Below are 56,103 nucleotides of genomic sequence, written 5' to 3'. Positions count from 1 at the left end.
TCAGGTGACATTGGCAGGGCGCACATTTTCTGCTGCGTCCGTCGTGATTGGAAAGGGGCATTTCTACGGTGGGCGGTATATTTGCACGCCGGATGCGCGCCTTGATCGGGCAAGTTTTCAAGTCTGTCTGTTTAAAGGCGGCGCACCCTGGACAACCATGCTGAATATTCTGGGAATTTTACGGGGAAAAATTTCCGGGATGGCAAATGTGACGCTTGTTGAAACGGATCGCCTGTTGATTGAAGGCCCCCCGGGGGACCCGGTGCAAGGCGATGGCGATTTGATCGCCTGTTTGCCGTTGGAGATTCGAATTTCTGAAAAAACGATCGATCTGTTGGTGCCGGCCTGACGTCCGACGCTAGCTTTTTTTACGACGGGCTTTCTGCAACGGTTTTGTGTCGGTTTCCGGCAATCGCGGGCGATTGGGTTCGGGTGCGGAGAGGGCGGGTACGGCCCGGCAGGTCGCAAGCGAGCGAACGGCAAGGTTTTGATATTCCCTGGTCCCCTGGCATTTCCAGGCAATGTCTTCATCCGTAAGTTCACGGCGAATTCTGGCAGGAATGCCCGCTACAAGGGTGCGCGGCGGCACGCAAAATGCCGATGGCACGAAGGACATGGCAGCAACGAAGCTGCTTTCGCCGATTTCGGCACCATCCATGATGACGGCGCTCATTCCGACAAGCGCATTTTTGCGAATGGTGCATCCGTGCAGGATGGCGCCATGGCCGATATGGCCGTCCGTTTCGATAAGGGTGTCTTTGCCTGGGAAACAATGGAGGACGCAATTGTCTTGAACATTTGCGCCATCGCCGATGGTGAGGCGGCCGAAATCGCCACGTAAAGAGGCCCCCGGTCCAATATAGCAGCCGCGCCCAACGATAACGTCGCCGATCAGGACGGCCGTTGGATGGATGAAGCTTTCAGGATGGACAACGGGAACAAGGCCCGCAAAGCTGTAAACAATCGGTCGCGGATTGTGCCTTTGGTCCTCGCTTTGATCGTGGCTGGGGGTTGCCAAGGGCGTTCTCCAGTTTGCCTTTACAGGTAAGAATAGGCGTCGCGCCGAGGGCTGTCATTTTATTTCCAATAAAAATGGTAGAAATCCTTGGCTTTTTTCTTCGACACGGCAAAATTCCTGCTTGTTGATTGGTGTGCATAGGGGCATATTCCGCCCCGCTTATCCGTTTGGATGGAGGGTCCGTTTTGGATCGATTGAAGCTTCCCAGCTCTGCCTTCATTGACCCCCATGGTAACAACCGTGCGGAAATCGATGCCTTGGCGCAAGAAGTGCTGGATCTGGTGCTTTCCCATGCGACGGATGCGCTTAGCCGTTCGCCATTGCCGGAAAAGGCAGATTTGCCGGCAATGGTCGCCATTCCGGAGATGCCTGCTCCGAAAGAACGCTTAATGGAATCGCTACGGATGATTGTCGCAGGTTCGATGAACGCGGCGCATCCAGGCTATATCGGCCATATGGACACGATGCCGACGACGATGTCCGTTCTTGCCGATTTTGTCGCTTCGACGCTGAACAACAACATGCTGAGCGTTGAAATGTCACCCATCTTTTCCCGCATGGAACCGTTGCTGCTGAAAGAGATTGCAGAGCTCTTCGGCCTTGGCACGCATGCCGGTGGGGTGTTGCTTGGCGGAGGCAGCCTGGCCAATCTTCAGGCATTGGCGGTTGCACGCAATCTGGCTTTCGATGCCCATGGCAAGGGCGTCGCCGTCTTGGAACGGCAACCGGTTCTGTTCGCGTCCGAGGCGGCGCACACGTCGATTCAAAAAGCGGCCATGTTGCTGGGGCTTGGGACGTCAGCTGTCATTCCCATTGCCATGACGGCTGACGCAAAAATGGATACCGACGATCTTGAGCGGGCAATCCGACAGGCGAAGAGGGAAGGCCAAGCGCCGTTTTGCGTGGTGGCGACGGCCGGCACCACGGTGGTCGGTAGCATCGATCCCCTTTCCGACATTCACGATATCGCCAAGGCGCACGGACTCTGGTTCCACGTGGACGCGGTTTTTGGTGGGGCACTCGCCCTTTCAACGACGCAGTGTGGCCGTTTAAAAGGGATCGAGCACGCCGATTCACTTTCCTTCAATCCGCAGAAATGGCTGTACGTTTCGAAAACCTGCGCCATGGCTCTGTTTCGGGACGTTCGGCACTTGCAGGACAGCTTTCGCATTCAAGCGCCCTATATGCGGGACCCGGATGACATGCTGAACCTTGGTGAAATCAGCATTCAGGGTACCCGCTATCCGGATGTTTTGAAGCTTTGGCTGTCGTTTCAGCATATTGGTCGCCAAGGATATGCCCATCTTATCGACGAGGCTTACCGTCTGACGGAACGCTTCGTACAAGAAATCGACGCGCGGCCTTTTCTTGAGCTTGCCATCCGGCCGGAGCTCAACGTTCTTTGTTTTCGCGGCACGCCCCAATGGGTGCCTTCTGAAGGATGGGACGCCTGGAACGAGGCGTTGCAGGTTTCTTTGCTGAAAGAGAACGACACCTTTTTTTCGATTCCGCGGTTCCGTGGTCGGCGATGGTTGCGCGCGATTCTGCTCAACCCCTATTTTGGGGAAGACACGATTGTGAAGATTTTTGAGCATATCGACGCCTTTCAGGCAGCAAGCCGCAACGCGGCCGGTTCGCCGGACGCCATCACCAAACACAGTCGTTAAGCCTGTTAGACCCTGAGATTCCTTGGTTTTATCGAAAAAATAGCGATTTTATTACTCATTCGTTAATGCGCGGCGGTCGAGTTGGGCCTTGAACGGTGCCCCGCCTGCGGGTACTTTTTGGCGAGCCTTTGTATAAAGAAGGCATCAACTTTAAGGGCTTAGCTTTTTATCGCGCCTTTGAAAATTGGGTTGCGTAAAAGCAGGGCATTGGGAGCGATGGGGAAACACGTTCAGATTTTTTGGGAGGTTGGTCGCGGGCGCATGCACCGGTTGTGGGTGTTTTGCACAAAGGCCGTTTCACACCGAACGCCGTTGCTGGTGCGCGTGCTGCAATGGGCCCGTCTGAAATTGTTCACCCTTCACCATTGGCTCTTTCCAGAGCGGCAAATCATCTTGCGTTCGAACGGTCGCGTGCGCTTCGTAAGCCTTTCTCACGGCGTACAGTTTGTTATCTTGATTGTTGTCTCGACGCTGGTCGGCTGGGGTGGCTATTCGACCCACGCCTTTTTTGCCAAGGATCGCATTCTTGCGGAAAAGAACGAACGGATTGCCGAAGCCCTTTTTGCGTACCGCGATCTTCTAAATCAATATGCGGATTCCCAGCAAAGATTCGCTTCGGCGGCCGCCAATCTGGAGGCGAATCACAGCTACCTTCTCGGCATCGTTGCACCGCAGGACTCTGCCAAAACCGAAGACAAGCGGACGCTGGCCGATTCCGGCGAGGAAACGCACAAGGTCGGTCTTGAGGGGATTCTCAAAGCGAACAAACAGCTTAAAATCTGGATGGCGGAAATTCAGATTTCGCAGCATGATGTCGTGCGCGTATTGACCAGTCGGGTTCGCAAGAGTCTTGGAAAAACGAAGACGCTGATTGCCGGGCTTGGGCCCAATGTCGAACGCGTCCTTTCGGAAGAGGTTACGGCCAAACTTGGCCAGGGTGGTCCGTTCCTGGCCCTGCGGACGGATCGTACGCCGGAAGATGCCTTTCGCACGGACCTTGCCAGGCTGGACATGGACATTGATCGTTGGGACGGTGTGCAGCAGTTGTTGCGAACGCTGCCGCTGGTGACGCCATCGGACGCGTTCTATATGGCAAGCAGCTATGGGCGCCGCAAGGACCCGTTCAATCGCCGCGCCGCCGTTCATTATGGGGTCGACCTTGCCGGCGTGCGCAAATCTCCGATTCTAAGCACGGCATCCGGTGTCGTTGTTTTCGCCGCTCGTAATGGCAAATACGGAAAGATGATTGAAATCGACCATGGGCGTGGGATTCATACGCGGTATGGGCATCTGCATAGGATAAATGTCAAGGTAGGCCAGCGTGTCGGGTTTCGCGAACGGATTGGCTTGATGGGCAGCACGGGCCGCAGCACCGGTCCTCACGTGCATTATGAAATCCGCGTAAATGGKACTCCCTACAATCCGGCAAAGTTTTTTAAGGTGGGAAAACATGTTTTCAAAAATTGGGAAGGATAGGGTGTCCGGGGCAGGTACTGCTTCGGATCCTGCGGTTCCTTCCATTATCAGCGCAAATTTACAAATCTCTGGTGATCTTCTCAGCAATGGCGATCTGCAGATCGACGGCATTGTGGACGGCAACGTTCGCAGCCAAACGCTGACGGTTGGTGAGACGGCAAAGATTACGGGGGATGTGGATGCGGAAAGCGTTCAGGTTCGCGGTACCGTCACCGGTCAGATCAACGCACGCGAAGTGACGTTGATGAAAACGGCGCGCGTGATCGGCGATGTCGTTCACGAGACACTGGCCATTGATGCCGGAGCCTATTTAGAAGGCGCTTGCCGTCATGTCGAAGTGTTGCAGCCGGTTGAGACAATCGGGACGGTTTCGGTGGCCATTGAGCCGCCGAAGGAAGCGGAACCCGAGCCCGCACCTGCCTACACAACCTAACGCCGTCCGTTCGTCTTCGGTTTGCGGTCGCGCCTGTTAAGATCGAGCCTGTTAAGGAAGTGTTCGATTGCCGCCGTGGCGGGCGGTTCGTCCAGCAGCGGTACATGGCCGCAGCCCATCACGGTTACCCGGACGAGGTCTGGTTTTTCTGTCGCCATCCGCTTGAAGGTTTTGACCGTCAAAATATCGGAAAGCTCGCCCCGGAACGCCAGGACAGGCAGGTGACGGATGGCACGGTAGAACGGCCATAAAGCCTGCGGCGGTTGTTGAGGCCTTTGAAGCGGCTTGGCGATATTGATATCCCAATCGAAATGCAAGGCGCCGTCCGCGCCCTCACGATACGTTCTGTGCGCCAAGGCTTCCCAGCCCGCGGCGGTCGTGATGGATAGGGCGGGCATAAGGGCTTCGAGGTGTTTTGCTGCAGTCTTCCAATTCGGCTGCGGCCGATCTTTGCAAATATAGGCGAGGATGCGTGCCAGACCTGGCGCATGGATGTCGGGTCCGACATCGTTCAGGATCACCCCGGCCAGCGCCGTAGGCATGGCCGCGCCCATTGCCATTGCGAGAATGCCCCCAAGGGACGTGCCAAGAACGGCAACCCGGTGCACACCCGTTGTGGCCAGCAGATGACGAATGTCGTTCAGATAGACGCGTGGATGGTAATTCCGCCAATCCGGATCGTATTCGGATCGCCCCCGTCCTCGATAATCCGGCGCAAGAATTCGTCGATCGTTTCTTAACCGCCCGGCAAGATCGTGAAAGTCGCTGGCATTTCGGGTCAGCCCGCCGAGGCAAAGAAGTGGCGTCTTTTTTGACAGGGGATCGCCATAGTCCCGAAAAGAAAGGCGCAGCCCATCCTGGGATGTAAAAAATCGTTTTCTGTATTCTTCAGAAGACGTCGTGCTCATTCGCGGTTCCTTCCCTTCAGCCTGCAGGTGGAAGGGGGTGAGATGCAATCTGGCAAGCGTTGCTCCTTTCCCCTATACAGGAAAGGGATATTGAGGGCGCGTTGAAGGAACCCGTATGAATTTTCTTATAAGACTTGCGCAGGGCATCGATCGATTGAACGATCGGATCGGGCGCAAAATTGCCTGGGTGGCGTTAGCCATGACCGGCACCCAGTTCGTCATTGTCCTGATGCGGTATGTTTTTGGGGCGAATGCGATATGGATGCAGGAATCGATTCTTTATATGCACAGCGTCCTCTTTATGCTGGGTGCTGGCTACACGCTTCTTCACAACGGGCATGTCCGTATCGATATTTTTTACCGTGAGGTGTCCCCGGAACGCAAGGCGCTGATCGATTTGATCGGCGTTTTTGTTTTCTTGATACCGGTCTGTGTCGCACTCTTCATTATGGCCTGGCCCTACGTTTCCGCCTCCTGGGCCGTTCTGGAGGGGTCACGGGAAACGAGCGGCATTCAGGCCATCTACCTGCTGAAAGCCGTCATGCTCGTCTTTGCGGTTCTGCTCGTTTTCCAGGGAATTTCGATGGCCATTCATGCGCTTGCTGTGCTCGCAGGCCGCGAAACGACGCAATTGGAACAGCCGAGGAAACTCTAACCCATGGGGGACATTCTCAACATCCTCATGTTCGTCACGCTCTGTGCCTTTCTTCTGATGGGCTTTCCCGTGGCGTTTACATTGGCCGGTACGGCCCTGCTTTTTGCCGGGATTGGCCATTTGCTTGGTGTGTTCGACCCCGTGTTTCTCACAGCCTTTCCCCAGCGGGTTTTCGGCACGATGACGAACGAGATTCTCGTCGCCGTGCCGCTTTTCGTTTTTATGGGCGTCATGCTTGAACGTTCCCGCATTGCCGAGGAACTGCTCGATTCGATGGGCATGCTGTTTGGCTCGCTTCGTGGCGGGCTTGGAATCTCGGTGACCATTGTCGGGGCATTGATGGCGGCTGCAACCGGGATCGTCGGGGCGACGGTCGTAACGATGAGCCTGCTGTCACTGCCGACGATGCTGCGGCGCGGCTACGATCCGAAACTTGCAACCGGTTCGATCTGTGCGGCTGGAACCCTGGGACAGATTATTCCCCCATCCATCGTGCTTGTCTTGCTGGGGGCGGTGCTTTCTTCCGCCTACCAGCAGGCCCAGATTGCGATGGGTAATTTTTCCCCGAAGACGGTTTCCGTCGGTGATCTGTTTGCGGGCGCGCTTTTGCCAGGCCTGCTGCTGGTTGGGCTCTATATCGTCTATCAGATCGGCAAGGCCATTCTGGATCCGGATTCGGCACCTGCCATTCCCAAGGCTGAGCGTGACGCGATTAGTCGAGCCATGCTCATGCGGCAGATACTTCATTCCCTAATTCCACCAGTCCTGCTCATCGTTTCTGTGCTTGGGTCTATTCTCACCGGCATCGCAACGCCGACGGAGGCCGCCGCCGTTGGGGCCGTCGGCTCAGTTCTTCTTGCCGGCTTTCGGCTTGAGAAAACGCGCAGCCGGGCGGTTTATCTTGCCGGCCTCAGCCTTGTCGGGCTTGTGGGATTAAGCTTTGGCGATGGGGTTCCGTTGGGCAACGCGCAAGCGTCGTTGGTCGATCAGACAAAGCTGTTCCTGGCGGTCGGGCTTTGCCTGCTGCTCGCCTTTGGGCTGTTTATCAGCCTGCGGCGTATCTTCGTGGCCGATATTCTGCGCGAGGTTTTGCGCTCGACCATGCAAATCAGCTCGATGGTCTTTGTCATTCTGATCGGGGCATCGCTTCTTTCCCTCGTTTTCTTAGGCTATGGCGGCGACGACATGGTTCGCGAAGCCCTGACAGGCCTTCCTGGTGGCGTGGTCGGCACGATGGTGCTTGTTATGGCCGTCATGTTCATCCTGGGCTTTTTCCTGGACTTCATTCAGATCATTTTTGTTGTTGTGCCAATTGTTGCGCCAATTCTGCTGCAGATGGGGATTGATCCGGTCTGGCTTGGCGTGATGATGGCCATCAATTTGCAGACGTCCTTTTTGACACCACCTTTTGGTTTCGCGCTTTTTTACCTGCGCGGGGTGGCCCCGAAAAGCATCAAGACGATGGATATCTATCGCGGCGTGCTTCCCTTCATCGTGATTCAGGTCATCGTCCTTGGGGTTCTTTCGCTGTTTCCAGCGCTGGCAACGTTTCTTCCCCGGCTTTTCTACGGCTAGATTTTAGCGGACCAAATCCTCGGACGTTTGCAGAAAGAAAGCCCCGCCATTTAACCGCATGCGATAGATCTGCAGGTTTTCCAGAACGCGCTGCACATAATTTCGCGTCTCGTGAATGGGGATCGATTCGACCCAGTCAATTGTGCTGACGCCGGCTTCGCGGGGGTTGCCCATTGCGCGAATCCATCGCCGGACCCGGGTGGGACCGGCGTTATAAGCGGCAATTGCCAGAACGTAAGAGCCATTGAATTCCTTGATCAGGCCATTGAGATAGGCACCGCCAAGCTGGATGTTGTAGTCGGGGTCGCTCAGAAGTTTTTTCCTGGAATAGCGAAGGCGAAGCGTGCGCGCGACACCGCGGGCCGTTCGCGGAAGAAGTTGCATGAGGCCGAGTGCGTTGGCGGGGCTTCTGGCGCCTTTATCGAACGCGCTTTCCTGCCGGGTTACAGCCAGAACCAGCGCTGGTTCTGGCTCTTTCTTTGGAAGTTCCAGGGTCGGGTAGCCACGCGTAAAAAGAAGAATGTTCTGGCGTTGCGCCCGTTTGGTTATGGCGATGGCCAGGTCAGGGCGTTCCAGCGAAAGGGCAAAATCCGAAAGCCACGCATAGGCTTCGGGTGTCGACATTTGTTTCGCAAGCTGCAGGATGAAAAGCCGAAGGTGCTTTGTCGCGCCAATCTCTTGAAGCAGACGCGCAACCCGGGCCAGCGGAAGCGCCTCATAGGTGTTCACAATTTCCGGCGAAAGCTTCGGCGGTGGTGGCAGGGGGGTCGCCTGGGCACCATTGAGACGTTCCGCAGCCAGTTGCCCATAATAGGTCGTCAAATATTGCGAGGCGATCCGGTACCAGCGCCCTTGTGTGCTGCGTGCACCCATGGCCTCTGCCGCACGCGCCGCCCAATAGGACCCGCGTGCGCGACTGATCGGGTACCGCACGACGCGGTAGAGGTTTGTAAAATGGATGAATGCGACCTGAGGGTCGTTTAGGAAACGAAGCGCAATCCAGCCAGCCAGCCATTCCGCCTCGGCGTAGCCTTCGCCAGCCGTCTGCCCATGCCCTTTGGCCAGGCGGTAGGCTTCCGAATAATAGCCTTCGCGAAACAGGCGGCGAACGATGATGACGCGTTCCCGCCACCAATGCTTTGCCTGGCCAAGGTCTTCGGGTGGATGTTCAAGAATTTCACGGGCCGATTCCGTTTTTCCTTTTTTCCGCCGCCAGCGAAGGCGTTCGTATTGAAGGCCGGGGTGGGCTTTTAAATGCTTTGGGACGCGGGCGATGTCCTTGTCGACTGCCCAGGATTTTTTCATCAGGCTGATTCGCGCGATGGCCAGGCTGCGCTGGTCTGGATCGACGCGGTACAGCATGCGTTTGGCTTCTCCGTGACGCCCTTCCCATAACAGGCGGTCGATCCGTGCCACATGGTCTTCTTTGCTGAAAAGTTTTCGATGACGGGACAGGAAGCGCCGGTCCGCGTGGCGGGAAAAATTTTTGTGACGCCAGGTTTCTATCAAATAGTCTTCGCCACCTTCACGGTCGCCGCTGCGCAAACGCGTCTCGCCAAAAAGGATGCGTCCGTGGGTCGTCACCGGCGGGTAATCGGTAAACCATGCAAGGATTGCTTCGTCCGGCAGGTGGCTGGGCATGGCTTCTTCGGCGCGCTGACGAAGAAGGCGCTGGCGCGGCCAATCCGGGTGACCCCGAAGAAATGTCGCGATTTCGTCGAAGGAAGCCCTCGTTTGCGGCCGGGTGTAATAAAGCCATTGGATCACTTCGCCCGGCAACGGGTTGTGGGCGAGGGCGGCGAGCACGCGGGCCTTCTTCCAGCGATTTTTATCGGCCTCGGCGAAGGCGCGCCGATAGGTGCCGAAATCGGCAACGGAAAGAAGGATCGGCGTGGCTTCTTTTTCTTTTTCGCCGGTTTTGGCCTTTGCGGGGGTTGCCGCAAGGCATGCAAGGGCGGCAAGAAAAATGCCCAAGGTCATCCTGCGAGCGGGAAAAAAGGCGGAAATGGGAAGGTGAAGTATTTGAAGCAAAACCGTGCGCATCCATCAAAAGGGGGCGTTGAAAATGGCCATATCCCTGCAACGGCCCTATAACGGCCATTGTTGAATTTTAACATATGCTCCAACCCTTGCCGCCACAGGAAGCTAGGGCTATGTTCCGCGGAGCAGTAAGGATTGGTAGCATAAAATGTTTAAAGGTTCTTTTGTCGCGCTTCTAACCCCCTTTCGCGACGGTGCTATTGACGAAACCGCCTATTGCGCCTTCATCGAATGGCAAATTGCACAGGGGACGCATGGCCTGGTGCCGTGCGGGACAACAGGTGAATCGCCGACGTTGAGCCACGCCGAACATATGCGGGTCGTGGAGCTTTGCGTTGAAATAGCTAAGGGTCGCGTACCCGTCATTGCCGGAACGGGGTCGAATTCGACGGAAGAAGCGATCCTGCTTACGCGCCACGCCAAGGAGGCTGGCGCAGATGCGGCGCTTGTCATTACGCCTTATTACAACAAGCCTTCCCAGGAAGGGCTGTATCAACATTTCAAAGCCATTCACGACGCCGTCGATTTTCCGATCATCCTTTACAACGTTCCGGGCCGTTGTGTGGTTGATATGTCGGTGGCGACGATGGCGCGGCTTGCGGAATTGCCGAACATTCTTGGCGTGAAGGATGCCACGGCCGATCTGGCCCGCCCATCGGAAACGCGCCGGGCGATCGGTCGGGATTTCTGTCAGCTTTCCGGCGAAGACGCCACGGTGCTCGCGTTTCTTGGCGAAGGTGGTCATGGGTGTATTTCGGTGACGGCGAATGTTGCACCAAGACTGCTCGCCGAGATGCACGAGGCGTGGATGGGAGGCGATTACGCAACTGCCCGCGAGATTCAAGACCGGCTGGTGCCGGTGCATGGGGCGTTGTTTGTTGAATCGAATCCAGGTCCCGTGAAATATGCGGCAAGCCTTCAGGGCCATTGTTCGGGCGAATTGCGGCTCCCGCTTGTGGAGGTTTCCCAGGCGAACAAAGAACGAATTCGCAAGGTGCTTGAATCGACCGGCCTGCTGGCCTGAGTGCCTTGATGGCGCACGCACGCACCTCTGATCGCTTTGTGGCGCAAAACCGGAAGGCGCGTTACAATTACATGATCGAAGAAACCCTGGAGGCGGGCATTATCCTGACCGGTCCAGAGGTGAAATCGCTGCGGCTTGGCCGTTGTTCGATGAACGAGTCCTACGCGACGGAAAGAGGCGGCGAACTCTACCTGTTTAACATGCACATCGCGGAATATGCGGCCGCTGGCCACGAGGATCAGCAGCCGATGCGCCCGCGCAAGCTGTTGGTCCGCCGCCGTGAAATGGACCGGCTTCTGGCGGCAGTGAAGCGGGACGGCATGACCCTGGTTCCGCTATCGCTCTATTTCAACAATCGCGGCATCGCAAAACTGTCCCTGGGCATGGCGAAGGGCAAGAGCAAATCGGACAAACGCGCATCGGAAAAGGCACGCGAATGGCAGCGTCAAAAAGAACGTCTCGTGCGGGATAAGGGCTGAACGCGGGTGCAAAAATGACGAAAAAAGATGCAGGCTTGCTTGGAAAAATACGCGGAAAGCTTGTTCGTCGCAAAGAGGAATGGGCAAGGGAAGGGCGCTTGCTTACGGGGAAGGCAGGGGATAGTGAACGGGATCGCCTTCCTCCGGGGCAACGCGAAGTCAAGAACTGGCCGGTTCTGGATCTTGGCGTGCAGCCTTCGGTCGCGCCGGAAAAATGGCATCTGCGTATTGACGGCCAGGTTGCTAAGCCCTTTGCCTGGGATATGGCTACCTTTTTGGCGCAGCCACAGATCGAAAGCGTTTCGGACATTCATTGCGTGACGTCGTGGTCGCGCTACGACAATCGCTGGAAGGGGGTCGGCGCCCGGCACCTGCTTTCCATCGCCAAGCCTTTGCCGGAGGCGCGGTTTGTTCTTTTCCACAGTTTCGATGGCTATACAACGAACGTGTCTCTGGCCGATTTTGATGACGATGACGTGCTGCTTGCCCATAGCTGGGAAGGAAAGCCATTGGCGCGGGAACATGGCGGTCCGGTCCGTGTTGTCGTTCCAAAGCGCTATTTCTGGAAAAGTGCGAAATGGGTCTGCCGAATAGAATTCCTTGCGGAAGACCGTGCCGGTTTCTGGGAAGAGCGTGGCTATCACAACGAAGGCGACCCGTGGGAAGAGGAGCGTTACGGATGACGCTGTCCCTTAACCGCCGCTGAGATGCGCTCGCATGTCGCGAATGACGGTTTCGAACATCGTCTCCGTCAGTCGGCCCGTGTTCGTATTGTAGCGCGAGCAATGATAGCTATCGAACAGCCATAACCCATCTGGAAGCGGGTGGCAGGCACCGTGACGGAAAGAACAGGAACTGCGTTTTACATCCAATGCTTTCAAGATGGCGCGGTGGGCCACCAGGCCAAGGGCAAACAGGACGCGGAGTTTTTTCATGGTGGCGATTTCCTTGCTTAGAAAATCACCACACATGTTTGTTTCGGTTGTCGTCGGCCGGTTTTTTGGCGGGACGCATCGCACGGCATTTGTAATCCTGCAATCGACAAGCGTCAGGCCGTCCGTGGCCGTTGCGCCGTAAGTGCCGCTGGTAAAACCATATTTTCCAAGCATGCGGTAAAGAAGGTCGCCAGCGTAATCGCCGGTGAAGGGCCTGCCGCTTTGATTTGCCCCCTTCAGTCCGGGGGCAAGCCCCACGATTAGCACGCCTGCGTCTAGTGCTCCGAAGGCAGGCACCGGGGCGTTATGCCAAGTGGGGTAGGTTTTTCGATTCGCGTCTCGAAAGGCTGCAAGGCGCGGACAGAGCGGACAATTCGCCGCCGGTTCGATCTTTCCTGGGATCCGGGATTTGATGGGTGTGGCTCCGTCAATTTTCAAGAGAGGCCAGAGTGCCTTTGGTGGGTTCGGCGAAGTGGACTATTCTAGGGGCTTGTGGTGTCGGTTCAACCTGGCATCCGATGGGGAAAGAAGGAATGTTCGGGGCATGATCCTGATCGGCTTGGGTTCGAATCTGGCGGCGCCTGCCTATCATTCGCCAATGGAAACCTGCGAAGCGGCCCTTGCTGCCTTGGTGGCGGCGGGCGTGCGGATTGTGCGGCGTTCCCGGTGGTATGAAAGCGCGCCTCAGCCACCTTCTGACCAGCCATGGTTCGTGAACGGAGTGGCGGCGGTGGCAACGGAACAGACGCCGGAGGCGCTGCTCGCGCTTTGTCTTCATATTGAACATGATTTTGGGCGTGAGCGGCGGCAACGAAACGCCGCCCGGACGCTCGATCTGGACCTGCTGGCCTGGGACGATCGGGTCCTTGAGATGGAGGGGCTTGCCATCCCGCATCCGCGCCTTCCGGCGCGTGCCTTCGTCCTGTTGCCCCTGGCCGAAATTGCGCCGGATTGGCGGCATCCGGCTCTGGGCCTTCCAATTGCCGAGATGATCCGTCGGCTGGATAAGGATTCACAGGCCTTTCCGCTGAAAAACAAAGGGGATAGGGTGCGGCACGGCCCCCGCCAGCCCTCTTCCTGACTTGCACATAGCGCAGTGCAGCAATATATTCCTTGATACTCCCATGTTTTAACCGAGAGGCGTCCTATCTATGGCCCGCGTTACCGTCGAAGATTGCGTTACCAGGATACCGAACCGTTTTGAGCTTGTGATACTTGCGGCGCAGCGTGCCCGGGAAATCACAGCCGGGGCCACGCCCACCGTAGGGCGGGATCAGGATCGGAATCCGGTTGTAGCACTGCGTGAAATTGCCGAGGCGACGATCGACCTGGACGGTCTTCGGGAGGAAAAGGTGCGTGCTCTGCAAAAGCATGTGAAGGTTGAGGAGCCGGAAGAAGACATCCTGGAACTTGTCGAACAGGAACAGCAGCACGCGGCGGAAGTTGGGGAACCCAACCCCAGCGAAGAAATTGCGGAAGACGTGCTGTCTGTTGTCGAAGAAGTGGGTGCAGCAGCCGTTCTGGACGATAAAGCGGAAGAAGCGGCCGACCAGGACAAGGCATGAGGAAACGGTGGTTTTCTGATTTTCTATCGGATACCGCCGAAGTTCTGATTTTTTTGTTTCTACAGCGGCTGCATTTCTCCCAATTTGCGACTCTAGGGAGGTGTGATCGCCGATGATCCGGCAATTTGAATTGGTGGATGCCGTCAAGGCGTACGATTCCTCTGTTGATGAGGAAATGCTAAATCGCGCCTATGTCTTTTCGATGAAGGCGCATGGCTCCCAGAAGCGCGCATCGGGAGACCCCTATTTTTCACACCCCCTTGAAGTTGCCGGCATCCTGACGGGGTTGAAGCTTGGTGGCCTTTCCATTGCGACGGCGCTGCTCCATGACACCGTTGAGGACACGCTAACCACCCTTGACGAGATTGAACGTCAATTTGGTTCGGAAATTGCCGCCCTGGTCAATGGCGTTACAAAACTTTCGCGGATCGAACTTCAGTCCGATCGTACGCAGCAGGCGGAAAACTTTCGCAAACTCGTGCTGGCGATGTCCGATGACATTCGCGTGCTTCTCGTAAAACTTGCCGACCGTCTCCACAATATGCGCACCCTCCACTATATCCAGGATCCGGAAAAGCGCCGGCGCATCGCCAGGGAGACGATGGATATCTATGCGCCTCTGGCAGACCGCATCGGTCTTCATGTCATGAAGGACGAATTGCAGGATTTGGCGTTTGCAGAGTTAAACCCAGATGCGCTGAATTCCATCCTCGCCCGGCTTAGCTATTTGCGGCAGGAGGGCGGCGTAAAAATACCAAAAATCCTTCAGGAGCTTGAGGCCGCGTTTCGGGACGGCGGCGTTTCGGTAACGCTCTCGGGGCGAGAAAAAAAGCCATCTTCCATCTGGAAAAAAATGGAGCACAAACACATCAGCTTCGAGCAATTGTCGGACGTCATGGCCTTTCGTGTCGTTGTCGCCAATCCAGAGGATTGTTACCGGGCGCTTGGTGTTTTACACCAGCGTTACCGGGTGGTGCCTGGGCGTTTCAAGGATTACATCAGCACACCGAAGCCAAACGGGTACCGTTCGCTTCATACCGGTATTATCGGTCCGGAACGGCAGTGGGTAGAGGTTCAGATTCGCACCCATGAAATGCAGGATGTTGCCGAACACGGTGTAGCTGCGCACTGGCAGTACAAGGGGGGGCTTGCCAATGGCACGGACGGGCGCCAATACCGCTGGCTTCGAGAATTACTGGAATTGCTGGAGAACGCCTCCGGTCCGGAAGAATTTCTCGAGGAAACGAAGCTCGGCATGTTTCAGGATCAGGTCTTCTGCTTTACTCCAAGGGGGGATTTGATTGTTCTTCCCCATGGGGCAACGCCGGTGGACTTTGCCTATGCTGTGCATTCGGAGGTTGGCAATACCTGCGTTGGTGCAAAAGTAAATGGACGCATGTTGCCGCTGCGCAGTCAGCTTCATAATGGCGATCAGGTCGAAATAATCACATCAAAAGCGCAAACGCCCTCACCAACCTGGGAAGCATTTGCCGTTACAAGCAAGGCGCGTATGTGCATCCGTCGTTTCGTACGCTCGAAACAGCGCGGCCAATATATGCAATTGGGAAAGGCAATCTTTGAGCGAAAGCTCCAGAAAGAGGGAGTCGATCTCAGCGGGAAACGTCTAGAAGATATCTGCAAAAGTTTTCATTGTGATTCCGCCGACGATCTTTATGCGGCTCTTGGCGAAGCGCGCTATACGGTCGAAGAGATCTTTAAAACGGCCTTTCCAGGAAAAGCATTTCGTTCGCGTGCCGGAAACGTCATCGCCATTTCCTGGCGTAAGCGCAAGAAAAAATCGGGGAAAACTCCCATCCCGATACGGGGCCTTATTCCCGGAATGGCGGTGCATTACGCGGCGTGCTGCAGTCCACTGCCGGGGGATCGGATCGTGGGCATCGTGACGAAAGGAAAGGGCGTTATGATTCATACGATCGATTGTGAGGTTCTTTCCTCTTTTGATGAATTGGCGGACCATTGGCTGGACGTGGCATGGGATGTCGGTGCCGAGGCTGCGGCGACCGCCGCTCATGCCGGGCGGGTGCAGATGGTTGTCCTGAACGAGCCGGGAACCCTCAGCAGCCTTTCAACGGTCATTGCGAACAATGGCGGCAACATTAACAATTTAAAAATTACCGATCGTTCTGCCGATTTTTTTGAGTTGGTTATTAATATCGAGGTTGAGAATGCCAAGCACCTGACCGGCATCATTGCCGCCCTTCGCGCTTCTCCGGTGATCAATACTGTTGAGCGCGCGCGCGGCTGAGAAAGGGCTGGAAGCTGGTATACGTACCGTACTGCCTGACTTGTTGAGATCTGAGATCGTTCACGATGCTTTTCAAACGTCATAAAAAATTGCACCCTGTGCATCACGTGCGCAATGTTCTTTGGCCAAAGCTTGGCTGGGGTCGTGCCATGCGTTATCTGCTGCACCGTGTTGGTCGCCTGCCGGCAACGCCGTACGGCATTGCTGCCGGTTTTGCTTGTGGCGCGGCGATTTCCTTTACACCTTTCATGGGCTTTCACATTATTTTTGCGGCGCTGATTGCGTGGTTGATTGGCGGCAATGTGCTTGCCTCGGCGCTTGGCACGGTCGTTGGCAACCCGTGGACGTTTCCGTTTATCTGGCTGTGGAGTTTCAATTTTGGAAACTGGCTGCTGCAAACCGATGCAACACAGACGGCTCCAAATACGCTGACGCTTCAGATTATCCTGAATCACCCGGACTGGCTGCTTTGGCCAATGACAATAGGCGGCGTGCCAACAGCAATCCTTGCGGGATTTGTTTTTTACTGGCCGATCAGGACAATCGTGGCCAATTATCAGCGTCGCCGCCATCATCGCCGCGAAGCCGGAAAACTGCGGGGCGCGATGCGCCGCGCGGCGAACAGCAAAATTGATTCCGATGACTGAGCGGCTTCGGTTAGGCGTCAATATCGATCATGTGGCAACCCTTCGCAATGCGCGTGAAGGGGGTCACCCGGACCCGCTGCGGGCGGCAGACGTCGTTTCGCGTGCGGGGGGCGACGGCATCACTGCTCATCTTCGCGAAGATCGCCGTCACATTCTAGATGCTGATATTGCCGCGCTCGCCAGGAAAGGTGGGCTGCCGCTTAATCTTGAGATGGCGGCGACGCCGGAAATGCGCGCAATTGCTCTTGATCTGCTTCCCCATGCCGTATGCCTGGTTCCTGAAAAACGGCAGGAATTGACGACGGAAGGTGGCCTCGACACGGTTGTTGGAAAAAGCCATTTGGCGCCCTTTGTCGCGGCACTGGAGGATGCGAAGATTGCGGTCGCGCTTTTCATTGATCCGGATTTTTCCCAGGTGGATGCTGCAAAAGAGCTTGGTGCGTCGGCGGTTGAGCTGCACACCGGGTGTTATTGCGATGCGCGCGCGACGGCGCGCGAAAACGAATTTGGACGTCTTGTTGCAACCGCGCGCCATGCCACCGCGATCGGCCTTGAATGCCATGCGGGTCATGGCCTTTGCTTTGATACGGTTGGACCCGTCGCCGCGATTCCGGAAATCGTTGAGCTGAACATCGGTCATTTTTTAATCGGCGAGGCGGTCTTTATGGGTCTTGAAGCAAGCATTTTGAAAATGCGGGCCGTGATGGATGCCGCCCGAGACGCGAGCGCCTCCAGGATGCCGCAGGGTGCTTCAATATGATTCTGGGCCTTGGCAGCGACCTTGTTGACATTCGCCGGATCGAACGTACGCTTTCGCGCTTTGGCGAGCGTTTCACCCACCGCCTTTTCACCGAGGCTGAACGACGCAAGGCGGCGCGACGCCCCTTGGGCAAGGCTGCTACATATGCCAAGCGTTTTGCTGCCAAGGAGGCATGCGCCAAGGCCCTGGGGAGCGGTTTCCGTAACGGCGTTTTTTGGCGTGACATGGGGGTTGTAAACGACTCTTCCGGAAGGCCGACGCTTCAATTAACTGGCGGGGCAGCCAGGCGCATGGTGGCAATTACGCCGCCAGGGATGGCGGCAAAAGTCGAACTGTCGTTAAGCGACGAATACCCTTATGCGCAGGCCAGCGTCATCATCTATGCTGCTCCGTCGGAAGATAAATAAGGAACGGATTGAGAAACATGCCAGGGCTATTCGCATATCAAAAAAGAAAAGAAAGTTTGTGGGAAACGGTTCGAACCATCGTTTACGCAATTATCATTGCGGTGGTTGCGCGCACGGTTGCGTATGAGCCGTTCAACATTCCATCCAGCTCGATGGTGCCCACGCTTTTGGTAGGCGACTACTTGTTTGTTTCAAAATTTTCCTATGGGTACAGCCGTTATTCCTTGCCCTTCGGTCTGCCCCTGATTGCGGATCGAATCTTCTTTACGCCGCCGGAACGCGGTGATGTGGCCGTTTTCAAGCTACCTTCAGACAACAGCACAGACTACATCAAGCGGATCATCGGCTTGCCTGGGGATTCAATCCAGATGAAGAAGGGCCGCCTTTACATCAATGGCACGCTTGTGGAGCGGAAGCAGGTTGAGGATTTCACAATACGAAATGCCTATGGGGCCCAGGCCATCAGGCAATATGTTGAAACCTTGCCGAGCGGACGGCGCCATCGCATCCTTGAGACATCGGACACAGGGCGTCTTGACGACACGCCCGTTTACAAGGTTCCGCCCGGCCACTATTTCGCAATGGGGGACAATCGGGACAATTCCCTCGACAGCCGGGCCAAGCATGGTGTGGGGTTCATTCCAGAAGAAAACCTTGTCGGGCGTGCCGAGGTTCTCTTTTTTTCGGTAAATGGCGGCGCGCGTTTCTGGGAATTCTGGAAATGGCCGACCGCCATTCGTTTCCGCCGTGTTTTCCAGTCGATCGACTGATGGAAGGGGTATCCGCTGCGCGCGTTTCTCTGACCGATGCGCTTGGTCACTGCTTTGCGGATCCAGCCCTGCTGGAGGAGGCCTTGACCCACTCAAGCGCCGCTTCCGCCACCAGGCCCGATTACGAACGCCTTGAATTCCTGGGGGACCGGGTCCTGGGCCTGGTCGTTGCCGATCTTTTGTTGCGCCGCTTTCCTGCCGAGGCGGAGGGGGAAATTGCCAAGCGCCATGCCGCCCTGGTTTGCCGCGAGGCCCTGACGCGAATTGCCATAACGATTGACCTTGGCAATCATCTTCGTCTTTTTGAAGGCGAGGACGCGATGGCAATTCGTGAAAATCCTGCCTGTCTTGCCGATGCGCTGGAAGCCGTTATCGCGGCGCTTTACCTGGATGGCGGCCTTGCGGCGGGTGTGCGTTTTATTGAGCGGCATTGGCAAGTCTTGCTGGAAGAGATGCCGCTCCCACCCCAAGATCCAAAAACACAGCTTCAGGAATGGGTTCAGGCACGTGGGCTGGTGCTTCCTCACTACCAGACCATCGCGCAGGACGGGCCGGACCATAAGCCGGTCTTCCAAGTGCAGGTCGAAATTGCAGGTTTTGCACCCTGCATCGCAAGCGGGTCATCAAAGCGGGCTGCCGAAATTCTGGCAGCGGCGGCGCTGCTTGAAGCAATCGTAGGGGTTCGGCCATGATAGATGAAGCAGCGCGACGCTTTGGTTTTATCGCCGTCATCGGGGCGCCGAATGCTGGAAAATCGACTCTAATCAACCGCTTCGTGGGTGCAAAGGTAAGCATTGTTACCCCGAAGGTTCAGACGACGCGAAGCCTTGTGCGCGGCATCGCCGTTCGTGGGCATGCGCAGCTTGTTTTCGTGGATACGCCGGGCATCTTCGAGCCAAAACGACGGCTGGAGCGTGCGATGGTGGCCGCCGCCTGGAGTGGGACTCAGGATGCCGATGCTATTCTTCTCATCGTTGATGCGGCGCGCGGGTTTTCTGGCGACACCAGGCGGATTGTCGAGAGGCTGAAGGAGAGAAACCGCAAGGTGACCCTCGTTCTAAACAAGATTGACAGTATCCGGCGTGAAAATCTTCTTCGTCTTTCTGAGGAAATGAATGCGACCGGAATTTTTGCGGAAACGTTTATGATTTCGGCCCTGAAGGGAGACGGGGCCGGCGACCTTCTCGAAAAATTGTCCAAGTCCATGCCAAGCGGCCCCTGGATGTATCCCGAGGACCAGATCACCGATATTCCCACCCGATTGCTTGCCGCCGAAATTACGCGTGAAAAGCTGTTTCTTTTGCTTAATCAGGAACTCCCCTATTCCCTGGCTGTGACGACGGAAGACTTTGCCGAGCGTGCGAAAGGCGACATTCGGATTGAACAGTCGATCTTCGTTCAGCGTGACAGCCAGAAAGCCATTGTGTTGGGTGAAGGCGGCCGCCGCATTAAGGAAGTCGGTATTGCCGCGCGGAAAGACCTGGAAGCGATCTTTGAAAAACGGGTGCATCTTTTTCTTCGCGTCAAAGTCCGAAAGGACTGGATCGACAATCCAGAGCATTATCGCGACTTTGGTCTAGATTACGGTGCCTGATAATGGAATGGACCGACGACGGCATTGTTCTGGGTACGCGCAAGCATGGTGAAACCAGTACGATCGCGACGCTTTTCACGCGGGAACATGGCCGGCATATGGGGATCGTCCATGGTGGCGTTGGCCGTCGGGCGCGGGGGATCTACCAGTCTGGGAATCTACTCAACGTACGCTGGCGGGCACGGCTGAACGAGCAGCTTGGAAGCTGGAGCTCTGAAATAAACCGCAGCTTTGTGGGCGACGTTCTGGACGACGCCCTTCGCCTTGCGGCGCTGACATCGGCTTGTGCAATCACGGATGCGGCTTTTCCCGAGCGCCAGTCCCATCTTCGCGCCTATCTCGGTTTTGTTGATTTTCTCGAATCCCTGTCTGGCCCGGCATGGCCCTGTGCCTATGTGCATTGGGAATTGCTGTTGTTGGCCGAGCTTGGTTATGGGCTTGATCTCAGCGCCTGCGCGGCGACGGGGGCGACGACGGATTTGCGCTATGTTTCGCCGAACTCCGGTCGCGCTGTCTCGACCGCCGCTGGAGCGCCTTACGCTGCGCGTCTTCTGCCTTTGCCGGCCTTTTTAATCGCCGCGGTGCCATGGGATGACGAGGCCATCCGGGCCGGGCTTTCCCTGACGGGTCACTTTCTTTCCCGCCATGTTTTTGCTGCACATCATGCGGCCGAGCCTGCCGCGAGATCACGATTTCTTGCGTGTTTAGTGGAAATGACTACAGGATCTGGTGTAAAAAGCGCGAATGTCGAAAACAGTCACCACTCCTGAAATTCGTGATATCGGCTTTGCCGAGGCCTTGGGCGAACGCTATTTGGCCTACGCCCTTTCCACGATTACGTCGCGTTCCTTGCCCGATGTGCGCGATGGGCTCAAACCGGTCCATCGGCGCCTTTTATATGCAATGCGCGAGCTTAACCTCGATCCCGGCGCCGGTTACAAGAAATGCGCGCGTATCGTTGGTGACGTGATCGGCAAGTACCACCCCCATGGTGATGTGGCCGTTTATGAGGCCCTTGTGCGTCTTGCCCAACCCTTTGCCATTCGCTATCCGCTGATTGACGGGCAGGGGAATTTTGGCAGTGTCGATGGCGATAACGCCGCCGCCATGCGTTATACGGAGGCGCGCCTTACGGAAGTGTCGAAGTTAATTTTGGATGGCATTGATGAAGACGCCATTGATTTTCGCGCAACCTATGACGGCGAGGCGTCCGAACCCGTTGTTCTTCCGGCAAGCTTCCCCAATCTTCTTGCGAATGGGGCGGCTGGCATTGCCGTTGGTATGGCGACGAACATTCCGCCTCACAATGTGGATGAAATTGCGGCTGCCCTGCTGCATCTGATTCGTTTTCCAAAGGCGACGGTTGCGAAACTCGTAAGCCTGATGCCAGGCCCGGATTTTCCGTCCGGGGGTATTCTTGTCGAGGCGCCGGCGAATATTCTTGAGGCATACACCACCGGGCGCGGCAGTTTTCGGCTGCGCGCACGCTGGCAGGTCGAAACGCTTGCACGTGGAACCTACCAGATTCTTGTGACGGAAATTCCATACCAGGTGCCAAAGGCGCGCCTGATTCAGAAAATTGCGGATATGTTGCAGGCCAAAACCCTGCCCCTGCTTGAGAACATTCGCGACGAATCCGACGAAAAGATACGCCTCATTCTGGAGCCTAGAAACCGCAACGTCGACCCGGCGGTTCTTATGGAATCGCTTTTTCGAAAAACGGATCTTGAAATTCGTGTCGGGCTAAACCTGAACGTCCTGGACGGCACGGGTGTGCCGCGCGTTATGGACCTTCGAGAGGTTTTGCAGGCCTTCCTTGACCATCGTCACGACGTGTTGTTGCGGCGAACCCACTTTCGTCTGGCGAAGATCGAGGAACGCCTTGAAATTTTAAAGGGCTATTGCATTGTCTACTTAAACCTCGACAAAATTATCGCCATCTTGCGGGGTGAGGAAGCACCAAAACCACCCCTTATGAAAGCGTTCAAGCTTTCGGATTTTCAGGCGGAGGCAATCCTCAACATGCGACTGCGCGCCCTTCGACGGCTGGAAGAAAAGCGCATTCAGGAAGAGTTCGACCGTTTGTCCGCGGAAGAGAAAATCCTTCGTAAGCGTCTCAAGGACAAAGCAATACGTTGGCAGGTGATCGCCGACGAGGTGGCGCAGCTTCGCAAGCAATTCTCCAAAAAAACGCCGCTCGGGCGACGGCAAACAAGCTTTGAGACGGCACCTGACGATATCGACCTGAATTTAGAGACAATGATCGAAAAAGAACCGATCACGATTCTTTGCTCGGAAAAGGGCTGGATTCGCACCGTAAAAGGGCATGTCGCGGGCGAAAAAGGTGTGAAATACAAGGAGGGCGACGGTCCAAAGTTCGAAATACATGCCGAGACAACGGACAAGCTGCTGATTTTTGCTTCGAATGGCCGCTTCTACACCCTTGCCGCCGATCGCCTGCCGCGCGGGCGCGGCCATGGCGAGCCGGTGCGTCTGCTTGTCGATCTCGGCAATGAAGATGATATCGTCACCCTTTTTGTACACGACCCTGGGGCCAGGCTTTTGGTTGCGTCTTCCGATGGGCGGGGCTTCGTTGTCAAGGAAGAGGCCGTCATTGCCCAGACGCGCGCTGGAAAACAGGTGCTGAATGTTGCAAACGGTGTCACGGCCCATGTCTGCGTGCGAATTGCAGGCGATCACGTTGCCGTCGTTGGCGAAAACCGCAAATTGCTGATTTTCCCCCTGGACGACCTGCCGGAGATGGGTCGCGGGCGGGGAAACATGCTTCAGCGCTATCAAAAAGGCGGGCTTTCGGATGTGACGACCTTCGTCGGCAAGGAGGGGCTTCACTGGAAAATTGGCGAACGCACGCGCATTGAAACGGATATCGAAGCCTGGATGGGCAAGCGCGGCGCCGCCGGGCGTGTCGTGCCGAAGGGCTTTTCAAAAGCCAACCGCTTTCGCTAGGAAAGCCGGTTTTGCCAGGGGCCTTTGGCTTAGAGGTTGGCCGTCCTTTGGCGCATCTGCAAATAGCCCCCTTCTGCAAACGCGCTATAGCGAATGGCTTTCTCGCGAAAGGCCATAAAGGATCGGTATGTGCGTCCGGTTATGTCATCGACGTTTTCAAGCTCGGCTAGAACGTCATTGGTTGCTTTCCCGAGCGCGTCGATGACGTCATTTGGAAAATGCTCGATCTTGACCTGGTGTTCTTTTCTTAAAAGCTCCATGGCATTGGCGTTGCGCACGGCATATTCCGCAAGCATCTCGTCGGTTTCCATCTGACAGGCGGCGGCGACGATGTCTTTTAGATGCTGGGGCAAGGCGTTGTATTTTTCGAGATTGACCATGAGTTCAAGCGCCGTGCCGGGCTCGTGAAATCCGGGGCCGTAGTAATATTTCGCGATTTTATGAAAGCCGAACGCGACGTCGTTCCAGGGGCCGATCCATTCCGTCGCGTCGATGACCCCGGTTTGCAGCGCTGCAAAAAGTTCGGTTCCTGAAATATTGACCGCCGCCGCGCCAACCCGGCGCAAGACTTCGGCACCAAGGCCCGGCATGCGCATCTTAAGGCCCTGGAAATCCTCGATCGAACGGATTTTGCGGTTGAACCAGCCGCCCATCTGGGCGCCAGAATTGCCGGCGATAAAAGCTTTAAGGCCGAATTTTTCATAAAGTTCGTCCCAAAGTTCCTGGCCACCGCCATAACGAATCCAGCCGCTTTGTTCTGCCGCTGTCAGCCCAAACGGCACGGACGCGAAGAAATTCGCCGCCTTTGATTTGCCCTGCCAATAATAGGCGGCGGCATGGCCAAGTTCGACCACGCCCTGGGAGACGGCGTCAAAACATTCAAAAGCAGGCACCAGTTCGCCAGCGGCATAAACTTTTACTGTAAGTTCGCCTTCACTCAGGCGCGTGATTCGTTCGGCGCAACGTTCGGCGCCGACACCAAGGCCGGGCATGTTTTTCGGCCAGGCAGTGACCATCTTCCATTTATGGATTTTTCGCCTGCTGGCGGGTGCCGGGGCATTCGGGCTGCTGGGTGCTGGTTTTGCACCGCCAGTAAGGGCGTAAGTGCCGGCGGCACCAACGGCAAACCCGCCAGCGGCGAGGCCGACACCGGCTTTGCTTAAGAAATGACGCCGTTTCATAGTGTCCCCCATATTTTTGTCAAACATGCCTGTAGTAAAAAAACTATTCTATATCAATGGGCTTCCAGCCAAAATCGCCAAAGCCTTCGATCGGGCGGAAGCGTGTTTTGTAGGCCATCTTGTGGCACTCGGAAATCCAGTAGCCGAGATAGACATGGGGCAGGTTTCGGCTGCGTGCCTGGTCGATCAGCCAGAGAATCAGAAAGCTGCCCAGGCTTTGCCGGGATTCCTTGGGCTCAAAAAAGCTGTAAACGGCAGAAGGCCCGTCGGAAAGCCAATCGATGAGCCCGACCAGGACAAGGGTACCATCTGCCTTGCGGAACTCAATCAGCCGGGTTTCCGCCAAGGCTTCTTCGACAATGGTCGCATAGCTGGCGAAGTCCATCGCCGCCATCTCGCCATCGCCATGGCGGGCGCGTTGGTAGCGGTGAAAAAGGGAAAACTGCTCGTCCGTCGCCTTTGGGGGCCGTTCCGATACGACAAGCTCTGCATTTGCCTTCCAGATGCGCCGGTGGCTCTGCCTGGGAGCGAATCCTTCGGCCAGCACGCGAACGGAAACGCAGGCCGTGCAGTCCGGGCAATCGGGTCGATAGGCAAACCGCCCGGTGCGGCGGAACCCCGCCTGTGACAAGTGGGCGTAACGTTCGCTGGCACGCGCGCCTGCAAGATCAATGGCGATCCGGCTTTCAATCTTGCCATCGAGATAGGGGCAGGGAAGTTGGGGGGTGCGGAAAACGGACGCGGAACGTTGAACAAAAGGAATTTTGGGATCAAAGCGGCGGGGCGTTTTGTCCATCACATATTGATTTCGCGGAGAATGCGGTCACGGTCGGCATCCAGCTTTGGTGCTGATTTTCGCCGTTTGGCGTCCGGAAAGGCGGAAAGCTTGATCGGGTTTCCCGGCGCGCGCAGTGCCCCAATTTCCGGGTCGTCGATTTCGATCAGCATATTACGGGCGGCAATTTGCGGATCGTTCAACACATCGGCCACGTTGTTGATGCGGCTGCAGGGAACGCCTTTTTCTTCAAAAATAGCAAGCCAGGCATCCCGCCCACGGTTTGCCAGGGCGGTTTCGATTTCTGTTTTCAACGCCTCGACGTTTTTAATGCGCGAAGGATTGTCATGAAAGCGCGGATCGTCGCAAAGGTCTGGACGCGTCAGCCCCTGACATAGCCGGGAATAGAGCTCGTTGTTTGCGGCAGCAAGAATCAAGTAATCGTCGGCAGCCTTGAAAGCCCCGAAAGGGGCAATCGAAGGATGGTGCGCGCCCAGGGGGCCAGGCACTTCCTTTGTTACGATATAGCGGCTGATGGCGTTCTCCAGGATCGCGACCTGGGAGTCCAGCATGCTGACATCGACCTTCATGCCTTCACCTGTACGTTCCCGGTGCAGGAGGGCGGCATTGACGCCGATCACGGTGAAAAGCCCCGCCGTGATATCGCCGATCGACGTTCCAACGCGTGTCGGCGGGCTGCCGGGGTGACCGGTCAGGCTCATAATGCCGCCCATCGCCTGGGCAACCATGTCATACGCCGGTCGGTGTGCGTAAGGGCCGGTGTGGCCAAACCCGCTTGTTGCGGCATAGATAAGTTTTGGAAAATGCGGGTGCAAATCCTCCCAGCCAAAACCAAGTTTTTCCATCGTACCGGCCCGGTAATTCTCGACAAGCACGTCGCTGCGTTCAAGCAAGCCGCGGAAAACTTTCTTGTCCGCCGCCTGTTTCAGGTCGAGAACGATGCTTTCCTTGCCACGATTTAACGAAGCAAAATAGGCAGACTTTTTCTTGAGGAAGGGGCCGAATTGCCGCGCGTCGTCGCCACCGTTCGGTGGTTCCACCTTGATGATGCGGGCGCCCAATTCGCCAAGCATCATCGTGCAGTAAGGTCCGGCCAGAATCCGCGTTAGATCCAGCACCGTAACGCCGTCAAGCGGGCCCGAAACTGTCATCTCCGTTCCTCCCGGTCGCGTTTACGACGCGTTATTTTCCTTTGAGAAGACGCGCGACCTCAATGGCCGCGTAAGTCAGGATTGCGTCCGCACCCGCCCGTTTGAAACAGAGCAGGCTTTCAAGAAGCGTGTGTTCCCAATCCACAACACCGGCATTTGCGGCGGCCTTGAGCATCGCATATTCACCGCTTACCTGATAGGCGAAGGTAGGCATTCCAAAGCTATCCTTCGCACGACGCAGAATATCAAGATAGGGGAGGCCGGGCTTCACGATGAGCATGTCCGCTCCCTCCGCGATATCAAGGGCAATCTCGCGCATTGCTTCGTCGCCATTGGCGSGGCTCATTTGATAGCTTTGTTTGCCGGTCGGTCCCAGGCTGGCCGTTGATCCAACCGCGTCGCGAAACGGCCCATAAAAAGCAGACGCGTATTTTGCGGCATAGGCCAGGATGCAAATGGATTGCAGGCCCTTTGCATCAAGGGCGTCGCGGATGGCACCGATCCGCCCATCCATCATGTCGGAAGGCGCAACAATGTCGCAACCGGCTTCGGCCTGAACGCAGGCCTGTTGGCAAAGAATTTCAACCGTGGCGTCGTTGTCGACGTCGCCGTTGCGCAGGATGCCGTCATGGCCATGGTCTGTGAAGGGGTCCAGGGCGACATCGCAAACAATGCCGAGGCCAAGACCGGCGGCCTTTACGGCGCGAATGGCCCGGCAAACAAGATTTTCCGGGTTCACCGCCTCGTCGCCATTCGGTGTTTTCCGCTTTGGATCGATCACTGGAAAAAGCGCGATTGCCGGCAGCCCAAGCTCGGCTGCCTCCTGGGCCGCCTCAACCAAAAAGTCGATCGAAAGCCGTGCAACGCCAGGCATCGACGCCACCTCGGTCCTGACCCGGGTGCCTTCCTGCACGAAGACCGGCCAGATCAGGTCGTTGACGGAAAGCCGGTGTTCGTCGACCAGACGGCGGCTCCACCCATGGCGCCGGTTCCGGCGCATTCGTGTTCTGGGGAAACCTGCGGTCGTTTGAGGAAAAGTCTGTTTCAGTGCGAAACCCCGCTTCAGCCGCCTTTTTTGCGGCAATCTTCTTTAAGACCAGTTCAGTGGTATAATCATTCGTAGATGATAGGAACAAGCGCTGTCACGGCGCAACCGGATTTCCCCTAGCCAGGTCCCGCAGAAATCCCATGTCTGATAATCCCATGTCTGATAATCCCATGTCTGATGCTAAAGCCGCCAAGACCAGGAAAAAACCGGCCAATGCGCTGAATGGCGGCGCACCGAATGGTAGCGCACCGAATGGTGGTGGCATGATCGCACCTTATAAGGCGCGCCATCAAACCCGCTTTGTGACCGCCACCAGCCTCTTTGACGGGCATGACGCGGCGATTAACGTCATGCGCCGCATTTTGCAGGCTTCGGGTGTTGAGGTCATTCACCTTGGCCACAACCGTTCGGTGGACGAAATTGTGACTGCCGCCTTGCAGGAAGATGCCCATGCCATTGCCGTGAGTTCTTATCAGGGTGGGCACGTAGAATATTTTAAATACATGATAGATCTCTTAAAGGCGCGCGGTGGCGGACATATCAAAGTGTTTGCCGGTGGCGGTGGCGTCATCGTCGCGGAAGAGATCGATGCGCTTATTGGCCATGGTGTTACGGCCATCTATTCGCCAGAGGATGGGCGGCGTCTTGGCCTTCAGGGCATCATCAACCACATGATCGAAAGCGCGGACGCGGATTTAAACGCGTATCTTCCTGACAATTTGGATGAATTGCAGAAGGGGAACTGGCTGGATCTTGCGCGCATCCTAAGCGGCATCGAAAATGGCGCGTTAAAGAAAGGTTTGCAAAAAGACCTTCACGCCCTTGCGGAAAAGCACGCGGCAACCCCGGTCCTTGGCATTACCGGCACCGGCGGTGCTGGAAAATCTTCTCTGGTGGATGAAGTCGTTCGCCGGTTCCGCATGGACCATGACGACCTTGCCATTGCAGTTCTTGCCATCGACCCTTCAAAACGCAAAACGGGCGGCGCGCTTTTGGGTGATCGCATTCGCATGAATGCGATCACCGATGGCGGCGTTTACATGCGTTCTCTTGCCACGCGGATGTCGGGCGCGGAAATTCCGGTTGGCCTCGATGATGTGATTGCGGCGTGCAGGGTGGCTGGTTTTGACCTTGTCATCGTAGAAACGTCGGGCATTGGTCAGGGCAATGCGGCAATCATCGATCATTCCGATGTTTCGCTTTACGTCATGACGCCGGAATTCGGCGCGGCGAGTCAGCTTGAAAAAATTGACATGCTCGACCTTGCGGACGTTGTCGCCATCAATAAATTTGACCGCAAAGGTGCGATGGACGCGCTTCGTGACGTGCGTAAACAGGTGCAGCGCACACGCCAGGCCTTCACGCAAGCGGCGGCGGACATGCCCGTCTATGGGACGATTGCTTCGAAGTTTAACGACGAAGGGGTGACGGCTCTTTATGAGGGGCTTCTGGATATCTTCAATGCGCGCAAACTTGGAACGTGGGAAACGCGCTTTCCCCGGATGACGGAAAAGACGACAAAACCGCGCGCGGTAATCGTACCGCCAGCGCGTCAGCATTACCTCTCGGAGATTGTGGAAACGGTGCGCAATTATCTGGCGCAGGTTGAATCCCAGGCAGGCATTGCCGGTGAATTGCAGCAGCTTTCAGAGGCAAAGCGCCTGTTGCAAGAAGCCGGAAAGGACGCAGAAGGGCTGGATAGCCTGATTGCGACGCGTGCTGGTGCCCTAGAGCCGGACTTTCGCGCCCTGCTTGAGGACTGGCCAAGGGTGAGGGCGGCCTATGGCGGGGAGGAATTTGTCGAAAAAATCCGTGACCGTGAAATTAAAACCTCGCTTTACTGCACCTCGCTTTCCGGTTTGAAAATTTCCCGTGTGGCGTTGCCGCGTTTTGAAGGCCATGGCGATCTTCTCCGTTGGTTGGGGAAGGAAAACCTTCCCGGTCGCTTCCCTTACACTGCCGGCGTATTTTCCTTTCGGCGGGCGGATGAAGACCCAACGCGGATGTTTGCGGGCGAGGGGGACCCCTTTCGGACAAACAAACGGTTCAAATATCTTTCAGAGGGCTCGCTTGGAAAACGGCTTTCGACGGCGTTTGATTCCGTCACCCTTTATGGGGCAGACCCAGAAGAGCGCCCGGACATTTATGGCAAAATCGGGAATTCCGGCGTTTCCATTGCCACCCTCGACGACATGAAGGTGCTTTACAGCGGCTTTGACCTTTGCGATCCGAAGACGTCGGTTTCGATGACAATCAACGGCCCGGCCCCAGCGATTCTGGCCATGTTCCTGAACACGGCGATCGATCAGAGGCTGGATCGCTTTGCGGAGCGGGAAGGCCGCCCGCCAGATGAAGCGGAAATGGCGGAAATTCGCAGCCATGTCCTCTCCGTCGTTCGCGGCACCGTGCAAGCCGACATACTTAAAGAGGATCAGGGGCAGAACACCTGCATTTTCTCAACGGAATTCGCCCTGAAGATGATGGCCGACATTCAGGCCTATTTTGTCGAGCATAAAGTGCGGAATTTCTACTCCGTCTCGATCTCCGGTTATCATATTGCCGAGGCCGGGGCCAATCCGATCACCCAGCTGGCTTTTACCCTTGCGAACGGCTTTACGTTCGTCGAGGCATATCTTGCGCGTGGCATGCGTATTGACGATTTTGCGCCAAATCTTTCCTTCTTCTTCTCAAATGGGATGGACCCGGAATATTCCGTTCTGGGGCGTGTCGCCCGGCGTATCTGGGCGACGGCTATAAAATTCAAATATGGCGGCAATGAACGCAGCCAGAAGCTGAAATACCATGTTCAGACATCCGGTCGTTCCCTGCACGCAAAGGAAATGTCCTTCAACGATATTCGAACGACCCTTCAGGCGCTGATCGCGATTTATGACAATTGCAACAGCCTGCATACGAACGCCTTCGACGAAGCCTTTACGACGCCGACGCCGGAATCCGTTCGCCGCGCCCTGGCCATTCAGATGATCATCAACCGCGAATGGGGGGTGACAAAGAACGAGAATCCGAATCAGGGGGCTTTTTTCTTTGAGGAATTAACGGATTTGGTTGAAGCGGCGGTGCTTGCGGAATTTGAGCGAATTTCAGAGCGGGGCGGTGTCCTTGGTGCCATGGAGACCGGCTATCAGCGGGGAAAAATCCAGGACGAATCGCTTCTTTATGAAACCCATAAACATGATGGCAGCCTGCCGATCATCGGCGTGAACACGTTTTTAAACCCTGAAGCTGAGCCCACCTTGTTGATGGCGAACCTCCAACGTTCGACCGAGACGGAAAAGAAAAACCAGATAAAGCGGCTTGGCGACTTCCAGGCGCGTCACGTGAAAGAAGCGCCCGCCGCCCTTGCCCGCCTGAGGGAGGCGGCGATGAAAGACGCAAATGTTTTTGCGGTGCTGATGGATAGTGTGCGTTCCTGCTCCCTTGGGCAGATCAGCCAGCTTCTGTTTGAAATTGGCGGCCAATATCGAAGGAATATGTAAAGTTTTCAATTGGTTGTGCAAATATCTTTCTTGAAGTCTTAAACAAAAATTTAACCTTTCTACGCCAAGCTGTAGGGACCGCCAATTGTGGGTTTTGCATTCGCAAAACATGGAAAGGAACGTTGTGCAGTTGGAATATGTGCAAATTTTTTCGATGATTGAACGGCTTCATCGCCGCTTTCTTGACGTCGTAAAAAACGAATTGGACCGCATGGGCGTTGCCGACATCAACAATGTCCAAAGCCTGATTCTGTATAACGTCGCCGAGGAAGAATTGACCGTGGGCGAACTCACGATCCGGGGTTTCTACCTTGGCTCGAACGTTTCCTACAACCTCAAGAAAATGATCGAAAATGGCTACCTTTTGCAGGAACGGTCGACCCATGACCGGCGTTCCGTCCGGGTGCGATGCTCGGATAAGGGGCTCAAACTTTGCAAAGTCCTGCAGGCGGTTTTCGACAACCACGTGATAGCCCTCGGCAAGGGCTATGTAACGGGCGAAGATTTAGATGCGACGAACAAGACCTTGAAGCGTCTCGAACGCTTCTGGACCGACGCGCTTCGTTTTACTGCCGACATCTCTCTTGAAGAAGCATCCTAGCCACTCGGCGCGTTAGCATGCGCCTCCAGAAACCAATCCATCAAGGCGTCGATTTCCGGATAGGGAAAGCTGTGCGGTGCGCCTTCCAGCTCCCGGTAAATCACCTCTGGCGCGTGCGCGCGCAGGCTTTCCGCCATTTTCCGAACGCTCATGCCGGGAAAGATTGGATCGTCGGTCCCGTGAATGACGTAAACCGGAATTTTCGGCATTGCTTCCACGTCGAAGGGGCGCATGCCAGCGAGGAAAGCGGCTTTGCAAAAAGGAATGTTTTTTCGCCGGCAAAGCGTCAAAGCGGCAAGTGCACCATCCGAAAGTCCCGCCACCCGGCAGGCTTCTTTGGGAAGGTCATAGTTCTCGCCAAGCTTCGCAACCATGGATTCAATCCACTCCAGGTCGTCTTCCGTCCAGCTTTCTCGCTGCGAAGACGGCGCGTAAATCGGAATTTTTCGGCGTGCGGCCGCGAACACCCATTTCCAGATAAAATGACGGCCCTTCATGAAGGCACCGTGAAGAACGACCAGCAGAGCCCTTTGCGACGCCGTTTCGTGTGATGGCAAGTAGAAAGCTTCGTCGCCTTCCTCGAAAACCTCGCCATTGTATTCGCGTGCGAAAATGGCCTTCTTCAAAAGCACGTTCGCTGCGTCCACACGAAGCTTGTGTTCTATGATGTCGGTGAAGGCATGGCTTTCAGCTTCTCCAAACCCGGTCATCGCAGCCTCGAACGCCGCGAAGGCATGGACGAGATTGGCGTCCGGCATCTTGTCCGCATGTGTTTTCAGGGTCGTAAAGTTCGGCACCCATTTCTCGATAGCCTCCCGCCGGAGGGCGGCCATTTTCTTCGGGTCATGGAAGGCAAGCCGAAAAAGAAAGTCATCGACGTCCTGTGCGAGCGCGCCAAGCCCTTCGGTCGTTTTTGCCACCCGGCACCTCGTTTAGGGTTTATGAACAGGGTAAGGATGGCCAAGCATAGATGGGCTGCCATCAATGGCAAGGATATGGTAGAAAGTCTGCCATGGTAAAAGGTTCCGACATGGATGAACGGGAAGCCCTGATTGAAATCATACGCGTCGGAAACGCCGTCAAAGTGACGGCAATAGATCCGGTGACCCTGACGGAAGCGACGATCGTTGGTTCGCCGCGAGATGGCGAAGAGGTCTTGAAGCGGACGGCGATGGCGAAGCTGCGCTACGTGCTGAACAAAACCGCGGGCGAGGCGGGATAAAGCAAAAGAAACGACGAACCAGTCGCATGAAAATCCAATTGTTTAAAAAAAACCGGTTCTTTTCGATTTTTGCCGCCCTTCTTGTTTTTCTGGTTGGCGTCCCGGTTCGTGCGAAGGAAGCGTCGGAAAGCCTTGACGCCAAAATCGATGCAATCCTCGCGCCCGTCGCGGACGCCGTTTCCAGTACGATTTTTTATGCCGTTCCCGTTGGCGATACGCAAATCCGCCTTATTGTTGTCTGGCTGATCGTCGTTGCGGTTGGCTTCACCTTCTATTTTCGCTTCATCAACCTTTGGGGGCTTCGCCATGCGCTTGCCATCGTTGCGGGCAAATATGCGGACCCTTCCCAGCCCGGCGAAGTCTCGCATTTCCGGGCACTGACGGCGGCGCTTTCCGGCACCGTCGGGCTTGGCAACATCGCCGGTGTTGCGGTGGCAATCGCGCTTGGGGGGCCGGGCGCGGCGCTTTGGATGATTGTTGCCGGGTTCTTCGGCATGGCGTCGAAATTCGCGGAATGCACCCTTGGCGTAAAATACCGGGTTGTCCACAAAGACGGAACCGTTTCAGGCGGTCCGATGTACTACCTTTCCCGCGGCCTTGCCGAGCTTGGTTTGCCCTTGCTTGGGCGCGGGCTTGCCAGATTTTTTGCGGTGATGTGTCTTGGCGGTGCCATTGGGGCCGGCAACATGTTTCAGTCGAATCAGGCCTATCAGCAATTCGTCAACGCGACGGGCGGCGAGGCCAGTCCCCTTTACAACCAGGGTTGGCTGTTTGGCCTTATTCTTGCCGTCCTCGTCGGCCTGGTCATCATCGGTGGCATTAAAAGCATCGCGAATGTCACGGCAAAAATTGTTCCCCTCATGGGGGGCATTTACCTGCTTGCCGGGTTCGTTATTCTCTTCATTAATATCGAACATTTGCCAATGGCAGTCATGGCGATCCTGCACGGCGCCTTTACGCCGGAAGCGGGTTTTGGCGGGCTTGTCGGTGTTCTGATGATGGGCGTGCAACGGGCAGCTTTTTCGAACGAAGCCGGCATTGGTTCGGCCCCAATCGCGTATGCTTCCGTGCAGACGGCGGAGCCGATTTCCGTCGGGTTTGTTTCCCTGCTGGAGCCGCTGATCGACACGATCATTATCTGCACGATGACGGCGTTGGTCATTGTGATATCGGGGGTTTATCTGGAAAAAGATATTCTGGACGGCAACGCGCTGGGGGGCGTGTTGATGACATCGGCGGCTTTTGGGCGGACGATTGACTGGTTTCCTTACGTTCTGGCCGTTGCCGTCATCCTGTTTGCGTTTTCGACGATACTTACCTGGTCTTATTACGGGCTGAAATGTTGGACCTATCTTTTCGGCAAGACGCGAAAAGTAGAGCAGACCTTCAAGATTCTCTTTCTTACCTTCACGGTGATCGGTTCGGCAATGGGGCTTCGCGCCATTATCAATTTTTCCGATGCGATGATTTTTGCCATGGCTTTCCCGAACGCCATCGGTCTTTACCTGCTTGCGGGAAAGCTGCGTGCGGATCTGCGTTCCTACCGGGCGCGCTTGAAGTCAGGGGAAATTGCGCCACGGGCATGAGCCTCACGAGCGGAAGTCTCGCGGATGTGTGCCCACGGGCATGGGCCTTCAACAAAGAATTGCCGGTACGTTTTTGATTATTGTTTAGGCTTGCGTCCGCGCTTTTGGCCGGTCTGCTTGCCGAGGCCGATTTTCTTGGCGAAAGCCGAGCGCCGGGCGGCGTAATTTGGCGCCACCATCGGGTAATCTGCGGGCAGGCCCCATTTTGCGCGATATTCTTCCGGGTTCATCCCAAAGGTTGTGCGGATATGCCGTTTCAGCATCTTTAGTTTTTTGCCGTCTTCTAGACAGATGATGTAATCCGGCGTAATCGATTTCCGGATGGGCACGGCGGGTTTTTGCGGCGGCGCGATGGACTTGCCCCCGGTGGCATCCAGCGTCTCGAGCGAGGCATAGACGGTCTGGATCACGTCGGGGATCTGTTCGACGGCGAGCGTGTTGTGACCGACATAGACCGAAACAATCTCGGTGGTCATTCGGAGCAGTTCCGCCCGGGGCGTTCTTTCATAAGTCCCGGGCATTTTTTGGTAGACGTTATCAGACATGAAGTACTTCGCCATTTTTTGCTATGAATCTACATTCTATTTTTCAGATAAACAGTTAATTGTCAATAAGAGTAAAGTAAAATATGGCGTAACTCCCTAGGAATATTATGACCATACGCAAGTATTCAGTATTCAATATTCAATCTCATGACGCTTTGCCCGTTCGGGGCAGGGCCGCGTTACGCTTGGGCTGCTGCGGCTCAGGCAAGCCTGCCTTTTCATTCACCTTCCCCGGTTCTGCTCTTACTCGCCGGGGCCGGCAGGGGTAGGCTGGTGTGACTATGCGACATATGGTAGCTTTCCGTGTTCGTCACCCCCAGCACTGCCCATCCGGTCCATGCTCGTGAAACCAATTGCCATTGCCTCCGACCATGCCGGCTTCGAGTTGAAGGCGGTTTTGAAGGAAACCCTTGAGGAGATGGGGTACGCCGTCCTCGATCTTGGTACGGACAGTAGGGAATCCGTGGATTATCCGGATTTTGCCGACGCGTTGGCGGAAGCGTTTCACCAGGGTCTTGTAGACCGTGGTGTTTTGGTTTGCGGCAGCGGCCTTGGCATCAGCATTGCGGCAAACCGTCACCGCGTATTGCGCGCGACGCCGTGTCACGATGAAAAGTGGGCGCAGCTTGCCCGCCAACACAACGATGCGAACGTGTTGGCGTTAGGTGCGCGGCTGATTGATGAAGATGCTGCCAAGGCATGTTTGAAATTTTTTTTGGAAACCCCCTTCGAAGGGGGGCGTCACGAACGGCGCGTTCAGAAACTTTCTCCGCGCTAGATCAAAGAAAGGCCTGCTCTGTATGTCCGACATAAAAACCTCACCGCCACCGTTCTCGGGAAAGGGTTTTTTCCTTGAACATCTGTCGGAAACGGACCCCGCTATTTTCGAAGCGATTGCGAACGAACGCCACCGCCAGCAAGAGCAAATCGAGCTGATCGCTTCCGAGAATATCGTTTCGCCTGCCGTGCTTGAAGCGCAAGGCTCTGTGCTTACGAACAAATATGCCGAGGGCTATCCCTCGAAGCGTTATTACGGCGGCTGTGAATATGTCGATGTTGTCGAAGCGCTGGCCATTGATCGCGCGAAGGCGCTTTTCGATTGCTCATTTGCGAATGTGCAGCCCCATTCCGGGGCCCAGGCAAATGGCGCCGTGATGCTGGCGCTGCTGGCACCTGGCGATACCATTCTCGGCATGTCGCTTGCGGCGGGTGGGCATCTCACCCATGGGGCGAAGCCGGCGCTTTCCGGGAAATGGTTCAACGCCGTTCAATATGGTGTGCGCCGGGAAGATGCCCGCATCGACTATGACGAGGTGGAACGCCTTGCCCGTGAACACAAGCCAAAGCTGATCATTGCCGGGGGGTCCGCCTATCCGCGGATTATCGATTTTGAACGTTTCCGCAAGATCGCAGATCAAATCGGCGCGTATTTTATGGTCGACATGGCCCATTTCGCTGGTCTTGTGGTTGGGGGCGTGCACCCAAACCCGCTTCCTTATGCAGACGTCGTGACGACGACGACCCATAAGACGCTTCGGGGCCCGCGTGGCGGCATGATTCTCAGTCGGGATGAGGCGATCGGAAAGAAAATCAACTCGGCGGTTTTCCCCGGCTTGCAAGGGGGGCCGCTGATGCATGTGATTGCGGCAAAAGCGGTCGCTTTCGGCGAGAATCTCCGCCCTGAATTCAAGGAATATGCCCGCAACGTCGTTGAAAATGCTGCGGCGTTGGCAGCGGTTCTTGCCGAACGCGGCTTTGACATTGTTTCCGGCGGCACGGATACGCACTTGCTGCTTGTCGATCTGCGATCCAAGAATGTGACCGGCAAGGACGCCGAAGCTACCCTGGAGCGCGCCAACCTGACTTGCAACAAGAACGGCATTCCTTTCGATCCGCAGCCGCCGAAAATTACATCGGGTATTCGGCTTGGCTCCCCGGCGGGGACGACGCGGGGCTTTGGCGTGCAGGAATTCCGCCAGGTTGGTGCATTGGTTGCCGACGTTCTGGAAGGGTTTGCTGCAAACCCAACGGACAATCTGGCGGCCGAAGCGGCGGCGAAAGAATGCGTCGATGCATTGTGCCGCCGTTTTCCGATTTACACGGGGTAAAAGATTCGTTCCGGTGTTTAAGAATGCCGGAAAGGGGGAGAAAAAAATATGCGTTGCCCGTTTTGCCTGAATGGCGACACACAAGTTAAGGATTCGCGTCCGACCGAAGACAATTCGGCGATTCGCCGCCGCCGCCTGTGCTGTGCGTGTGGTTCGCGTTTTACGACATTTGAGCGGGTCCAGTTGCGGGAATTGACGGTCCTTAAAAAGAGTGGCCGGCGTTCGCCCTTTGATCGCGACAAGCTTGCGCATTCGATTCAGTTGGCTATTCGCAAACGGCCGGTCGAACCGGAACAGGTGGAACGGCTTATCAACGGCATTGTTCGCCGCCTGGAAAGTTCGGGCGAGAGCGAAATTTCCTCCGAGGTGATCGGAGAGATGGTGATGGATGCGCTCGCCAATCTGGACCAGGTTGCCTATGTCCGCTTTGCCTCGGTCTATCGCAATTTTCACGAAGCTAAGGATTTTGAGGAATTCGTTGGGAGGCTGAGTGCCGACGACGAATAACGGCCAACAGAACGGCCAGGACGCACGTCATATGCGCGCCGCACTTGGCCTGGCCCGGCGTGGGCTCGGCAATGTTGCTCCGAACCCGGCGGTGGGTTGCATCCTTGTGCGCGAGGGGCGTGTTGTAAGCCGCGGCTGGACCCAGCCGGGCGGACGTCCCCATGCGGAGATCGAGGCCATTCAAAGGGCTGGGACGATGGCGAAAGGGGCGGTTGCTTACGTTTCGCTCGAACCCTGCTGTCATACGGGCAAGACGGCACCTTGCGTGGATGCGTTGATTGCCGCCGGCGTCGGTCGCATCGTTGTGGCTGTCGAAGACACGGACCCGCGCGTCGCCGGGCAGGGCATTCAGCGGCTTCGCGATGCCGGTTTTGAAGTGACGGTCGGGGTCGAGGCCGAGGCGGCAGCGGAAATCAACGCCGGCTTTTTTCTTCTCATGGGCGAGGGGCGTCCGCTTGTAACCTTGAAGACTGCGACAACCCTTGATGGCCGCATTGCCACCCATAAGGGCGAGAGCGAATGGATCACGAGCGAGGAAGCCCGCAAGCTATCCCATGTCTACCGGGCGACCCACGATGCGATTTTGGTAGGTGTCGGGACGGCAAGCATCGACAACCCGATGTTGACATGCCGCCTGCCGGGGTTCGAGAATCAGACGCCGGTGCGCATTGTCGTGGATTCCAGATTGCGCTTGCAGCTTACAAGCAAGCTGGTTGCAACGGCCGATCAAATTCCGACATGGATCGTCGCCAGACAGGATGTTAGCAACGAACGCCGTCGGGCTTTTGAAGATTGCGGGGTGGACGTGCTAGGAATTCCGGTGGATGCGGATGGCTATCCGGATATGGGTGAAATGCTGCGCGCTTTTGGCGATCGCGGCCTGACGCGAGTGTTGCTGGAAGGCGGCGGGCATCTTGCTGCGGCGCTGTTTTCTCGGGATCTGGTTGACCGCATCCTTTGGTTCCGTGCGGCCAAAGTGATGGGTGGCGACGGGTTGCCGATGGCGACAGCTTTTGGCATTGATCGCCTTGCCGACATGCCTATCTTTCGAAGGCAGGGAACGTCGCCTGTTGGCGACGACCTGCTTGAAATCTATTCCCGCGATCGATCATAGGGCCGGCATGTTTACAGGCATTATCACGGATATAGGGCGCGTTCGCGCGATTGCTTCAGTGGGGGACCGGCGGGTCGAGATCGAAACCGGCCTCGACCTCGGCAATCTTGCCATTGGTGCCTCGATTGCGTGTTCTGGCGTTTGCCTGAGCGTGATCGAGAAGGGGGCCGGGTGGTTTGCGGTGCAGGTTTCGTCCGAAACCCTCGCATGCACGACGTTACGCGACTGGCAACGAGGAACGCCGGTTAATCTGGAACGCGCGATGCGGATCGGAGACGAATTGGGCGGCCATTTCGTTTCCGGGCATGTTGATGGCACGGCCGAAATTCTTAGCGGCACCCCAGAGGGGGACAGCCTGCGTTTTCACCTTGCAGTGCCAACGGCACTCACCCCCTATCTGGCACCGAAGGGTTCCGTTACCCTTGACGGGGTTTCGCTTACGGTCAATGCCGTCGAAGGGGCCATCTTCGATGTTAACATCATCCCGCAGACCCAGCGGGAAACGACCTTTGGAATTGCCAGGAAGGGCACGCATGTGAACGTGGAAGTCGATCTTCTTGCACGCTATCTTGCTCGCCTTCTGAAGAAGGATTAGCGCCAGTGTCCAATTCGCCCTCTCTTTCCGCGATCAAAGAAATTATTGCGGCGGCCCGTGAAGGCCAGATGTTTGTTCTTGTTGACGATAAAGATCGCGAAAATGAAGGTGATCTTGTCATTCCGGCCGAAAAAGTGACGCCGGAGACCGTTAATTTTATGGCAAAATATGGGCGCGGCCTGATTTGTCTGGCGCTTTCCTCCAAACGGATCGAAGACCTGAACCTGCCCCTGATGAGTACGCAAAACCAATCGCGTCATCAAACCGCCTTCACCGTCTCGATTGAGGCGCGCGAGGGGGTAACGACGGGAATTTCCGCAGCGGACCGGGCCCGGACGATTGCCGTTGCCATTGATCCGGATCAGGGCAGCGAGGCCACGGTTTCACCGGGTCATGTGTTTCCGCTTGCTGCGGAAGCGGGCGGCGTTCTCGTTCGCGCCGGCCATACGGAAGCGGCCGTGGACATTGCCAGGCTTGCGGGGCTTAACCCTTCCGGCGTGATTTGCGAGATCATGAACGATGACGGCACGATGGCGCGCCTTCCGGATCTTATCGCCTTTGCCAAGACTCATGGGCTAAAGATCGGGACGATTGCCGATCTCATTGCCTATCGCCGCCGTAACGAAGTCCTTATCGAACGCACCGCTGAAACGGAAATCATCAGCCGGCATGGCGGCAAGTTCCGCATGGTTGTTTACCGAAATAAAATTACAGGTGCTGAACATGTGGCTCTTGTGAAAGGCGATCCGGCGCAGCCGGGGGCGGTGCCGGTTCGCATGCATGCGCTGAACGTTTTTACCGATATTCTTGGCGAGGATAGCGAAGGGCGAGGTGGCGAATTTCAATCGGCGCTTCGGTTGATCGGCAGGCAGGATCGTGGGGTTGCGGTTCTTATTCGCGAGGCGATGCCGTCGAATCTTTCTGCGCGCGTGAAGGCGCGTCAGCAAAAGACGCCGGCGGAAGAGGGCGGCGTTAAAATATCCAGCGAGCTTCGTGATTATGGAATTGGCGCCCAGATTTTACTCGACCTCGGTGTTCGGGATATGATCCTGCTTTCAAACCGGTTGCATACGATTATCGGCCTTGAAGGCTATGGCCTTCGCCTTGTAGGCCAGGAACCGATCCCGTCGGATGACTCAGATGACACGGTATAAAGCATGAGTGCTGCCCCCCTTCACATCCTGATCGTTGAAGCGGACTTCTATAAGGAGATTTCGGACGCGCTTGTTCAGGGTGCGACCGCGGTTCTGGATGCCGCAGGTGCCAGTTACGAGCGTCTTGCCGTTCCCGGTGCCTTCGAAATACCGGCGGCGATCAGTATGGCATTGCGGTCACGGCAATTTCACTCAGGTGAAAAGCGCTTCGATGGGTATCTTGCACTTGGCTGTGTCATTCGGGGGGAAACCTCTCATTACGATCATATCTGTGAAGAAAGCGCGCGCGCGCTCCAATCCCTTGCCAACGCACATTCCCTTGCGTTTGGTTATGGGATTCTTACCGTCGAGAACCAGGAACAGGCTTGGGCGCGTGCTGCCGTCGATCAGCGAAACAAGGGTGGCGATGTTGCCCGGGCATGTCTGCGTATGATCGCGGTCAAGCAACGTTTTCATTTGCACCCGCGATGACGTTCCCTTCTCACAAAACCGGGAAAGAGACGGCGTCGCCGGATGACGCGGTGCAACGCCATGCCTTGCGGCGCAGTCTGGCGCGCTTGGCGGCTGTGCAGGCGCTCTATCAGGTTGAACTGACGGACACATCTGCCAAGCATGTTGTTGATGAATTTTGCGCCAATAGTCATGGGGGCATTTTTGAGGGGCAATCGGCGGCAGCGGACCTTATAAAATTTGAAGCGATTGTCCGGGGTGTGGAAGAACGAAAATCGCTGCTCGACGAACACATTGCCGCCTCCCTTGCAAAGGACTGGAAGCTGGAAAGGCTTGCGGCCGTCTTGCGCGCGGTTCTGCGCGCGGCCAGTTTTGAGCTGGTGGCGGCGCCAGATGTGCCGGCAAGAGTTGTCATCAATGAATACGTTGATCTTGCGCATGCCTTCTTCGAAGGAGACGAGCCGGGTTTTGTAAACGGCATCCTCGACCGTCTCGCGCGTGTGCTTCGTGCATCGGAGATGGAGAAGGCAAAAGGTGAATGACCGGCGCCTCCCAGACGAATTTGACCTGATTGCCCGTTACTTTGCACCCTTGACGAAGGGATTTCCGGGCGCCTTTGCGCTTGGGGACGATGCTGCCGTTATCCACCCGGAGCCGGGCCGCGATATTGTGGCAACGGCGGATACAATGGTGGCGGATGTCCATTTTCTAAACAGCGATCCACCGGCCTTCATTGCCCGCAAACTGCTTCGCGTCAATCTTTCCGATCTGGCGGCAATGGGCGCGCGGCCGCGCCACTATTTGCTGACATTGGCACTGCCAAAGGGTACGGATTCGGAATGGGTGGCGGGTTTTGCGGCAGGCCTTGCCGAAGACCAGGAACTTTACGGCATCACGCTTGCGGGTGGGGACACGGTCGCAACCTCTGGTCCGGCGACGCTTACCCTGGCGGCGCTTGGCGATGTACCGGCGGGAAAGGCGCTTCGCCGGTCCGGTGCGCAAAAAGGGGATCGGATTTATGTAACCGGCACCCTTGGCGATGGGGCGCTTGGTCTTGCCGTGTTGCAGGGGTCCCTTGCCCATCTTTCGAAGGTCCACGCGGCGCAGCTTGTTGACCAGTATCATTTGCCAAGGCCGCGTCTTGCCATCGGCAGGAAACTGATTGGCTGCGCCCATGCCGCCATCGACATTTCTGATGGCCTTGTTGCCGACCTTGGCCATGTTGCGGGTCAATCCGGTTTCGGCGCGACGGTCGAGGCAGCGCGTCTGCCACTTTCGGCGGCCACCACCGCTGCCCTGGAAAAAGATTCAGACCTGTTCGCGGCGGTCCTTGGCGGTGGCGACGATTACGAACTTCTCTTTACGGCGGCCCAGGAAAAAGAGAAAGAATTGGCATCCCTGGCGGCATGTGAAGGGGTGAAAATCACCTGTATTGGCCGCATCGAAGGCGCAGACGGGGTTCGCGTTCTAGACGCGCAAGGGGCTGAAATTCCCGTTAAATGCACCGGTTACCGCCATTTTTAAGGGATGTTCGTTGGCGGGGTTCTCCAGGCGCGCAATTTATTTAATGAAAATTTATAAAATGCGCGTATCTCACTCTTTAAGTATCGCCAGCAAGATGGAAAGCGAGACGTTGGGTGAAGGCATGGAGATGAAAGGATGGCAAGTCGTTCGAAACCTTGCCATGGCCGGGCTGCTATTTGGTGTCGGCTTTATGGCTGTGCCGCCTGTCTGGGCGGCGGATGCCGAGGGGCTCGCCGAAGCTGACGCGTCAGCGATTCATTTCATCAAACTTGGTGCCTTCGTTATTCCAGAGGTGAATGGCAATCAGGTGACGCGGCATGTTTTGCTGGAGATTTCACTTGAAGTCACCGGCGATGAAAAAAAAGCAAAAGTCGAACATATGCTGCCGCGTGTTAAAGACGCGGTTTTGCGCGTCTTGCACAGGCACATGTCACGGCGGCGCACGCCGGATGCTGCTCAGGATATTCTGAAGCTCAAGCGCAAGATCAGGAAGGCTAGCAACGCGCTTCTTGGCGACGGTATGATTAACGAAGTCCTGATCGAAAACACCCTGGAGCGCAAACTTCTCTAAGCCTGCATCCCATTTCCATGCGGGGCCTTTTTATGCGGGCTTGCGAAGTTTTTCTTCGCCGTCTGTGTCTTCCAGATAGACTTCGCCGCCGCCCTCGCGGAATTTTTGTGACATCTCCTTCATGCCGGCCTGGGCATAATCTCGGACTTCGTGAGAGATTTTCATGGAGCAGAATTTTGGGCCGCACATCGAACAGAAATGGGAAAGTTTTGCGCCTTCTGCGGGCAAGGTCTGATCGTGAAACGATGTCGCCGTTTCCGGGTCCAGGGAAAGATTGAACTGATCCCTCCAGCGAAACTCGAAGCGCGCCTTGCTTAAGGCGTCGTCTCTCGCTTGCGCCTGGGGATGGCCTTTTGCAAGGTCGGCTGCATGGGCAGCGAGTTTATAGGTGACGACACCTGTCTTGACGTCGTCCCGGTCGGGAAGGCCAAGATGTTCTTTCGGCGTCACATAGCAAAGCATGGCGCAGCCATACCAGCCGATCATGGCGGCGCCGATGGCGCTTGTAATGTGATCGTAGCCGGGGGCGATGTCCGTCGTAAGTGGCCCAAGGGTATAAAACGGCGCTTCATCGCAATGGCGCAGTTGTTCGTCCATGTTCGTTTTGATTTTGTGCATCGGCACATGGCCTGGCCCTTCGATCATGACCTGGACGTCGAAACGGTGCGCGACCTTGCAGAGCTCGCCAAGGGTGCGAAGTTCTGCGAATTGGGCCTCGTCGTTGGCGTCCGCGATGCAGCCCGGCCTTAAGCCGTCGCCAAGCGAGAAGGCCACGTCATAAGCCGCCATGATTTCGCAGATTTCCTCAAAATGCGTGTAGAGGAAATTCTGCTGATGGTGGGCAAGACACCATTTTGCAAGAATTGCGCCGCCGCGTGAGACGATCCCGGTAACGCGCTTTGCCGTCATGGGGATGTATTCCAAAAGCACGCCGGCGTGGATCGTGAAGTAATCAACGCCTTGTTCCGCCTGTTCAATCAGCGTGTCCCGATAAACCTCCCAGCTAAGATCTTCGGCCTTGCCGTTGACCTTCTCAAGGGCCTGATAGATCGGGACCGTTCCGATTGGGACCGGCGAATTACGCAGGATCCATTCCCGGATGTTGTGAATGTTTTTTCCGGTCGAGAGGTCCATGACGGTGTCGGTGCCCCAGCGCGTCGCCCAAACCATTTTGTCGACTTCCTCGGCGGCGGTAGAGGCGATTGCCGAATTGCCGATATTTGCATTGATCTTCACAAGGAAATTGCGACCGATCACCATCGGTTCGCTTTCCGGGTGGTTGATGTTGGCGGGCAGAATGGCGCGCCCACGGGCAATTTCGTCGCGAACGAATTCCGGCGTGACGTGATCGGGGATGGCGGCGCCGAACGCCTCGCCGTCGCGCGCAAGGGGTGCCGCTTCCGCGGCCCGACCCAGATTTTCTCGAATGGCGACATACTCCATTTCCGGGGTAACAATACCGGCGCGCGCATAATGCAACTGCGTCACGCATTTCCCCCCCTTTGCGCGTAGCGGCTGCCGATTGCCGCGGGAAAAACGCTCAAAGGCAATGGGTTCGTTTGATTTTGCGCCATTGTCCTCGGGGCGCGAGGTGCGGCCCGCATAGGCTGCAACGTCATCCCGTCCTTCGATCCAGGGCTGGCGCAGGGAAGGGAGGCCCTGGCGAATGTCGATCTTGACCGTCGCATCCGTATAAGGGCCGGAGGGATCATAGCTGCGGACAGGCGGTTCGCCTGCCGAAAGGGCTGTTTCACGCATGGCGACGCGAAGTCCCGGGTGAAGCCGGCCTTGGACGTAAATTTTCTTCGAGGCGGGCAACGGCCCCATCGTGACGGAAAAATCGCCTGGGTGCGACATCGGGGGAACTCCTGCAATCGGCTTATTTCAAGGAGATCCGAGGGTAATGCGGCCAGATAAGGAGGCGGTCAAAACACCCGCATGGCCGAGAATTGGTTTCTCCGGCACTGCGATTCCCGCGTTCCTTCCCTACGCCGGTTTGCCCGGATCAGGTTCAAAGGGTTGCAGGGCAAAGCCCTGCTCTCAACCCGCCGCGCGGGTGGCGGGTACCCCCAGGAACTTGGACTTATGGTGGGGCCTTGGCCGTCCAGCGTCAAGGGGGGTGAGAGGTAGCTTGCGCCACGTTTCCGATTCTGTCATTTTCCGCGCGATTTCATATTACGCGAGGGTCCTTACGCGACGCCATAGAGGGCGACAAGGGACGGATATCCAAGGGGAATACGAATGGAGAATTTGCTGTACTACATTATCGCCTGCGGTGGACTGGCGGTGCTTTACGGAATTGTCACAAGCCGCCAGATTCTAAGTGCGCCTACGGGCACGGATCGTATGCGCGAGATTGCTGCCGCTATTCAAGAAGGGGCGGGCGCCTTTCTCAACCGTCAATACAGCACAATCGCCCTTGTTGGTGTCGTGATCGGACTGCTTTTGTGGTGGCAGCTTGGTCTCTATAGCGCGGTCGGCTTCCTCATCGGCGCGGTTCTTTCGGGCGCGGCCGGTTACGCCGGGATGTATATCTCGGTTCGGGCAAATGTACGCACGGCCGAGGCCGCACGCACGGGTGCGGCTGCCGCGCTACAGATTGCGTTCCGTTCCGGCGCGGTGACGGGTTTTCTCGTTGTCGGTCTTGGCCTGCTTGGCGTGGGCGGCTATTACCAGTTTTTGCTGCAAACGAGTCTTGAAGGACGCGATCTGATCGTTCCTCTGGTGGCCCTCAGCTTTGGTGCTTCGCTCATTTCGATTTTTGCGCGCCTGGGTGGCGGCATCTTTACGAAAGGGGCCGATGTTGGCGCCGACCTCGTTGGCAAGATCGAAGCCGGCATTCCCGAGGACGACCCCAGAAACCCAGCGGTCATTGCGGACAATGTTGGCGACAATGTTGGCGACTGCGCCGGCATGGCAGCCGATTTGTTTGAGACCTATGCTGTAACGATCGTCGCCACGATGTTGCTGGCGGCTCTCTTCTTTACCGGTGAAATGCAGTCGCAAATGATGCTGCTGCCGCTTGCGATTTGCGGGGCCTCTATCATTGGCTCGGTCGCGGGGACGTTCTTCGTCCGTCTTGGCAAGTCCGGAAACATCATGGCGGCTCTCTACAAGGGGCTGCTGGCATCTGCCGTTCTTTCGGCGGGGATCATAGCTTTGGTCTTTCACTATATGGGCATCTTCGGGCAGGACTTTCAGGTCGGCTCGCTTGCCTTTACCGGTTATGATCTTTTCTATTCCGCCCTTACGGGCCTTGTCGTGACGGGGCTTCTCGTCTGGATTACGGAATACTACACGTCCACGAGTTTCCGCCCGGTCATGAGCATTGCGAAGGCATCGACGACCGGCCATGGGACGAACGTCATCCAGGGCCTTGCCGTCTCTATGGAAGCGACGGCCTTGCCGATACTTGTCATTTGTGCCGCCATCATCTTTACCTATACGAGCGCCGGACTCTTTGGCATCGCGATCGCCGCGACTGCCATGCTGGCGCTTGCCGGTGTGGTCGTGGCTCTCGATGCGTATGGCCCGGTTACAGACAATGCCGGTGGCATTGCCGAGATGGCGGAACTGCCCGAAGACGTTCGCAAGACGACGGACGCGCTGGACGCGGTCGGCAATACGACGAAGGCGGTGACAAAAGGCTACGCCATCGGTTCGGCCGCTCTTGCGGCCCTGGTCCTTTTCGCGGCGTATGTGGAGGATATTCACCACTACTTCCCCGATCAGGAAACGAACTTCAGCCTACAGGACCCGTACGTTGTGATTGGCCTGTTCCTGGGCGGTATGCTGCCTTATCTCTTTGGGGCCCTTGCCATGATGGCGGTTGGTCGTGCGGCGGGTTCCGTCGTTATCGAAGTTCGCCGTCAGTTCAAGGAAATCGATGGCATCATGGAAGGCAAGGCAAAGCCGGATTACAGCCGTGCCGTTGACCTTCTTACCCGTTCGGCCATCAAGGAAATGATTGTGCCTTCCATGTTGCCTGTGCTGGCACCGGTCGTTCTTTATTTCGTCATCGATTTCGTTGCCGGACAGGCAGCTGCCTTTACGACATTGGGCGCGATGTTGCTGGGCACGATTGTGACCGGTATTTTCGTTGCCATTTCGATGACGTCGGGTGGTGGTGCCTGGGACAATGCGAAGAAGTATATCGAAGAGGGGAATTTCGGGGGCAAGAACTCCGATGCCCATCATGCGGCCATCACCGGCGATACGGTCGGAGACCCGTACAAGGACACGGCGGGTCCTGCCATTAACCCGATGATCAAGATCATCAACATCGTCGCTCTGCTATTGCTGACGGTGCTGGCAGCCTAAAAAGCGGTCAGACGACCTTTCAAGAAAAAGCCCCGAGAAATCGGGGCTTTTTTTTGCTTTGGCGGGCGCGTTGCGTTTTGGGAGGGTTAATTAAAAATACTCTCGATCCCGCCAAACATTTCCTCAATCGCCGAAGGTTTTTTGCCGGGGGTTGGAGTCTTGCGGGAAATCATCTCGACGATCCGACCGTTTCGAAGGTCGTATTGGTAGATGTTTTGTACGATGCCCTTCTCGTCAAAATCGATAGCGATAATTTTCCGGCTGATGACCTGGGGGTCCCGGAAAGTCTTTTTTTGCACCCGCTCGCTGATGTAGTACCAGGTGCCATCGTCAAAGGTCGCGCGGACAGAGGGGGAGCCGATTATCTCGGCCACGTCCTCATGGGTTTGTACACCGGGCTGGATTGTCGCAAGCGCGCTCTGGTCGAGGGCGTTGCCGCGTTTCAATATGGTGGGCGAGCATGCCGTTAGGCTACAGGCGAATAACAAAGCTCCAATGATCCCATAGGGGCGGAGGTGATTTTGCTTCATTTTACTCAATTCGCTGCTGGTAGGGTGAGCGCCAATCCCGCATAATTCTTTTCATTGCAAGGGTCGGCCACGGCTGCCCGAGAAAACACTGGAAGTTCTGTCTTGTCAATCATTCCACCAGGTGGTTGTCAGCTCTTTTGAAGAGAGGGTGGGGGATGCGTTTTACTGAGCTGATGAAGCCGTTTTCTGCTGAAGGTCCGGGACGGGTGCTTTATTTGCAGATTGTCGCCCAGACGCGCCAGCCGGAATTCTATCGCCATTGTGGGGTGCCGGACACCCTGGACGGTCGTTTCGAGATGCTGATCCTGCACATGTTTCTTGTCCTTCGCCGGTTGAAGGGCGAAGACGCGCCCGCGCTTTCCCAGGAACTGCTCGACACGCTGTTTGCGGACATGGATGAAAACCTCCGTGAGATGGGTGTGGGGGACCTGTCCGTTGGCAAGCGGGTAAAACAGATGGCAGACGCCTTCTATGGGCGTATTGCCGCCTATGAGGATGGCCTGGACGGCGAGGCGGGGGTTCTGGAGGCGTCGCTGGCACGCAATCTGTTCGGGACGGCGAAAGCGTCTCCTGCGGCGCTGGCGGTCCTGGCAGCCTATTTACGGCGCGAGGCGGAAAGCCTGGCAGCCTTGGATATGAAGGCCATTCGTGCTGGCGAGGTTGCCTTTGGCCCACCACCGAAGGCCGCGAAAGGGCAGGGAGGGTGAAAAATATGGAAGCGCCGGCTCAGATTGAATTTTCACGACTGATTTCGACGGCGGAAATCGTCGAGAAAGCGGCGGTCTTTACGATTGAAGCAGACAAAGCCGAGCGTGCAGGCCTGGCCGAACGGTTCGACTTAAGGGCCCTTCACCGCCTTTGGGCGGAGCTGCTGATCACGCCAGAGGCAGGCGGCCGGCTTCGTCTGGATGGGCATCTGACGGCAGATGTCGTCCAGACCTGCGTTGTTTCTCTTGCTGATGTCGCCACGCCGGTTGATGGGCGCTTCTCCCTTTGTTTTTCCCCAGAGGTGGCATCAGAGCCGATCGAAATTCTCATTGACCCCGGCGAGGACGACCCGCCAGAGCTTTTGGTGGGGAAAAGCCTGGATCTGGGAAGAATTATTGCCGAGCAACTGGCCATGATTCTGGCCCCCTATCCACGCCTTTCAGGGGCCAAAACAGCCGGATTTAAGAGGCAAACCGCCGAAAAACAGGAAACGGCCTCCCCCTTTGCCGTGCTTTCCGTCCTGAAGGGTGCACAATAGGGGACGCTTGGTGGCTTGCCGTGCGGCGTTTTTTTGTTTAATTAGACGGCCTTGCTTCATTGAAAGAGTACGACGATGGCGGTTCCGAAAAAGAAAGTCTCCCAATCGCGAAGAAACATGCGGCGATCCCATGACGCGCTAAAGCTGGTCAATTATATGGAATGTCCGAATTGCGGCGAACTGAAGCGTTCGCATCACGTTTGTTCCGCCTGTGGCCAGTATCGTGGTCGCGACGTCGTGGAAAGCAAGGAAGCAATCTAACCAGCCGCCTGTCAGGCTGAAGGGGGTGGGTGCGTGAGCACTGCATTGACAATCGCGCTTGACGCGATGGGCGGGGATCATGCGCCTTCAATCGTTGTTGACGGTGCCAGTCTGGCCCGTGAGCGTTTTCCTGATCTTCGCTTTATTCTATTCGGCGACGAGAATCAGTTGCTGCCGTTAATCGCGAAGCACCCAAAGCTTCTCACATGCTCTGAAATTCGTCACACGGATCAGGCCGTGGCCAACGACATGAAGCCGTCGATGGCGCTTCGCAATTCCAAAAAATCCAGCATGCGCCTTGCCATTAACGCCGTTCATGACGGCGAAGCGCAGGGCATTGTTTCTGCCGGTAATACGGGCGCATTGATGGTCATGGCGACGGTCGTCCTGAAAACCTTGCCCGGAATTGACCGACCGGCGATTGCAGGCTATCTCCCAAGCATGCGGGGCGACGTCGTGATGCTTGACCTGGGTGCTAATCTGGATTGCGACGCCGACAATCTGGTCCAATTCGCTATCATGGGCGATCTTTTCGCAAAGACGGTTCTGGGGCTGCCGGAACCGGTTGTGGGCCTTCTCAATGTCGGCTCGGAAGAGCAGAAGGGCCATGAATCCGTGAGGGAGGCTGCAGCGGTCTTGCGGGACCCTGATTTCCCCGTAAAATTCCATGGGTTTATCGAGGGGAACGACGTTCTGGAAGGCAAGGTGGACGTGGTGGTCATTGATGGCTTTGCGGGCAATGTTGCGTTGAAAACCGTCGAAGGGGTTGTCAAATTTTACAGCAATGTTATGGCAAAAGCCTTTCAGGGTTCATTTCTTGCGCGCCTTGGGTACCTTCTGGCACGGTCCACTCTTCGCAAGGCGCGTCAAAGGGTCGATCCTCGCCAATACAACGGCGCCATGCTGCTGGGTTTGAACGGCGTGGTCGTAAAATCGCATGGGGGCACCGACACCGTTGGATTCGCGAATGCCATCGGGGTTGCTGCGGACATGTTGGGTTACGGATACAATGACAAGATTATTGCCGAATTTGAACGCGTGAATGCCCATCGTGCGTCATTGGTAAAAGCGGCGCCGCCCGCATGACGGGCCATGCGCGAATCGTTGGTTGCGGGGCGTATCTTCCGGAACGAATTTTAACGAACACCGAACTTGCGAAGACGGTCAACACCTCGGACGAATGGATTGTCACGCGCACCGGGATCGAAAAGCGTCACATTGCCGCCGATGGCGAGCTAACATCCGATCTGGCCTATGAGGCAGCCGTCGCGGCACTCCGCCATGCGGGCCTCAAAATTGACGACATCGACCTTATCGTGCTGGCGACGGCAACGCCGGATAACACCTTTCCATCGACCGCAACCCAGGTTCAAAAGCGCCTCGGCATGACGTGGGGGGCTGCTTTCGATGTGCAGGCCGTCTGCTCTGGCTTCATTTTTGCGCTGGCGGTTGCCGATAATTTTTTGCGCCTCGGGCAGGCGAAGGGGGCGCTGGTCATTGGGGCGGAAACCTTTTCGCGGATTTTGGACTGGACGGACCGGCGAACCTGCGTTCTCTTTGGCGACGGTGCCGGTGCCGTTGTGCTGCGGGCCGAAGAAGGCGCGCTAGGCTCTGAAAAACCGGGAGTTTTATCGACCCACCTGCATTCGGACGGTCGTTACCGAGATCTTTTATACGTGGATGGTGGCCCCTCCAGCACCCAGACGGTTGGTCATCTTCGGATGTCCGGGCGCGAGGTTTTTCGCCATGCCGTGGTCAATCTTTCCAGCGTCGTTCACGAGGCGCTTGCGGCAAATAATCTTCAGCCCGATGACATCGACTGGATTGTTCCCCATCAGGCGAACAAACGCATCCTGACCAGTACGGCCAAGAAACTCGGACTTCCGATTGAGCGCATCATCATTACCGTTCAGGAACATGCCAATACGTCGGCGGCATCCATTCCACTTGCGCTGACCACGGCCGTTACGGATGGGCGAATTCAGCCGGGCCATCTTTTGTTGCTAGAAGCGATGGGCGGCGGGTTTACATGGGGTTCCGCCCTGGCCCGGTGGTGAAGGCATCTTTTGGGAAATGCGTCTAACTAGCGATGTTGACTGGTTTTTTTGTCCGGGTTAGGCTGCCGATCGTAAGACAAGGGAGTCTAGCCGCATGGGTGAAGGCACAGTTACGCGAGCACATTTGACCGAGGCGGTGTATCAGGAAATCGGTCTTTCTCGAAACGAGTCGGCGGATCTGGTTGAGTCGGTATTGAAGCTTGTTTCGGATGCGCTTGTTCGGGGCGAAACGGTGAAGGTTTCTTCCTTTGGAAGTTTCTCCGTTCGTCAGAAAGGTCAGCGCATTGGCCGCAATCCCAAGACCGGGGAAGAAGTGCCAATTCTGCCGCGCCGGGTTCTTGTCTTTCGGGCTTCACAGGTCCTGAAAAGCCGAATTAATAAGGCGCTATCTGGAGGGAATCTTTAGGGTTCGGTGGGTCTTGAATGGTTGAATTACTGAATCCAGAATTTGAACGCCGGGGGAGCAGCAAGTCCGCTTCCGCGTTCCGTACGATCAGTGAAGTTGCCTCTGAGCTTAAGATTCCACAACACGTCCTTCGCTTTTGGGAAGGAAAGTTTACACAGATCAGCCCGTTGAAGCGTGGTGGCGGGCGACGGTACTACCGACCGGAAGACATTGAATTGCTTCGCCGGATCAGCGCCCTTCTTTACGAGGAGGGTTATACGATCATGGGGGTGCAAAAGCTGTTGCGAAATGGCAATGGTGGCAAGAAGGCAAGGTCTTCCGAGAGCATCGAAAAACCCATTCCCCATTCTGGAATCGATCCTGAAAAACGCGCAGCGCTTCGTTCCATCCTTCTTGAGTTGGAGGATTTACGGAACACGCTGCAYAAGCTTCAGGGTTAAGCACAAGCAATCGGCGCTTTTGCYGATTCGGTCGTCCCTCCCATYGGCMTNCTTTTCGGTCGTCCCTCCCGTTGGCCTCTTTTTCGGTCGTCCCTCCCATTGCGAAGCCTTTCAGTCCTCCCTATAGTCCGCCTGCATTTCTTTTAGCCGGAGCGTAGCGCAGCCTGGTAGCGCACCACACTGGGGGTGTGGGGGTCGTGGGTTCGAATCCCGCCGCTCCGACCATTAACCGGCCACCCCGTTGGGGCCGGTTTAGGGCACTGGCAAGCCGGTTGTCCTCTTCCTTTCCATCCTTGGTGAGGGGTTCCTAGCGAAACTATGGTTAACGGCGGGTGCCGTGCATATTTCTTTTGCGGCGAGCCCTTTTCTTTCCGAAAGGCTCTGTTAATCTCCGAGCGAAGGCCCACCGGCAGGGCCATTTGTTTCAGGAAAAGCGATGGTTTTAATTCCCCTCTGGGCTTTTATTTTGGTGGCGGTCGCCGTGGTGGCGATGGCGTTGCTTGCCGGGCTTCTTTTGCGGTTGAACAGGCGTCTTGCCAGCTTTAAGGAAGGGATGGTGTTGCATTCCGAACTGATGCTGCAATTGAAGCTTAGGGAAGAAAACGCCCCGGTTATCTGGTGGGATCCAACGGTCGAACCATGGCCGGATATGGACAAACGTCATCGCAATCGCAGTGAATTTACCCATGCCGTTCTTGGGATACCAGAGCGCCTGCGTTGGGGCACAGTCATGGGCCGCTACATGCGGATGCTCGTCACCGGGCTTGCCGGCGCTCTCGTCGCGGCGTTCTGGATTTTTGGCTGGACGCCGGTCGTTGCCGATTGGGCTGTGGCCTGGCAAAGAGATATTCTCTTCGCGGCCCTTGTGCTGTTCGGTATCCTTTTCTTTTATGCCCTCGTTCAGTGCGCCCGTAAACTCTTTCAACGGGAATGGCTCCGGCAAAACGCGCCACCGGCACAAACGCCGGAAAAGCGCTAACCTTCACCGATTGTGAGTAGGCGATCGTGATCCATATCCAACGGAACAGCGTTCATTTCCGCATCCTTGAGGCATTGTGTGCCTTGCCGGAAGCCGTGCGCGGCATTACGTCCGTCATGTTGAACCGGAAATTTGATGCTCCCCGGGTTCTGGTGGAACTCGCATCGAATGGGTTGATTGCCGAAAAAGGCTGGGACAAGGGTCCGGGTGCCGTTTTGGTCGCTACCGATACGGGCATGCGCCTCTACCGCGAACTCGCCGCCGACTGAGTTTTTAAAAAACAAAAAAGATTACGTGTTTTCCACGACTTTTAAAGCGGGAGACGGGACGTTCGGTGATTCCTTCATGCGATGTTTTGCGCAACGCTCCCAAAGTTCGCATGCCGCTGCTTCCACTGCTTCGACCGTCAGGCTTTCCATCAGGGTTTCATCCGTTTGTCCAATCTGGCGGATGAGGTCTTGTGCCGGGATGACCGTTTCGGCAATGCCGGTGCATTTTCCCCATGGCCCATAATTTTCCTTCAGGCTTGGTCCAAAGAGGCCGAGGGTTGGCGTTCCAGTTGCCGCGGCCAGATGCATCAGCCCGGTGTCGTTTGAGACGACGAGGTTGCAGCGCTGAAGGCAGGCGGCGGCCGTTAGCAAATCGCCCTTGCCTATGATATCGACAAAATTTTCTGGTGGAATGACGTCAAGGATTGGTTGCACGATTTTCCGTTCCCTGGCCGTGGCGAAAATGGCCACCCGGGCGTTGGCAAAAATACCGCTTGGCGCGGTTAAGCACTTTACAAGCTCGACATAACGGGAAATTGGCCATTGCTTGCCTTCCCAACTCGTTGTTGGGCCAAGGGCAAGAACGGGCGTGCCAGAAGGGACAAGTCCGGCGGCTTTTTTGCGGTCTTCGGCCGCCGTCCATATCTTTGGGTCCGGCGGCGTTTTAAGGCCGAGAACCAGGCCGTGCTGTTCGATTTTGTGTAGGGATTTGCTGCAATGCCAGAATCGGTAGACGCGCCGTTCACGGGAAAACAGAAACCAGCTTATGAAGGAGGATCGCATGTCGACGATCAGATCCCAGCGCTGGGAGACATTTTTTGCCCACAATTCGATCCAGTGAAGGTCGTAGGGGCGTTTTCGAACGGGGATGACCTGGTCCAGATTTGGAAACGCCCGAAACAGCGGCACAGACAGAGGCCCACAGGCAATGGTGAAGGACGCGTTTGGATGCCGTTTGGCAAGGTGGGAGAGCAACCCCATCGTCATCACGGCATCGCCGATCCGTGTTGACGTTATGAAGAGGATCTTCATCGTCCTTTTGTCGTTTCTTGCCTTGCTCAATGCACGTGCCCCCACGCTTTAGGCTCAAAGTTGCGCCAAACCGAGCTGATTGTCCTATATCGCAGTTAAACGAGGGCGTAAACCGCTGTTGCCATTCAATCTGTTTTGCTACGGTCAAGGGCGTATGCAGCAACCCACAGAATCCCATCTGGTTTACATCACCGCTTCTTCTCTAAAAGAGGCGGAGCAAATTGCCCGCGATCTGGTGACGTGCCGGCTTGTCGCATGTGCAAATGTGATCGATCGGGTTCGGTCTTTTTATTGGTGGCAGGGCGAGGTGAAAAACGACTGCGAGGCGTTGGTCATCGCCAAGACGCAGGCGGCCTGTGTTGACGCGGTGATCGCACGCGTAAAAGAACGTCACAGTTACGATTGCCCCTGCGTCGTCACCTGGCCTCTGGGTGCAGGCAATCCGGGTTTTCTCGACTGGATCGCGCAGGAAACGAAGGCCTGCGAAGATTAATTCTATCGGCGCCCTTCGTTTCCTTTTCCTAAAAGGCGAATTGCCAACCGAAGGTAAGAATCCAGTCGGTTTCCAATTGTGGCCCGTCGAGGTCCTGGTGAACCGGTAGCGCGAATTCCAGTGCGAGGCGGTTGCCTTTGAACATGCCCTCGGGAAGCAGCGTGTTCAGCCCGAAGGCAATGTCGATTCGATTGCCGCTCTGGCGCGTCGGGTCCGTCGTTTGTACCATCATCGGGTTCAACGCCGGGTCGGCGCCGTTGATGTCACCCCAGGCGTGGAAATTCAGGCCCAGAGAGGCACTCAGCCAATTGGTGACCGGGCGTTGCCCCCAGGTCGAAAATTGCACACGGTCGCCGAGGCGGTAATCGTGGCTATTCTTGCCAAGGTGGATTGTGCCGGTCAATTGGGCACCCCAGGAATAAGCCTCGGAATAGCCAACGTAAGTCAGGCCCGGCAACAGGTCATAGGTACCAGAGCCAATTTGCATGGGATAGGGAAGGATCGCATTCGCCATTGCTGGCGTGTCGTCCTTCTCCTTGATCGAACCGGTTGGAAGGCTTAACCCCGCATTTAGATGAACACGATGATGGCCTTCCTCATAAAGGCGGACCAGGGCGCTTAGCCTTGCATCGCCAATGCCTTTCGATTTGGTCGTGAAGGCGGCCCCCATGCGCGTTACGTGGTCCATGGATTTTTCGACATAGGGCAGCATGACCATGGCGGTCACCGCGTCTGTGACGCCATACATCAGGCCGAACATGTGCATGTCCATGGTCATGCGTAAGGGTGCAACGGGAAAATCGGAGAGAACCTGTTGCGTTGAAACGTCGTTGGTTCCGTCGCGATTGCCCTCCATCTTCATGTGCATGTAGCGGTAAGAGAGCATGATTTCGCCCTCGTCATGGCGGTGTTCTCCCATGAGTGAAATGGGGGCGTGGCCGTCCGGACGTTTGCTGAAGGCACGTTTTTGACCGTAATGGCCAAGTTCAAATTCTCCGTCCGGCACGCTGTCTGCGCGGGCGTCCGTGGCAAAAATGGCCGCAAGCCCGATGGCAAGGCTCCATGCCCAAAGAAAAGCAGTCCTTTTCATTGCAAAAACTCCTGTACCGGCCGCGACGGTTCATCGGCGGGGCCGGATTAAATTTCGGGTGTTTTGAAGATGAGAATTATCACAACAATTTTTTCATTGCCTGCATTTGCATGGGATGCTGTAGGACACAAAATCGTCGCGCAA

Annotated in this window: 59 protein-coding genes, 1 tRNA gene and 1 riboswitch (1 of these 61 only partly in view); of the genes, 46 read left to right on the top strand and 14 right to left on the bottom strand. The window is 56.3% G+C overall.

What is annotated here, in order from left to right:
- Window positions 1-349, top strand: partial view of a lipid kinase gene (locus tag COA65_05320; GenBank protein ID PCJ59862.1) — the final stretch only. It extends 554 nt beyond the left edge of the window; the window shows 349 of its 903 coding nt (coding positions 555-903); its start codon lies off the left edge, out of view; it ends in the stop codon at window positions 347-349.
- 9 nt (window positions 350-358) lie between these two features.
- Here COA65_05320 and COA65_05315 read toward each other — a convergent pair whose 3' ends face one another.
- Window positions 359-964, bottom strand: a complete 606-nt coding sequence (locus COA65_05315) for a phenylacetic acid degradation protein PaaY (protein ID PCJ59926.1) — start codon at window positions 962-964, stop codon at window positions 359-361.
- Window positions 965-1,203: 239 nt separating this feature from the next.
- Between COA65_05315 and COA65_05310 the strand changes: the two genes are divergently transcribed.
- The 3 genes from COA65_05310 to COA65_05300 all read left to right on the top strand — a co-directional run bounded on the left by COA65_05310 (window position 1,204) and on the right by COA65_05300 (window position 4,594).
- A complete protein-coding gene (locus tag COA65_05310) occupies window positions 1,204-2,685 on the top strand; it encodes an aspartate aminotransferase family protein (protein PCJ59925.1) in 1,482 nt (493 codons plus the stop codon).
- A 216-nt stretch (window positions 2,686-2,901) separates the two neighbouring features.
- Window positions 2,902-4,161, top strand: a complete 1,260-nt coding sequence (locus COA65_05305; protein ID PCJ59861.1) for a hypothetical protein — start codon at window positions 2,902-2,904, stop codon at window positions 4,159-4,161.
- Window positions 4,091-4,594, top strand: a complete 504-nt coding sequence (locus tag COA65_05300; protein PCJ59860.1) for a cell shape determination protein CcmA — start codon at window positions 4,091-4,093, stop codon at window positions 4,592-4,594. Before COA65_05305 ends, COA65_05300 begins: the two co-directional genes overlap by 71 nt.
- On the opposite strand, the gene COA65_05295 is transcribed toward COA65_05300, so the two are convergent.
- Window positions 4,591-5,502, bottom strand: a complete 912-nt coding sequence (locus COA65_05295; protein PCJ59859.1) for an alpha/beta hydrolase — start codon at window positions 5,500-5,502, stop codon at window positions 4,591-4,593. The two genes, COA65_05300 and COA65_05295, sit on opposite strands and share 4 nt — an antisense overlap.
- 115 nt (window positions 5,503-5,617) lie before the next feature.
- Here COA65_05295 and COA65_05290 point away from each other — a divergent pair, with 115 nt between their 5' ends.
- Both COA65_05290 and COA65_05285 read left to right on the top strand, forming a co-directional pair.
- On the top strand, window positions 5,618-6,157 hold the full coding sequence (locus tag COA65_05290; protein PCJ59858.1) for a C4-dicarboxylate ABC transporter permease: 540 nt from the start codon (window positions 5,618-5,620) through the stop codon (window positions 6,155-6,157).
- Between the two features lie 3 nt (window positions 6,158-6,160).
- Window positions 6,161-7,732, top strand: a complete 1,572-nt coding sequence (locus tag COA65_05285) for a tripartite transporter (protein PCJ59857.1) — start codon at window positions 6,161-6,163, stop codon at window positions 7,730-7,732.
- Between the two features lie 3 nt (window positions 7,733-7,735).
- Here COA65_05285 and COA65_05280 read toward each other — a convergent pair whose 3' ends face one another.
- Complete coding sequence (locus COA65_05280) at window positions 7,736-9,775, bottom strand: lytic murein transglycosylase (protein ID PCJ59856.1); 2,040 nt, start codon at window positions 9,773-9,775, stop codon at window positions 7,736-7,738.
- 145 nt (window positions 9,776-9,920) lie between these two features.
- Here COA65_05280 and COA65_05275 point away from each other — a divergent pair, with 145 nt between their 5' ends.
- The 3 genes from COA65_05275 to COA65_05265 are packed head-to-tail and all read left to right on the top strand — an operon-like array spanning window position 9,921 to window position 11,958.
- Complete coding sequence (locus COA65_05275) at window positions 9,921-10,796, top strand: 4-hydroxy-tetrahydrodipicolinate synthase (protein PCJ59855.1); 876 nt, start codon at window positions 9,921-9,923, stop codon at window positions 10,794-10,796.
- An 8-nt stretch (window positions 10,797-10,804) separates the two neighbouring features.
- The gene (locus COA65_05270; GenBank protein PCJ59854.1) at window positions 10,805-11,275 is read left to right on the top strand and encodes an SsrA-binding protein; all 471 of its coding nucleotides are present in this window, start codon (window positions 10,805-10,807) and stop codon (window positions 11,273-11,275) included.
- A gap of 14 nt (window positions 11,276-11,289) precedes the next feature.
- Entirely contained in the window at window positions 11,290-11,958 is a 669-nt protein-coding gene (locus tag COA65_05265) for a sulfite oxidase-like oxidoreductase (GenBank protein ID PCJ59853.1), read from the top strand.
- A 9-nt stretch (window positions 11,959-11,967) separates the two neighbouring features.
- Here COA65_05265 and COA65_05260 read toward each other — a convergent pair whose 3' ends face one another.
- Window positions 11,968-12,612, bottom strand: coding sequence for a uracil-DNA glycosylase (locus tag COA65_05260; GenBank protein ID PCJ59924.1), 645 nt, complete (start codon window positions 12,610-12,612; stop codon window positions 11,968-11,970).
- 142 nt (window positions 12,613-12,754) lie between these two features.
- On the opposite strand from COA65_05260, the gene folK reads away from it, so the two are divergent.
- The 11 genes from folK (at window position 12,755) to parC (ending at window position 23,186) form a co-directional block, all read left to right on the top strand.
- Window positions 12,755-13,291 carry a 2-amino-4-hydroxy-6-hydroxymethyldihydropteridine diphosphokinase gene (gene folK / locus COA65_05255; protein ID PCJ59852.1) on the top strand — a complete coding sequence of 179 codons (537 nt, stop codon included), beginning with the start codon at window positions 12,755-12,757 and terminating at the stop codon, window positions 13,289-13,291.
- Between the two features lie 70 nt (window positions 13,292-13,361).
- Window positions 13,362-13,775, top strand: a complete 414-nt coding sequence (locus tag COA65_05250) for a DNA-directed RNA polymerase subunit omega (protein PCJ59851.1) — start codon at window positions 13,362-13,364, stop codon at window positions 13,773-13,775.
- Window positions 13,776-13,887: 112 nt separating this feature from the next.
- Entirely contained in the window at window positions 13,888-16,041 is a 2,154-nt protein-coding gene (locus COA65_05245) for a bifunctional (p)ppGpp synthetase/guanosine-3',5'-bis(diphosphate) 3'-pyrophosphohydrolase (protein PCJ59850.1), read from the top strand.
- Between the two features lie 65 nt (window positions 16,042-16,106).
- Window positions 16,107-16,688: a hypothetical protein gene (locus COA65_05240; protein PCJ59849.1), complete on the top strand. Its 582-nt coding sequence runs from the start codon at window positions 16,107-16,109 to the stop codon at window positions 16,686-16,688.
- Window positions 16,681-17,448: a pyridoxine 5'-phosphate synthase gene (locus COA65_05235; GenBank protein ID PCJ59848.1), complete on the top strand. Its 768-nt coding sequence runs from the start codon at window positions 16,681-16,683 to the stop codon at window positions 17,446-17,448. The genes COA65_05240 and COA65_05235 overlap by 8 nt, the downstream gene beginning before the upstream one ends.
- Window positions 17,445-17,855: a holo-ACP synthase gene (locus COA65_05230; GenBank protein ID PCJ59847.1), complete on the top strand. Its 411-nt coding sequence runs from the start codon at window positions 17,445-17,447 to the stop codon at window positions 17,853-17,855. The genes COA65_05235 and COA65_05230 overlap by 4 nt, the downstream gene beginning before the upstream one ends.
- Window positions 17,856-17,872: 17 nt before the next feature.
- A complete protein-coding gene (gene lepB, locus COA65_05225) occupies window positions 17,873-18,625 on the top strand; it encodes a signal peptidase I (GenBank protein ID PCJ59846.1) in 753 nt (250 codons plus the stop codon).
- On the top strand, window positions 18,625-19,317 hold the full coding sequence (rnc, locus tag COA65_05220; protein ID PCJ59845.1) for a ribonuclease III: 693 nt from the start codon (window positions 18,625-18,627) through the stop codon (window positions 19,315-19,317). Before lepB ends, rnc begins: the two co-directional genes overlap by 1 nt.
- The gene (locus COA65_05215) at window positions 19,314-20,219 is read left to right on the top strand and encodes a GTPase Era (protein PCJ59844.1); all 906 of its coding nucleotides are present in this window, start codon (window positions 19,314-19,316) and stop codon (window positions 20,217-20,219) included. Before rnc ends, COA65_05215 begins: the two co-directional genes overlap by 4 nt.
- 2 nt (window positions 20,220-20,221) lie before the next feature.
- Window positions 20,222-20,989 carry a DNA repair protein RecO gene (locus COA65_05210; GenBank protein ID PCJ59843.1) on the top strand — a complete coding sequence of 256 codons (768 nt, stop codon included), beginning with the start codon at window positions 20,222-20,224 and terminating at the stop codon, window positions 20,987-20,989.
- Entirely contained in the window at window positions 20,964-23,186 is a 2,223-nt protein-coding gene (gene parC / locus COA65_05205; GenBank protein PCJ59842.1) for a DNA topoisomerase IV subunit A, read from the top strand. Before COA65_05210 ends, parC begins: the two co-directional genes overlap by 26 nt.
- A gap of 29 nt (window positions 23,187-23,215) precedes the next feature.
- Here parC and COA65_05200 read toward each other — a convergent pair whose 3' ends face one another.
- The 4 genes from COA65_05200 to COA65_05185 are packed head-to-tail and all read right to left on the bottom strand — an operon-like array spanning window position 23,216 to window position 27,314.
- Window positions 23,216-24,367 carry an ABC transporter substrate-binding protein gene (locus tag COA65_05200; protein PCJ59923.1) on the bottom strand — a complete coding sequence of 384 codons (1,152 nt, stop codon included), beginning with the start codon at window positions 24,365-24,367 and terminating at the stop codon, window positions 23,216-23,218.
- Window positions 24,368-24,410: 43 nt separating this feature from the next.
- A complete protein-coding gene (locus COA65_05195; protein PCJ59841.1) occupies window positions 24,411-25,163 on the bottom strand; it encodes an arginyltransferase in 753 nt (250 codons plus the stop codon).
- Complete coding sequence (locus COA65_05190; protein PCJ59840.1) at window positions 25,163-26,314, bottom strand: carnitine dehydratase; 1,152 nt, start codon at window positions 26,312-26,314, stop codon at window positions 25,163-25,165. Before COA65_05190 ends, COA65_05195 begins: the two co-directional genes overlap by 1 nt.
- Before the next feature lie 31 nt (window positions 26,315-26,345).
- The gene (locus COA65_05185) at window positions 26,346-27,314 is read right to left on the bottom strand and encodes a porphobilinogen synthase (GenBank protein PCJ59839.1); all 969 of its coding nucleotides are present in this window, start codon (window positions 27,312-27,314) and stop codon (window positions 26,346-26,348) included.
- A 311-nt stretch (window positions 27,315-27,625) separates the two neighbouring features.
- On the opposite strand from COA65_05185, the gene COA65_05180 reads away from it, so the two are divergent.
- Complete coding sequence (locus COA65_05180) at window positions 27,626-30,859, top strand: methylmalonyl-CoA mutase (GenBank protein PCJ59922.1); 3,234 nt, start codon at window positions 27,626-27,628, stop codon at window positions 30,857-30,859.
- A gap of 154 nt (window positions 30,860-31,013) precedes the next feature.
- Window positions 31,014-31,460, top strand: coding sequence for a MarR family transcriptional regulator (locus COA65_05175; protein ID PCJ59921.1), 447 nt, complete (start codon window positions 31,014-31,016; stop codon window positions 31,458-31,460).
- On the opposite strand, the gene COA65_05170 is transcribed toward COA65_05175, so the two are convergent.
- Window positions 31,457-32,380 carry a hypothetical protein gene (locus COA65_05170; GenBank protein ID PCJ59838.1) on the bottom strand — a complete coding sequence of 308 codons (924 nt, stop codon included), beginning with the start codon at window positions 32,378-32,380 and terminating at the stop codon, window positions 31,457-31,459. The genes COA65_05175 and COA65_05170 overlap by 4 nt on opposite strands.
- 110 nt (window positions 32,381-32,490) lie before the next feature.
- On the opposite strand from COA65_05170, the gene COA65_05165 reads away from it, so the two are divergent.
- Both COA65_05165 and COA65_05160 read left to right on the top strand, forming a co-directional pair.
- Complete coding sequence (locus COA65_05165; GenBank protein PCJ59920.1) at window positions 32,491-32,682, top strand: hypothetical protein; 192 nt, start codon at window positions 32,491-32,493, stop codon at window positions 32,680-32,682.
- A gap of 26 nt (window positions 32,683-32,708) precedes the next feature.
- Window positions 32,709-34,268 carry an alanine glycine permease gene (locus tag COA65_05160; GenBank protein PCJ59837.1) on the top strand — a complete coding sequence of 520 codons (1,560 nt, stop codon included), beginning with the start codon at window positions 32,709-32,711 and terminating at the stop codon, window positions 34,266-34,268.
- A gap of 77 nt (window positions 34,269-34,345) precedes the next feature.
- On the opposite strand, the gene COA65_05155 is transcribed toward COA65_05160, so the two are convergent.
- Window positions 34,346-34,789 (bottom strand): transcriptional regulator, encoded by a 444-nt coding sequence (locus COA65_05155; protein PCJ59919.1) that lies wholly within the window; start codon window positions 34,787-34,789, stop codon window positions 34,346-34,348.
- Window positions 34,790-35,150: 361 nt separating this feature from the next.
- Between COA65_05155 and rpiB the strand changes: the two genes are divergently transcribed.
- The 10 genes from rpiB to COA65_05105 all read left to right on the top strand — a co-directional run bounded on the left by rpiB (window position 35,151) and on the right by COA65_05105 (window position 42,836).
- Window positions 35,151-35,591 carry a ribose 5-phosphate isomerase B gene (rpiB, locus tag COA65_05150; GenBank protein PCJ59836.1) on the top strand — a complete coding sequence of 147 codons (441 nt, stop codon included), beginning with the start codon at window positions 35,151-35,153 and terminating at the stop codon, window positions 35,589-35,591.
- Window positions 35,592-35,613: 22 nt separating this feature from the next.
- Complete coding sequence (glyA, locus tag COA65_05145; protein ID PCJ59835.1) at window positions 35,614-36,921, top strand: serine hydroxymethyltransferase; 1,308 nt, start codon at window positions 35,614-35,616, stop codon at window positions 36,919-36,921.
- 48 nt (window positions 36,922-36,969) lie between these two features.
- A complete protein-coding gene (locus COA65_05140) occupies window positions 36,970-37,428 on the top strand; it encodes a transcriptional regulator NrdR (protein PCJ59834.1) in 459 nt (152 codons plus the stop codon).
- A gap of 31 nt (window positions 37,429-37,459) precedes the next feature.
- Window positions 37,460-38,542: a riboflavin biosynthesis protein RibD gene (ribD, locus tag COA65_05135; GenBank protein PCJ59918.1), complete on the top strand. Its 1,083-nt coding sequence runs from the start codon at window positions 37,460-37,462 to the stop codon at window positions 38,540-38,542.
- Window positions 38,543-38,549: 7 nt separating this feature from the next.
- Complete coding sequence (locus tag COA65_05130) at window positions 38,550-39,137, top strand: riboflavin synthase (protein ID PCJ59833.1); 588 nt, start codon at window positions 38,550-38,552, stop codon at window positions 39,135-39,137.
- Window positions 39,138-39,205: 68 nt separating this feature from the next.
- Entirely contained in the window at window positions 39,206-40,291 is a 1,086-nt protein-coding gene (gene ribB / locus COA65_05125; GenBank protein ID PCJ59917.1) for a 3,4-dihydroxy-2-butanone-4-phosphate synthase, read from the top strand.
- Window positions 40,292-40,294: 3 nt separating this feature from the next.
- Window positions 40,295-40,762, top strand: a complete 468-nt coding sequence (locus tag COA65_05120) for a 6,7-dimethyl-8-ribityllumazine synthase (GenBank protein ID PCJ59832.1) — start codon at window positions 40,295-40,297, stop codon at window positions 40,760-40,762.
- The gene (locus tag COA65_05115; protein PCJ59831.1) at window positions 40,759-41,283 is read left to right on the top strand and encodes a transcription antitermination factor NusB; all 525 of its coding nucleotides are present in this window, start codon (window positions 40,759-40,761) and stop codon (window positions 41,281-41,283) included. Before COA65_05120 ends, COA65_05115 begins: the two co-directional genes overlap by 4 nt.
- On the top strand, window positions 41,276-42,265 hold the full coding sequence (gene thiL, locus COA65_05110) for a thiamine-phosphate kinase (protein PCJ59830.1): 990 nt from the start codon (window positions 41,276-41,278) through the stop codon (window positions 42,263-42,265). Before COA65_05115 ends, thiL begins: the two co-directional genes overlap by 8 nt.
- 94 nt (window positions 42,266-42,359) lie before the next feature.
- Window positions 42,360-42,836: a hypothetical protein gene (locus COA65_05105; protein ID PCJ59829.1), complete on the top strand. Its 477-nt coding sequence runs from the start codon at window positions 42,360-42,362 to the stop codon at window positions 42,834-42,836.
- 30 nt (window positions 42,837-42,866) lie between these two features.
- Here the strand turns inward: COA65_05105 and COA65_05100 are convergent, their stop codons facing one another.
- On the bottom strand, window positions 42,867-44,693 hold the full coding sequence (locus tag COA65_05100) for a phosphomethylpyrimidine synthase ThiC (protein PCJ59828.1): 1,827 nt from the start codon (window positions 44,691-44,693) through the stop codon (window positions 42,867-42,869).
- A gap of 109 nt (window positions 44,694-44,802) precedes the next feature.
- Window positions 44,803-44,917, bottom strand: a riboswitch (TPP riboswitch).
- Between the two features lie 160 nt (window positions 44,918-45,077).
- Between COA65_05100 and hppA the strand changes: the two genes are divergently transcribed.
- Complete coding sequence (hppA, locus tag COA65_05095) at window positions 45,078-47,156, top strand: sodium-translocating pyrophosphatase (GenBank protein PCJ59827.1); 2,079 nt, start codon at window positions 45,078-45,080, stop codon at window positions 47,154-47,156.
- Between the two features lie 86 nt (window positions 47,157-47,242).
- On the opposite strand, the gene COA65_05090 is transcribed toward hppA, so the two are convergent.
- Window positions 47,243-47,686, bottom strand: a complete 444-nt coding sequence (locus COA65_05090) for a cell envelope protein SmpA (protein PCJ59826.1) — start codon at window positions 47,684-47,686, stop codon at window positions 47,243-47,245.
- A 155-nt stretch (window positions 47,687-47,841) separates the two neighbouring features.
- Between COA65_05090 and COA65_05085 the strand changes: the two genes are divergently transcribed.
- From COA65_05085 to COA65_05040, 10 genes are all read left to right on the top strand, one after another.
- The gene (locus COA65_05085; GenBank protein ID PCJ59825.1) at window positions 47,842-48,393 is read left to right on the top strand and encodes a hypothetical protein; all 552 of its coding nucleotides are present in this window, start codon (window positions 47,842-47,844) and stop codon (window positions 48,391-48,393) included.
- Complete coding sequence (locus tag COA65_05080) at window positions 48,390-48,932, top strand: hypothetical protein (protein ID PCJ59824.1); 543 nt, start codon at window positions 48,390-48,392, stop codon at window positions 48,930-48,932. The genes COA65_05085 and COA65_05080 overlap by 4 nt, the downstream gene beginning before the upstream one ends.
- A 75-nt stretch (window positions 48,933-49,007) precedes the next feature.
- The gene (locus COA65_05075) at window positions 49,008-49,193 is read left to right on the top strand and encodes a 50S ribosomal protein L32 (protein ID PCJ59823.1); all 186 of its coding nucleotides are present in this window, start codon (window positions 49,008-49,010) and stop codon (window positions 49,191-49,193) included.
- Between the two features lie 33 nt (window positions 49,194-49,226).
- On the top strand, window positions 49,227-50,279 hold the full coding sequence (locus tag COA65_05070) for a phosphate acyltransferase (protein PCJ59822.1): 1,053 nt from the start codon (window positions 49,227-49,229) through the stop codon (window positions 50,277-50,279).
- Window positions 50,276-51,250: a 3-oxoacyl-ACP synthase gene (locus COA65_05065; GenBank protein ID PCJ59821.1), complete on the top strand. Its 975-nt coding sequence runs from the start codon at window positions 50,276-50,278 to the stop codon at window positions 51,248-51,250. Before COA65_05070 ends, COA65_05065 begins: the two co-directional genes overlap by 4 nt.
- Before the next feature lie 94 nt (window positions 51,251-51,344).
- A complete protein-coding gene (locus COA65_05060; GenBank protein PCJ59820.1) occupies window positions 51,345-51,656 on the top strand; it encodes an integration host factor subunit alpha in 312 nt (103 codons plus the stop codon).
- Window positions 51,657-51,673: 17 nt separating this feature from the next.
- The gene (locus COA65_05055) at window positions 51,674-52,096 is read left to right on the top strand and encodes a MerR family transcriptional regulator (GenBank protein PCJ59819.1); all 423 of its coding nucleotides are present in this window, start codon (window positions 51,674-51,676) and stop codon (window positions 52,094-52,096) included.
- Between the two features lie 148 nt (window positions 52,097-52,244).
- Window positions 52,245-52,321 (top strand) — tRNA-Pro (locus tag COA65_05050).
- Between the two features lie 211 nt (window positions 52,322-52,532).
- Window positions 52,533-53,075, top strand: a complete 543-nt coding sequence (locus COA65_05045) for a hypothetical protein (protein PCJ59818.1) — start codon at window positions 52,533-52,535, stop codon at window positions 53,073-53,075.
- Between the two features lie 26 nt (window positions 53,076-53,101).
- The gene (locus tag COA65_05040; protein ID PCJ59817.1) at window positions 53,102-53,344 is read left to right on the top strand and encodes a hypothetical protein; all 243 of its coding nucleotides are present in this window, start codon (window positions 53,102-53,104) and stop codon (window positions 53,342-53,344) included.
- Between the two features lie 21 nt (window positions 53,345-53,365).
- Here COA65_05040 and COA65_05035 read toward each other — a convergent pair whose 3' ends face one another.
- Window positions 53,366-54,406, bottom strand: a complete 1,041-nt coding sequence (locus tag COA65_05035; protein PCJ59816.1) for a glycosyltransferase 9 family protein — start codon at window positions 54,404-54,406, stop codon at window positions 53,366-53,368.
- Between the two features lie 124 nt (window positions 54,407-54,530).
- On the opposite strand from COA65_05035, the gene COA65_05030 reads away from it, so the two are divergent.
- Window positions 54,531-54,869, top strand: a complete 339-nt coding sequence (locus COA65_05030; protein ID PCJ59815.1) for a divalent-cation tolerance protein CutA — start codon at window positions 54,531-54,533, stop codon at window positions 54,867-54,869.
- Window positions 54,870-54,897: 28 nt separating this feature from the next.
- On the opposite strand, the gene COA65_05025 is transcribed toward COA65_05030, so the two are convergent.
- The gene (locus COA65_05025; protein ID PCJ59814.1) at window positions 54,898-55,959 is read right to left on the bottom strand and encodes a hypothetical protein; all 1,062 of its coding nucleotides are present in this window, start codon (window positions 55,957-55,959) and stop codon (window positions 54,898-54,900) included.
- Window positions 55,960-56,103: the final 144 nt, after the last annotated feature.

This window comes from Rhodospirillaceae bacterium (genome assembly GCA_002746255.1).
In the GTDB taxonomy this organism is placed as follows: Bacteria; Pseudomonadota; Alphaproteobacteria.
This window is presented reverse-complemented; position numbering and strand designations above follow the sequence as displayed.

What these genes read in the sequence shown, in the direction of transcription:
- COA65_05215 (PCJ59844.1), top strand. Translation starts at nt 19,314, where the DNA reads ATGATAGATGAAGCAGCGCGACGCTTTGGTTTTATCGCCGTCATCGGG.
- COA65_05200 (PCJ59923.1), bottom strand. Translation starts at nt 24,367, where the DNA reads ATGAAACGGCGTCATTTCTTAAGCAAAGCCGGTGTCGGCCTCGCCGCT.
- COA65_05190 (PCJ59840.1), bottom strand. Translation starts at nt 26,314, where the DNA reads ATGACAGTTTCGGGCCCGCTTGACGGCGTTACGGTGCTGGATCTAACG.
- parC (PCJ59842.1), top strand. Translation starts at nt 20,964, where the DNA reads ATGTCGAAAACAGTCACCACTCCTGAAATTCGTGATATCGGCTTTGCC.
- COA65_05075 (PCJ59823.1), top strand. Translation starts at nt 49,008, where the DNA reads ATGGCGGTTCCGAAAAAGAAAGTCTCCCAATCGCGAAGAAACATGCGG.
- COA65_05265 (PCJ59853.1), top strand. Translation starts at nt 11,290, where the DNA reads ATGACGAAAAAAGATGCAGGCTTGCTTGGAAAAATACGCGGAAAGCTT.
- glyA (PCJ59835.1), top strand. Translation starts at nt 35,614, where the DNA reads ATGTCCGACATAAAAACCTCACCGCCACCGTTCTCGGGAAAGGGTTTT.
- COA65_05280 (PCJ59856.1), bottom strand. Translation starts at nt 9,775, where the DNA reads ATGCGCACGGTTTTGCTTCAAATACTTCACCTTCCCATTTCCGCCTTT.
- COA65_05130 (PCJ59833.1), top strand. Translation starts at nt 38,550, where the DNA reads ATGTTTACAGGCATTATCACGGATATAGGGCGCGTTCGCGCGATTGCT.
- COA65_05250 (PCJ59851.1), top strand. Translation starts at nt 13,362, where the DNA reads ATGGCCCGCGTTACCGTCGAAGATTGCGTTACCAGGATACCGAACCGT.
- folK (PCJ59852.1), top strand. Translation starts at nt 12,755, where the DNA reads ATGATCCTGATCGGCTTGGGTTCGAATCTGGCGGCGCCTGCCTATCAT.
- COA65_05295 (PCJ59859.1), bottom strand. Translation starts at nt 5,502, where the DNA reads ATGAGCACGACGTCTTCTGAAGAATACAGAAAACGATTTTTTACATCC.
- COA65_05275 (PCJ59855.1), top strand. Translation starts at nt 9,921, where the DNA reads ATGTTTAAAGGTTCTTTTGTCGCGCTTCTAACCCCCTTTCGCGACGGT.
- ribB (PCJ59917.1), top strand. Translation starts at nt 39,206, where the DNA reads ATGTTTGTTCTTGTTGACGATAAAGATCGCGAAAATGAAGGTGATCTT.
- COA65_05100 (PCJ59828.1), bottom strand. Translation starts at nt 44,693, where the DNA reads ATGTCGCACCCAGGCGATTTTTCCGTCACGATGGGGCCGTTGCCCGCC.
- COA65_05210 (PCJ59843.1), top strand. Translation starts at nt 20,222, where the DNA reads ATGGAATGGACCGACGACGGCATTGTTCTGGGTACGCGCAAGCATGGT.
- COA65_05240 (PCJ59849.1), top strand. Translation starts at nt 16,107, where the DNA reads ATGCTTTTCAAACGTCATAAAAAATTGCACCCTGTGCATCACGTGCGC.
- COA65_05025 (PCJ59814.1), bottom strand. Translation starts at nt 55,959, where the DNA reads ATGAAAAGGACTGCTTTTCTTTGGGCATGGAGCCTTGCCATCGGGCTT.
- COA65_05090 (PCJ59826.1), bottom strand. Translation starts at nt 47,686, where the DNA reads ATGAAGCAAAATCACCTCCGCCCCTATGGGATCATTGGAGCTTTGTTA.
- COA65_05065 (PCJ59821.1), top strand. Translation starts at nt 50,276, where the DNA reads ATGACGGGCCATGCGCGAATCGTTGGTTGCGGGGCGTATCTTCCGGAA.
- COA65_05045 (PCJ59818.1), top strand. Translation starts at nt 52,533, where the DNA reads ATGGTTTTAATTCCCCTCTGGGCTTTTATTTTGGTGGCGGTCGCCGTG.
- COA65_05115 (PCJ59831.1), top strand. Translation starts at nt 40,759, where the DNA reads ATGACGTTCCCTTCTCACAAAACCGGGAAAGAGACGGCGTCGCCGGAT.
- lepB (PCJ59846.1), top strand. Translation starts at nt 17,873, where the DNA reads ATGCCAGGGCTATTCGCATATCAAAAAAGAAAAGAAAGTTTGTGGGAA.
- rnc (PCJ59845.1), top strand. Translation starts at nt 18,625, where the DNA reads ATGGAAGGGGTATCCGCTGCGCGCGTTTCTCTGACCGATGCGCTTGGT.
- COA65_05105 (PCJ59829.1), top strand. Translation starts at nt 42,360, where the DNA reads ATGGAAAGCGAGACGTTGGGTGAAGGCATGGAGATGAAAGGATGGCAA.
- hppA (PCJ59827.1), top strand. Translation starts at nt 45,078, where the DNA reads ATGGAGAATTTGCTGTACTACATTATCGCCTGCGGTGGACTGGCGGTG.
- COA65_05180 (PCJ59922.1), top strand. Translation starts at nt 27,626, where the DNA reads ATGATCGCACCTTATAAGGCGCGCCATCAAACCCGCTTTGTGACCGCC.
- COA65_05030 (PCJ59815.1), top strand. Translation starts at nt 54,531, where the DNA reads ATGCAGCAACCCACAGAATCCCATCTGGTTTACATCACCGCTTCTTCT.
- ribD (PCJ59918.1), top strand. Translation starts at nt 37,460, where the DNA reads ATGCGCGCCGCACTTGGCCTGGCCCGGCGTGGGCTCGGCAATGTTGCT.
- COA65_05270 (PCJ59854.1), top strand. Translation starts at nt 10,805, where the DNA reads ATGGCGCACGCACGCACCTCTGATCGCTTTGTGGCGCAAAACCGGAAG.
- COA65_05120 (PCJ59832.1), top strand. Translation starts at nt 40,295, where the DNA reads ATGAGTGCTGCCCCCCTTCACATCCTGATCGTTGAAGCGGACTTCTAT.
- COA65_05285 (PCJ59857.1), top strand. Translation starts at nt 6,161, where the DNA reads ATGGGGGACATTCTCAACATCCTCATGTTCGTCACGCTCTGTGCCTTT.
- COA65_05165 (PCJ59920.1), top strand. Translation starts at nt 32,491, where the DNA reads ATGGATGAACGGGAAGCCCTGATTGAAATCATACGCGTCGGAAACGCC.
- COA65_05175 (PCJ59921.1), top strand. Translation starts at nt 31,014, where the DNA reads ATGATTGAACGGCTTCATCGCCGCTTTCTTGACGTCGTAAAAAACGAA.
- COA65_05140 (PCJ59834.1), top strand. Translation starts at nt 36,970, where the DNA reads ATGCGTTGCCCGTTTTGCCTGAATGGCGACACACAAGTTAAGGATTCG.
- COA65_05195 (PCJ59841.1), bottom strand. Translation starts at nt 25,163, where the DNA reads ATGGACAAAACGCCCCGCCGCTTTGATCCCAAAATTCCTTTTGTTCAA.
- COA65_05290 (PCJ59858.1), top strand. Translation starts at nt 5,618, where the DNA reads ATGAATTTTCTTATAAGACTTGCGCAGGGCATCGATCGATTGAACGAT.
- rpiB (PCJ59836.1), top strand. Translation starts at nt 35,151, where the DNA reads ATGCTCGTGAAACCAATTGCCATTGCCTCCGACCATGCCGGCTTCGAG.
- COA65_05160 (PCJ59837.1), top strand. Translation starts at nt 32,709, where the DNA reads ATGAAAATCCAATTGTTTAAAAAAAACCGGTTCTTTTCGATTTTTGCC.
- COA65_05060 (PCJ59820.1), top strand. Translation starts at nt 51,345, where the DNA reads ATGGGTGAAGGCACAGTTACGCGAGCACATTTGACCGAGGCGGTGTAT.
- COA65_05155 (PCJ59919.1), bottom strand. Translation starts at nt 34,789, where the DNA reads ATGCCCGGGACTTATGAAAGAACGCCCCGGGCGGAACTGCTCCGAATG.
- COA65_05245 (PCJ59850.1), top strand. Translation starts at nt 13,888, where the DNA reads ATGATCCGGCAATTTGAATTGGTGGATGCCGTCAAGGCGTACGATTCC.
- COA65_05235 (PCJ59848.1), top strand. Translation starts at nt 16,681, where the DNA reads ATGACTGAGCGGCTTCGGTTAGGCGTCAATATCGATCATGTGGCAACC.
- COA65_05230 (PCJ59847.1), top strand. Translation starts at nt 17,445, where the DNA reads ATGATTCTGGGCCTTGGCAGCGACCTTGTTGACATTCGCCGGATCGAA.
- COA65_05085 (PCJ59825.1), top strand. Translation starts at nt 47,842, where the DNA reads ATGCGTTTTACTGAGCTGATGAAGCCGTTTTCTGCTGAAGGTCCGGGA.